A 41916-nucleotide genomic window follows, 5' to 3' on the forward strand; every position below is an offset into this window, starting at 1 on the left:
TGGACCAGATCGGCAGCTACTATTTTCTCGATCCGGTCAGCGGCGGTACGGGCCCCTCAATCAAATATGCTGGGACGCCTTTTGCTGCATCCACTCAGGTCGGAGGCTGGAGGCCGGTCGGGGCGGAGCAGACGGCAAGCGGATATCAGATTGCCTGGAAAGTGATCGGTTCGGATCAGTACTCGGTCTGGAACGCCGACAGCAACGGCAACTATGTCTCCTCCGCTACCGCGGTCGTCTCGGGAAGCAGTGCGATCCTTCAAGCATTTGAGAGCAGCTTCCAGCAAGACCTCAACGCTGATGGCTTGATCGGCATACCTGCGGCGAGCGTAACGATGGTCGAAACCGCCGGCTCGACTAAACTGCACCAGATTCCAAGTCCTACATCAGAGGGGGCCAGAATCGGAGCTGGCAACGATAATTTTGTACTTCCCTTGGGCATCGATGGGGACGTGTCAAATGCCGGAATCTCGGAAATTGTTCCGCCTGATGGATTTGCTTTGGTTGCTATCAGCAAACAGCTGACGGAGCTCTTGCACGAAACGCCGAGCGATCAATCCCACGCCATGTCTCATTTAGGCAGCGATTTTCATGATGCCGTCATGGCGCGGGGTACAATCAACGTTCATATGGCCGACCCGAATACGGGCTACTTCATCGTCCATTAGGCGGTGCGTTACGTTAGCCAGAGCAGAGCGGCAGCGGTCGCTGCGACGAAGTAATTTCGGGCGGTCTTAACGCGTTGCGACGCGCCTGAACCGCGTTCAGTCTAGGAGAGATGAAACGGGAAATACCTAGGTTCGGGCACGGTCGGGTCCCAGGCATCTCCGATGCTTGTCGTAGCCAGGCGTGACGGCGAGCGCGAGCAGCAGGACGGCCATCGGCCTAACGCTGGTAAGCCGGCGATACCGCAAGCTGAACCGCTCATCGAGGGGCTCTCAGGCAATGTCCTGATGGGCGATGCGGCCTACGATTCCGATGCGTTGCGATCCGCCATCGGCCCAGAAAGGCGCATAAGCCGCCTCCCGAACAACCCTCACCGGCAATCAAACATCCTCTCCACAAAACTCTGTTTGCCGAGCGATCACGTGATCGCGTGCCGACGCTGCTGTACTGCCTGGTGACCCAGTTCCTTGGTCTCTATGTCGCGAGGATCCTGCTGATCGTCAGCTTCATGCGCCTCGTCGGTCAAGACGCCTGTGGAAAGTCGCTGCTCACCGTTGTGGCGTTCACGAAGATCATGTTCATCGCCGTCGACGTCATCATGCCGAAAGGACAGCTCAAAGCGGCCTTCGGCTACTAAGCGGGTCTGCGATTGAAGCTTTCGGACTTTTGCTTCACGGTTTTGCCGTCTAACTGACGTGGAAGATGCTGGTGCTGATAATGGTCGGGCTGGTCTCGGCATCTTCGTCGCCGTGCTGCCCGAGCTCGGCCCCCACGGCGTGACGTCGCCTCAACGGCCGGCTGGATGAGTTCCCACTTCTTTCCTATGCGCGTGCAGACGCACACCACGCCACGACGCTGGGACGGTCTGACGATGTCGGAACGTGTCGCGCAAAGAACAACTCGATAATGCTTTGGAGGCGAGAATGAAGATGCCGTCCGCCTGGCAGCGTTGCACAAGCGCGAACTCTGATGGACGACGCTCATTAGAATTTACAAACGTAGGTGCGCCCGTTCGTAGTGGGGTCAGTCCCGTCGCTCGACGAAAAATAGAGCGCGTTGTTCCAATGCGAATAGGCCCCGCAGCCGATCTTCTGAATCGTATCGTGAGACGAATGAGGCGGCCCGATCAATTTGCCGTCCTCGAATAGGGCCAGACTCGACGCTATCGGGTTTGACGAACTATCTCCAAGAGGGACGTGATCTGGCAGCACGAAAGCCCACATCAGTCCTGCGCTTGCTGCCGGAGACGAAATCTGAATCTCTCTCGGCTTGCCAGTCGCCGTTCGATGACCGTCCTTCATTTCGAACGGCGGAAACCATTCGATGGAATTGGACGGGGAAGACCCGGTGAACTTTCGACCGTACAGGCTTTGCATTGGTACGGCTTTATCAAGAGAGTCTGGCCTCTTGCGCGCCGCGAACATATGGAAGGCGATCCTGCTATCAAGCGTTCCGAGGATGCCTTCACCGAACGATCCAGCAAGAGCAGGTCTGATTTGCCATGTGCCGGGCGCCTGCGCGCCGAAGAGAAGGGATGCGGAGTGCAGAACATCAAACTTCGCGGCTGCGTAATAGTCGAGCATCAGGGTTGGGCTGAACTGATAGAACCCGTGATCCACGCAATTGTTCATCGGCAGGATGTGGACTGCGAGGCCTCCGGGCCGTAGCATGCGGGTGATGTTTGTTAGAGCATTCGGGACGTGGAAGACGTGCTCGAGCGTTCCGCCGTTCAAGGCCACGCCGAACTTTCCGGATAACTCGAGGGGCAGATTTTCGTTGTTCAAGTCGAACTCGAAATCGGCGCCCTCGTACTTGCTGACGTCCACGCTCGAAAGCTCGGTTAGCCCGCACGCCTCGAAATAGCCGCGAGCGTCCATCGGCTGATCGGCCCTCGGCCAAAACGAGAGTTTGCCGAGAGCACCGCGGAACATCTTCTCGGTGAAGCCGCAGTCCATAACGCCAAGCGTAACGACAGGACCTTTGATGTTATGAGCCAGGAACCACTCACGCAACAGCACAGCTACGTTCAGCGCTAAACCCATCTCTTCCCCTCTTTCGCCCGCACTATGCCGGGCTTGTCCACCTTTTAGCAATATCTCCCCAGTTTTCCGACATCAACCGGGACTTCATCACATGCTCGACCTGCACGGCGTTTCGCGTGCCGCCTTGGACCTGGTCGTCATCGAGTAGGTGACCAGCCTGCGGGATCCTCCTCAGCGCCTCCGGCAAGCGCGTGAAGGCCGCGGCTGCCTATTCGCGCGCGAACCGCGCGGCCGGTTCGACATTCCCTGGGCGTCGCGCTCGAAGGTTTTCGCAGGCCATCAGCTACCGCAACGCTAAGCGAGTAATCGCCTCTATCGAGGAGAACCTATGGCAACTTGGCCCAAAGACACGCAAGCCTCGCGCAATGCCTTTTACGGCTATCCCGGCAAAGGCGAGATCGCGGCGCAGATAGTTCGTCCTGCCGCGTGCGCCATGTACTACAAGGGCCAGCGCGTCAAATCGATCATGTTCCATCGCACAGCGGCGCCGGCGCTGCGCGGTTCGCTGAACGAGATCTGGGATTATGGCCAGCATGATAAGAAGCGTATCGGCGCTGCCGGCGTCTCCAATATGCCGGCGCTTACAATCATCGCCTGGTGTGCGGATCCAAGACCAAATGGTCAAATCACGCCTATGCCGCTGCGATCGATTTGAACGCCGAGCAGAACGGCCTTTATAAGAGAACATGCCGCAATTCGTCATTGATGCATTCTGCCGGCGAGGTGGATGTGGGGCGGCTGGTATTCGGGCCGCTGCATCCGATGCATTTCGAGGTCGTCGACAACGGCGGCGGTAAGCCGAAATCGCCACCGCCGATCTTTGGCCAGCCTGCCGTCATGGCGGCGCGGGCCGACGAGTTCGAGGACCATGCGCCGCCTGCCGTGGCTTGCCGCCGGGGCGGGCGAGCGCGACGCAGGCTCGTCGCCGAACGTGCAGCCGCTCGATCCAGCCATCGCCGGCGATCCGGTGCTCTATTACGTGTGGCGCCGGCTCAAGGCGCGGCGCTATTGACCTGGCGTGCTTGACAGCCGGTGGGGCAGCGGCACCAGCGGCGCGCTGTCGGCCTTCATGAATGACCGCGGCCTGGCGTGCCGCTGCCGTCCTCGGTCGAGGAATTCCACGGCATAGCCGAGGTCATATTGCGCTAAACCAATTTGATGATAGCAATGAGGACTGCCGCTATCGCGACTGCGCCGCCTATCAAAATGAGGAATGCATATGTATGTGCGCTAGGGGACATCCCGCGCATGTGCTCACGATTTTCTATTTCTAACTTCAAACCTTCTGGCATGCGTAGGGATATATCTAATCTGGAGATGCGGAGCTAATCTGGTTGTTGAGAGCGGCAGGAAGGCCGATTAGTCCTGCGAGTTCATGCAGGGTCTCCGGCTCCAGATTGCGCCTGATATGACTTGCATCGCGGTAGATAAATTCATCGTTGATGTAGGTTTTGCAACTGACGGAATCGCACATCGTTTCTCTTGGGATAAGAGCAGTCACATTCGCGTGTTGTTGTGCGATGGCCTCAAGCATCCTGTCAGTTTGAACCGTGTACGTTTTCATAAAGGCGACAGTAGTTGCGTCAAGTTTGCATCGTCTGCGCAAGAGACCAGACAACGAGTTTACGGCACACGGTACTGGATCCTTGTTGAGTTGAGGAATGCTGCCGACAAGGAGAAAGCGACGGCCTGGAATTGAGTTCTCATTGATCAAGTCCTCAATTCCTGAGGCGACCAGAGATATTCTCTTTTCCGGGCTCAGATTGGCGTCCCCGATGATCTGATGTGACATCCGGCTCCAAGAAGAAGCTAGGATCACAAGGTTGATCGATGGGTCATCACGCAACAGTTGGATGGCTCGCTTGCGCTGGTCAGTACAATATTCTGCAAAATTCGGGAATCCTTCGAAGTCTAAGCGCTGAACACGGCCACCAAAGGAGGCAGGGCAGTTCGTGTACAGCAAAAGTCCTTCGTTGGGTCGAGCCACGGCCTGCACTACCGGCGCAAGATGGACGGCGTGACTATCGCCCCACAGCAGGGCTTTCGTCTTTGCAGTCGCCCAGTCGTGGCCGAAGGAGCAGTATTGGCCCTTTAGTTGCGGGAGTTGTTCGTGCTTGGGGCAGTCCCATCCCCACATCGCATCTAGGCTGCGCATAGGGTAGATGGCAGGCGACATGCGTTCCGGGAGCCCCTCCGAGCTATGAACGTACATGCCGGAGCAAAAGAGCAGGATAGCCGCGAAGCCTCCGACGCGCACGGTCTGCGCAGGGTTCCACTTTAATTTGCGGAATGGCTTCTCGATGAAGCGGAACGACACGCTCGCTAAGGCGATCGAGACAACGACGAGCGCGATTGCTTCTAACCAGTTCGGTTCGGCATTATTGATGTAATGCCGGAACAGGACCCAAACCGGCCAGTGCCAAAGGTACAGGCTATAGGAGATCAGCCCGATCGGGCGCAGTTTACCGAGCCAAAAGCCAAGCTTCGATTCCGTTTCACGTGGCCAGATCACGAGCGCTGCACCAGCGCAGGGATAGAGGGCCGATGCGCCGGGGAACGAGCTGGCATGGACCAGAACAAAGCCTGCCGCGATCAAAGCAAGCCCCGCTGCTATGGCGGTGGTTCCGATGCGCTGCGGTAGAGGCGGCAGGAACACGAGCAACGCACCGAGCGCCAGCTCCCAGGCGCGAGGCAGCACTAGATAGAATGCGCCCTTTGGATCTGTGTCGAGCCAGAACAGGCTCGCGCCGAATAAGATGACGACAGCAGCGCCTATAGCGGCGGCTAGGTCGATCCTCTTTCGGCCAGTTGCGAGAAGAGCCAAGAGCAGGGGCCACGCCAGATAGAATTGCTCCTCGACGCCGAGGGACCAGGTGTGAAGGAGCGGCATCAAGTCGGAAGCCTGGTCGAAATAACCAGTGTTGGACAGGAAGAAGAAGTTTGAGGCGCCCAACGCCGCGTAGGCCGCACTTGCGGCCATCGATTTGTAGTCGCCAGGCAACAGCAGGAACTTGCCGATCCACAAAGAAAAGGCAAGCACCACAGCCAGCGCCGGGACGATGCGGCGAATTCTGCGGTCGTAGAAATTGAGGATCGAGAATGTTCCGTTGGAAATCTCCGCAGACAGCTGCTGCGTGATCAGGAAGCCGCTGATCACGAAAAACACGTCAACGCCAGTAAAGCCACCCGGCAAAGCTGCATTGTAATGGAAGGCTAAGACAGAAAGCACGGCGATGGCTCGCAAACCATCGATGTCAGCGCGATATTTCAAGATGAGCCCGCCCATTCTCAGCTGGGGCTGCAATCTACTCGCCATAACCCGCCCGGGCAAGCGCCGAGCGTGACCAAGAAGACACACCCAGCCGAGTCATTTCCCGGCATCAATTTAGAGCGTCCTAAAGGTGTAAATTGCAGGCAAAGGCCTTTCTGTATCAAAAGTTGCGCTTTATCATAATTGCATTGGGGAATCGGGGAGGGGGCGATGACTTCATTTGAGCCGCTACTGCCAATTTTTCTAGTTTATGTGTTCGGTACTTTGATCACGATCGGGCACTTCTACCGCAGGCACGAGGGGCGGCTACGTGCGCGGCAGATCGCCTGTGTCCTCCTCTGGCCGCTTTGGTGGTTGCTGGAGAACGGCATCGGGAAAAGCATTGACGCTATTTCCTATGCCACTATGGGGACGGAGGGGCGCGCAGCCATTTCGCTGGGAATAGGACTTTTCTCTGCAGGACAATTTCTATTCACCCACTGGGAGACGTGCAGTGGAGCGGCACGCTGCACCGGTGTTGTGTTGAAGAGCTCCGCTATGATGTGCCCACCATTTGGAGCGGCCTACCTGATCTGGCTTGTTTCTCAATTTGGATAAGGGTCAAGGCGGTGGCCCCGCGCATTTGAGGGGCTGCTGGCCGACAGGCTCTCGTGCAGCTCGAGCCATAAGAGTTTTTTCATGTCGGTCTCTTCCTAGAAAAACTGCTTCATGAATCGGGATGTTCGCCACCTCCCATCGTACTCGCTCACGCGCACGTTGCTCTAGCTCGCCTGCAACACTGATCGGCAAAAGGCAGCGGGAATTCCCGATATTTAACAAAGGGTTTGAGCAGAACCGTATTCCTAAGAACGTGCATTCGCCCGTTGGGAAGGTTTGGGGTATTGACCTGCCCCTGCCGATTTCCTCCAGTTGAAGTTAGAGTCCGGCCTTCTGATGAAGTGCTCCCCAAAACTAGGCCAGCCGGCGCTGGAATTTGCCGGGGTTATGCTCATGCCGGCTGGGGCGCCGATGAGCCATTCAACAGCGATATCGGCGCCTTATTGCCGATCGCGCTGTGGGGCCGGACTTCGTTGTAGTCTCTGCGCTAATCCTCCATTTTCTGCCGCGCGTCGTCAAGGCTCCAGAACCAGTGCGTGTTCAGGCACTCGCTTCTGAACTTGCCGTTGAAAGATTCGATAAAGCTGTTGTCCGTCGGTTTTCCCGGCCGCGAGAAATCCAGCACCACACCCTTCTGGTAAACCCAGATATCGAGATCACGGGAGATAAACTCTGATCCCTGGTCGACGCGAATCGTCCTGGGATAGCCAAGGAGCTTGCAGATACGCTCCAAGGTCAGCACGACATCCTCGCCTCGATAACCGAAGCGCGGATCGACGGCTGGCGAGAAGCGACTGAAGGTGTCCACAATCGTGAGAACACGGATCTTGCGGCCCGTGACGAGCTGGTCGTGAACGAAGTCCATTGCCCAGGTCTCATTGATCTGGCGTGCTTCCGTCCTATCCTCGCGCAGCTTGGCCTTCACGCGACGCTTCGGCGCTTTGTTGCGTCATTGCAGGCTTAACTCCCGATAAAGACGATAGACGCGTTTGACGTTGATGGCCCAGCCGTCACGTTGCAGCAGGACATGGACCCGGCGATAGCCGTATCTCACCCGCGTCTCGCAGATGTCCTTGATCCGACTTTTGAGAGCGGCCTGGTCGCCGCGTTTCGACTTGTAGACGTACAGTGCGCGATCCATCCGAAGAGCCGAGCAGGCCCGCCTGATCGAGACCTTCCAGCCACTTCGCACCTTGTCGACAAGCTCACGCTTGCGGCCAGGCTTTAGAGCTTTTTTGACAGCACATCCTGAAGCATGGCCTTGTCCAACGACAGGTCGGCGACAATCCGCTTCAGCTTGCTGTTCTCTTCCTCAAGCTGACGCAGCCGCTTCATCTCTGAGGGCAACAGGCCAGCATATTTCTTCCGCCAATTGTAGAACGTCGCCTCGCTGATCCCGGCCTTGCGGCAGACCTCTGCCACTGCCGAGCCATCTTCAGCTTGCTTCAAAACAAATGCGATCTGCGCCTCTGAAAACTTCGATGCCTTCATGGAACTCTCCTCGTCCCGCATAAATGGAAAATTCCAGTTCAAACTGGCCTAATTTGGCGGGGGCACGTCACGTATCCTGCCGAGGCAAGGCCGACTCTGCTGCGAACGGTCGTAGCAATTTTGCTGGCGGCCGTCGCAGCATCTGCCTAGGCAATCGCGAGGCTGGCAAGTTGGTGTACCCGGATACGACTATGTGAGCGGGTGCACACTTAGCCGAGGTTCCGGACGCCGAACTGATGAGACGCCTTCGGAGACTGACGATATCGCCTACACGAACCGGATCGCGCTTGTAGTGCACTACACCCAGCTACAACTGCGAACCGGGCGACATCGCTTACGCCAATTGAGCGTGTTCTTTCCGCAGCTCTCGCTCAGTTGACACTGATCCACGCGCACCTGATCTGGAGCGAAGGCCTTCTTCAGAAACGCACGCTGATGTGCGGCTTCTGGTCAGCGCGCAGTGATCACTTACGAGATTCTTCGCAAGAATGGACTCGAAGCTTGGCGTGTCGGTGGCCATGTGCTTGTAAAGTTTGCCGCCGGTGGGCACGACTACCTGGTTGAGCCAGACTACGGGATTTCGGCTTCAGGTACGACGTGCGGCGCGGCATCTTGCGAGCGGAGATTGCCGTGAAATATACCAAAGCAGACTGGGCGAACGCCGACTGGATCTACTGCTACGTATCGAGCCGATCCGACAATGACATATTTGAATCCCGAGTACGTTTTGCACATTGAGCACATGCAGGACGTATACCAATTCGATCGCGATAGGATTGATCTTGCTGGCTCTGGGTTTTGCCTTCGGTGGCCGGTCAAAGGCCCCTCGATCCGCTTCTTGGGCACCTCGGGTTCTGACCGCTCGCGAATACCTTCTTCCAGATTCAAAACGCGCGAGTTGGGAGGACCGAGAGGTTCAGTGATCGAACCTGGACAGGAATAGCCGGCTCAACAGACTTGGTCGACGAGGAGCTCGGAGCGATACGAAGGGCTCCTTAGCGTCTGGATCAATGACTCGGTAGGCTCGCCCGTTTGTATTCGGGTCGCTGTTGTCGCTCGCCGAGAAAATCAAGGACGATTGCCAGTGGGAGTAGCGTCCGTTTCCTTTCTCGGCGATGTCCACGTGCGTCGTATGAGCTGGTCCGAGAGCGTGACGGTCTTCCGTCACTTCGAGCCGAGATCGGCTGGATGCCTCATTGCTGTCGGAGACGGTGCCCGGGATAAGCGTCAGATGTTGCCAGGCGTTACCGCCAAAATGCTTGAATGGCGGGCGGATGAGCCCCGGGTCCGGGTCACGCCAAGGCGGAAGTGTATCGAGGTAGAGCGCGAGGGGAATGTATAAGACCGCTCCAAAGATGGTCGCGAGAACGAGCCTCCGCTGAAATCGCTTCGACATGTCGTGTCCAGTTTGCAGATCAGGATGCGGGGTAGGTCAGGGCTACATGCAGGGTTGGCTCGCGCCGAATGCGATCGCTAACCAACATCGAACGCCTGATGGTCATGAGAGGCGGTCTTCAAGGCTCCCCTCGGCAGCGACAGACGCTCGCACTCTGCGATGCAAAGACTGAGCGGGGCGTCAGATACCATAGGAGGAAAAGAACGGCAGCGCCGTGCGAAAGCAAGCTTGTCGTGAACGGCACGTTCAACAGGATCTGGGGAAGGATCGCACCCGATACAAGGATGAAGCGGGGAGGAAGGCCTGAGGAAAATCGATTGACGAGAGCTACTACAAGTCCGCATGCGAAAACCGGGATCGGGGCCAGGAGAGGGCCTACCGAAGCGATCCCTTCGGTGGCGAAAAGCGAGGCGTTGAAGTTACCGAGCCTGTAGGCCTGCTGCATGACTACCCCTAACTGAACCGAATAGGGGCACGAGACTAGAGTTTTGACAAATGTAATCTGGCAGAAGGACGTGAGAGGGTGACTGAAGAAGAAATCGTTGTAGATATCCATCGCATTTGAAGGCGTAGCAATCATCCGAAGATTGACGATATCGAGATAGCGCCCGTCGCTGATGCCGAGGATGACGTACAAGACGACGCCGATAGACAGTGGCACGAATAGCGAGAGCACAACTGCAGTCCGGCAATCGAGCAGGCGCGTCAGTACAGCCATGGCAAGAAGCCACGTTGGCGTGAAGAACGCGATCTTGTTGAGGGTGATTGGGTAGACAAGCAGCAATAGGACGAGCGTCAGTCCAGCTCGCCAGTAGTTCCGCCGCTCCACAAAGCAAGCAAAGATGAAGGGCAACAGGGCGTTCGAAACGACTCCAATGCAGTAGACGAGTGGGGAGGGCATGCTGATCTTGTCGCGGAAGTCGTACATCTCCCCGAGCGAGACCATCTTGAAGCTATAGCTTGCGGCTATCAGGATCGTGGCCACGCCGACTGTCAAGATAATTGTCAGCGCGCGGTCGAAGGTTGCTTCGCCAATCGTGAACGTTCGTCGGATCGGAGATGTCACCAGGAGCGATGGCACCATGAATGCTATCATCGATGCGACGGAAGAGGCCCCGCTGAGCCAGTGATTGTACTCGAAGCGGGAGAAGCAATTTAGCCAGAGGTATCCAACGATCATCGTGTAGAAATAGAAGCTTAGAAAATAGCCAAAGCTGAATGGAACGAGGAGGAACAGGCAGGAGAGAGCGGCAAACGCGGCGATCGTTGCGATCGCGCCGTTGAGCAGTTCGGAATCATAAAAGATGTGGAAGTTGCTGTAGCTGCGGCTGAGGTAGGCGAGCGAGACGCAGCAGGCGACGATATGGAGACTGATCAATACGCCCAAGCTCACGCGCGTTGAAGACTTGCCCGCTATCGCGATCTCGTTCGTATTCATGCTGCCAGTCCTATTGCAGGTCATACGCAGCCGGTGGGTGTGGCTGGTGGCCTGCGGATTCAAAGATTCGAGGACTTAACCTGCTCGGGGCCAAGAGTAAGCGTCTGATCTTTCAACGAAGCAACAATTGGCATGATGATTCGCAAGGCGGCGGATGCCGAGCATGGCGCAGCGTGTTTTGAGCTAGGCTGCCGCCTCCGCGCGCCTGGGCCGGTTCAGCGAACAGCGCTGCAATTCCGCGCCAGCCCCGTGCTTGCTTCGTTCGCCTGGGCTCTCCCGGTCATCACAGATATGGGGCCCAGGGACCGAGGCCGCCAAAGATCGGGTGAGCCCGAGTTTTTCCATGAGCGGAACTCTCAGGTCGCTGCTTGACGATTGCGTTGTCCTTTAAACACCAGGAAGCAGGTTGACAAGTCGCCAATTGTGAAACGAGCGGCAAGGAACCCAGATCCAGCCAGCGTCTCCGCTTGCGCTGGAGTTTTTGTGGGCCAGATCCATGGAGACGTTCACGAGATTTCCTTCGGTAACTGCCGCATCATAGGCGGCCGCTGGCGCGGGTGCCCGGAGATTGATGGTGGTATCAAGCCCGGGCACGATACGTCGGTCATGGCCTGTGAGGAACATTGCTTTGACGCCGGCTGCGTCAGTTCGCTTGTTTAGTGAGCCAAGATCGGCGAGGTCGCGGTTACCGATCGGTTCGGGCGTTCGAAGCAGTCAATGGTGTCTCACCACGCGCCAATATGTCACCATAGAGCTGCGTGATCGTGTGACCGATGATCCTTGCGGAGAATCGCTCCGACACACGGCGTCTCGCCGCAGCACCGAACCTTGCCCGCAGCTCAGGCGATCCAGCGAGCCGCAGAATTGCGCTTGCCAGTGCTATTGGGTCCTCGAGAGGAACCAGGAGGCCGGTTTGATCGGCAAGCACAATCTCGCGGCAGCCGGGCGTGTCCGTGGCAATCAAGGGCCTGCCGCAGGCGGCTGCTTCCATCAGTGCGCCCGGAAGTCCCTCACGATATGACGGCAATGCCGCGATATGCGAAGCGCGCCACAGCGAGGCGATGTTGTCGATGTGCCCGAGCCAAGTGATGCCTGGCCGCGCAGTCCAGGCTTCGATCTCTTCGTGCGACACGGACGAGGGATTCGCCGGGTCGAGATTTCCAGCGATGATGAGATTGATGTCGTGTCCTTGATCGCGCAGCAGGCCATGGGCGCGAACGAGCGTGCGAATGCCCTTGTCGACCAGCAATCGCCCTGCGAATCCGACCGTGATCGGGCCTGCCGGCTCAGGTAACGGCTGCAATGATTCATCATCAACGCCAGATCCCGGGATCAACGTCATGTGGTCGGCCTTGGCACCGAGCCCCATCAGCGCCTCGCGGTCATCGGGATTTTGCACGATCGTGTAGCTGCGATTTCGGTTGAGCAGCCAGGGCAGCAGTCGCGTCAGGACGCGCTTCAGCAGACGTGACTGCGAGCTCGATGACGTGAAGATGTAGCCGAGCCCGGTGATCGCATTGACGACAGGGAATCTCTGGTCGAGCGCAGCCAGCGATCCAAAGACGCAGCATTGCACGCCGGAATGGTGCACGATGCTTGGCTTGATCGCGCGCTCTACCTCCCGGATGGCTTTCAACGCTGCAGCAGCCGTGAGCATCGCCCGTTGACCGCGTTGGAAGGGAATCCGGTGAAGTACAAAGTTCTCCGCTTTGATGGAGGCCGCGCCGCTGCTCACGTTGGTCGCCACATGGACCTCAAGGCCGGCGTCACGCGCTGCCCGCGCCATTGGCAGGCGATTAAGAAGGAACGCCCAGTCCTCGTTAACGATGTAGAGGATGCGACCCTTCAGCTTGGTTTCTTGGGGATTCATTGATCAGTCGAGGCAGGACTGTCGGAAAACCCGGATGTCATCGGTAGTCGGGCGCATGAGAAATCTGTGTTGAAGGCAGCGGCAGGGCCGCAAGTCCGGAGTGGTGGGCCGATCAGCATTGTCGCCATCGTCAGGAAGGGCGGCAGTCATACCACGGGACAATGCACGGCCACCAGCAGTGCGGCGGCCTGCCGCATGGTTCGGGTGCGACATCATCGGATTTGGTGGGCACGAATCTCGAGCGGGCGCGCTGGTTGTGCCGCCTGGGTCTATAAGAGCGCCTGCTGCTGCTGCGCGGATGAGAGTAGTAGCCTCGACGCGGTTGCTATTGATTTGCGCCAGCTCCACCAATACGGCGCTTCTCGGATGTGGTGACCACTCATTCCGAGGCGGAAAGCAGGAGCAGGATTGCGAGAGCGCGTCGTCGTCACCGACATTGCCGTCAGCGCGCCTTGGATTGTTCATTGCAAGCAGCTACCGGGGGTGGCGGTACGGCCATGTGCCGGCGCTCGAACGGGGCCCGTTGTAGCGCAGAGCGAATGCGATCGGTACGCCGAACACTATGAGCATTCGCATTCAGACTGAGAAAGGCGCTCGTCTCCGGGCACATCAATTCGCGCGATATAAAATATGCAGCAAATTCAATAGATTGAATTGTTCACGTCGTGAACGAGCGGCTTGACGTTCACAGCGTGAACGCGCTATCTGTCGCCGACGGAGGGGGATTTTCAATGGACCGCGCGTTGACGGATTCGAGCGGCGAGGACGAACGGATCGTCCTCAATCTGCTGAATTCCGTCGATGACGGCGCGCAATCGCAGCGCCGCATCGCGGAGGAGCTCGGTATCGCGCTTGGCCTCGTTAACGCCTATCTCAAGCGATGTATCAAGAAGGGCCTTGTTAAGGTCAGTCAGGCGCCGGCGCGCCGCTACGCCTATTACCTGACGCCAAAGGGCTTCGCTGAGAAGTCGCGCCTGACGGTGGAGTATCTGTCGTCTTCTTTCTCATTCTTTCGTCAGGCCAAGGCCGATTGCGCGCAAGTCCTGCAATTAGCGAAGGCGCAGCAATTCCAGAATCTCGTGCTCTGCGGAAGGTCGGATCTGGCTGAAATCGCCATGCTGTCGGCCGTTGATTGCGGTGTCTCGATCGTTGCAATTGTCGATCAGAATGCCGGCGACACTCGCTTTGTCGGGATACCGGTCGTTTCTGGGTACGATCGCGTTGTCGTTCCATTCGACGCTGTGATGATCACCGATGTGGCCAATCCCAATCAGGCCTTCGAAGAAGCGGTGCGCCTTTACGGACCGGGCCGTGTGCTTGCTCCTAGCCTGCTGGGCCTGAACCTCTCCGAGCATCAGGATGCGCCGCAATGAACATCATTGATGCTTGCTACATCGTGCGGGCGCGTGTGTTGCTTGTTGCTGCAATGCCGGCCTTTCCGCGGACGTCGCTCGGTCCGCGTCATCGGAACATCGTGTCCTGTCCGTCGATCCCGTACCGAATGTGCAAAATGCCCAGTCCTCGCCGTGTCGCCTTTTTCAACGATCTGTTTGTGTCTACCGCCAAGGGGAGAGGGGCGCATTAATGTGCGGCATTGCAGGTTTCTTGCGACTTAGGCAAGGCAGCCGGGGTCCTCTATCGGAGCGTGTCCTCGACGAAATGACGGACAGCCTCGCATATCGTGGGCCGGATTCGCGAGGCACATGGCTCGACACTGAGCGAGGTGTGGGCTTCGGTCATCGACGTCTGGCGATACGTGACCTGACCCCGACGGGCGCGCAACCGATGACGTCGCGATGCGGGCGGTTCGTCATCATCTACAATGGTGAGGTTTACTCCCATAATGAGATCGCAGCCGATCTTGAGCGGACAAATCGTCGGCTCAAGGGCCACTCGGATACCGAGGTGATCCTTGAGGCTTGCGCGGAATGGGGTATCGAAAATGTCGTGCCGCGCCTGATCGGCATGTTCGCCATCGCGCTATATGACAAGCAGACGGGTGACATGGTTCTGGTGCGCGACCGCCTTGGCATCAAGCCGCTCTACTGGAGTGTGATCGGCGGCGTGCTGACCTTCGGCTCGGAATTGAAGGCGCTGCGCGCTGTTCCGGGTTGGGTGCCGGTCGTGGATCGCAACGCGATGGCCTCGTTCATGCGCCACAACTATATCCCGGCGCCTTTCACGATCTATAAGGACACCTACAAGCTCGAACCGGGCACCATGCTCAAGACCGGGCCTGGCGGCGAAGTCTCGATTGAGCGCTTCTGGAATCTCCGGGGCCTCGTCGAGAAGTCGGTGCGCGGCAAATCAGAGATCGACGAGAATGAAGCGGTCAATCGCCTGGATGCTCTGCTCTCCGATGCGGTGAGGCGCCGGTTGGTTGCGGACGTGCCGATCGGTTCGTTGTTGTCGGGAGGAATAGACTCCTCGCTTGTGACCGCGCTCATGGCAGAGACCGCGGATCGAAAAATCAATACATTCTCGATCGGTTTTGTGGATAAGGGGTTTGATGAGGCGCCCTTTGCGCGCGAGGTCGCGCGTCATATCGGGACCGACCACACCGAGTTGTACGCCGATGCCTCGCATGCCTTGGACATGGTCGAGCATCTCCCGCAATGGTACGACGAACCGTTCGCGGATTCCTCTCAGCTGCCGACCGCGCTGGTGTGCGAGCTGACCCGCCAGCATGTTAAGGTCGTGCTTTCGGGAGATGGTGGCGACGAATTGTTTGCGGGCTACGCCCGCTATGCCTACGCGCTCGACATGCGAAAGGTCGCCAGCCCCGCCCCGGGGGCTCTGCGCGGTGTGCTGACTCGGGGTCTCCGTGCGGTCCCGTCGCGTGTCCTGGACCAGATTGGCCAGGTGCTGCCAGGCCGGTGGCGGATCAATGGTCTTGGTTCGAAGGTCGAACGGTACGCCCCGGCCATTCTCGAGGATGATCCCGACGCACTCTATCGCGGGATGCTGAGCCATTGGCACAGTCCGGACGATCTGGTGATCGGGGCCTCCGAGACCAAGGGAGTGCTTTGGGACAAGCGTCTCGCGACCGACGTGCCGAATTTTCTCGACCGGATGATGCTCATCGACACGCTGACCTATCTGCCTGACGATATCCTGACGAAGGTCGATCGCGCGAGCATGATCGTTGGGCTCGAGGCGCGGGTTCCGCTGTTGGATCACCGGGTCGTGGAATTTTCCTGGACCCTGCCCAGGCATATGAAGTACCGGGATGGCGTTGCCAAATGGGCGCTGCGCGAGGTGCTCTATCGCCGTGTCCCGCGTACGCTGCTTGATCGTCCGAAGATGGGGTTTGGCGTGCCGCTGGCGGAGTGGCTGAGAGGGCCGCTGAGGGCCTGGGCGGAAGAATTGTTGTCTGAAAAAAGATTGAAGGACCAGGAATTGTTCTCTCCCGCACCGATCAGAGAGCGATGGGAAGCGCACCTAGGGGGTGGGAATTGGGCCTATCCGCTATGGAATGTCTTGATGGCGCAGGCGTGGCTGTCAGCTAATCCGGAGGTGTCGCTGTGATCGCAGCGTCATCACTTCTTGGCTCGGTGTACGGGCACCGCGAGCTCGTGGCTGAGCTCGTGAAGCGTGAGTTGCGTGATCGTCACACGGGACAGCTACTGGGCGCTCTGTGGGCCTATGGCCATCCGCTGCTGCTCATGCTGATGTACTCGCTCCTGTTCGCCTATGTATTCCCGACCCGCGTCGGTAGCAGCGGCGGGCACCCCGATTTTGCTGTAAATGTCTTGATCGGAATAGTCTCGTGGCTGGCGTTTCAGGATTTGCTGGCGCGCTCCACCACGATACTGACCACTCATGCGAGTCTCGTGAAGCAGATCATTTTTCCCGTTGTGGTATTGCCGGTCAAGACTGCGATCGCTTCAGCACTTCCATACTCGATCGCGCTCTTGTTCACGATCGGCTACGCCGCGATTAGCGGAACTCTGACGTTCATGGTTCTGACCGTCCCATTCTTGATTGCGATCCAGCTTATTGCGATGACCGGCGTCGCTCTCATGCTATCGGCCCTCGGTATCTTCTTTCGCGATTTGCGAGACATCGTGACAATCTTCTGCACGGCCAATCTGTTCGCGCAGCCCATCTTGTTCAACCCCTTTGCAACGCCGTCCTGGATGAATTGGATTTTTCACCTTAATCCGTTCAGCTACCAGGTTTGGTGTTGGCAGGACGCGCTCTATTTCGGAGCCTTTCAACATCCGGCAGCTTGGATTGTCTTTCCCTTGGGCGCGGTTTCCTGCTTCGTAATTGGCTACGCGGTGTTCTTCCGCTTGAAACACGGCTTTGGCGACGCGCTATGACCGGAAAACAAATCGCCATCCGTACCCGAGGGCTTAGAAAGGCGTACCGCGTCTATGCGCATGCGATCGATCCGATCGTAGAAGTCATTCGCCGCGTTCCGCGCCACACCGAGCGCGTGGCGCTTCAGTCCATCGATCTCGAGCTCAAGCGCGGCGAGATTGTTGGAGTTCTTGGGCGCAATGGGGCCGGAAAATCGACCTTGCTCAAGATTATCGCCGGAACACTCGAGCGCTCGTCGGGTGATTTGGAAGTCAACGGCCGGATCACCGCCATACTCGAGTTGGGAACTGGCTTTCACCCAGACTACACCGGCCGGGAGAACATTTTCATGGGCGGCCTGTGCCTCGGCATGTCCAAGGCGGAAATCGAGAGCAAGCTCGATTCAATCATCGACTTTAGCGAATTGCGGGACGTTATCGATCAGCCATTCAAGACCTATTCCACCGGGATGCAGGCGCGTCTCACGTTCGCTACGGCGATCAGCGTAGAGCCTGATATCCTGATCGTCGACGAAGCTCTTTCAGTCGGCGATGCGCGTTTCCAAATGAAATGCTTCGGGTGGATCCAGCGGCTGAAGCAGAAGAACGCAACGATCTTGCTCGTATCCCATGACACCAACACGATTACGACCTTCTGCGATCGCGCGCTGATTCTGGAAGGTGGGCGGGTTTTCGCAGAAGGAGAGGCCGGGCCGATATCGGTGGTCTATCACAACCTGCTGTTTGGTAAGTTGGAGGTTCCGACGGCGATCGAGCCCGAAGCTGCGCCGCCGCCTGAGCTGGAGAGGTCCGTCAGTCAGGTCGCTGTCGAGAGTGCGGGCACTTTCGAGCCGCCAGCGGGGGATGTCGCGCCGAAGGTTCGATATGGGACGGGTGAAGGGCGCTTGCTCGATTGGGGCATATTCGATGAGCACGGGCGGCGTGCGACGCTCCTCAACAGTGGAGGTAGCTATCGCTTTTCGATGCGGTTACGCTGCGACGGGGACATTGCGGCATTGTCCTGTGGTTTTGCAATCAAGGACCGCAGGGGAACTGTCGTATGGGGGGCGACGAACCTGACCAGCCAAGGCGTGCCGTGGCAGGCCCGCGCCGGCGACGTTCTGACAATCGCATGCGATTGCAAGATGTGGTTGGCCGCGGGCGACTTCTTTTTGACGCTCGGCGCCGCACACCTCCATGATGGAGCAAAGATCGATTTCGTCGAAGATGCTATCCAATTCCGGGTCGTTGGTACGCATGGGGCTTTCACGACGGCCCTGGTCAATCTCGAGAGTGAGATTGTGATCTCGTCTGAACGCGAGGATGTCGCTCGGGTAAGCGGAGCTGTCGGAGGATGTTGAAGCGAATAATGGCGCCGTTGCTGGGAACGCGCGCGCGGACCGAGAGCGAGGCCCCGGCGCAATCCGCTCCGGCGCCCGTGCAACCGGCTCCGGCGCCGGTCTACAGCTCCGATGCTGCTCGGCTCGCGGCGGAGATCGAGGGCCTTGCGCCGGACAAGGCTGTTCAACTTCTTACGATCTTGAAGCGTGGGCTGGAGCCCCAATCCTCGGAATTCGAGCGCTATCTCTCCGCCGAGGCGCTGACGACAGCCATTTATCCGACGTTCAAATTCTCCGAGTTTGCCCGGATATTCCTTGAGGATGAGGCATTCCTTGCCTACTACATGCGGTTCATGGACGTAGGTAATTGGCATTCGCTTGATCGCAAATATGCGATGAATGAGTTGCTGAAGCTCGTGCTACATCTCGACGGCGATGCCGCCGAATGCGGCACGTACAAGGGCGCGACGGCCTACCTGCTGTGCCGGGCCTTCAGGAAAATGCCGATCTCCATTCATCTCTTCGACAGTTTCGAGGGATTGTCTGAGCCGACTTCCATCGACGGCACCTACTGGCGGAAGGGCTCTCTGACCGCGGCCGAAGATGAGTTGCGGCAGAGCTTGCGAGAGTTCGACAACTATCGGATCTACAAGGGCTGGATCCCCACACGATTTGTAGAGGCGGCCGACTGCCGGTTTCGCTTTGTGCACATCGATGTCGATCTCTACCAGCCTACGCTCGACTCTCTGCAGTTCTTTTATCCTCGCATGGTTGCGGGCGGCATTATCCTGCTCGACGACCACGGGTTCAAATCATGCCCGGGTGCGAAACAGGCAGCTGACGCATTCTTCGAATCGAAGGCCGAGAACCTCGCGCTCTTGCCAACCGGACAGGCCTTCACGATTAAGCAGTAGGATGGAGCTGAGCTGCTTCGTTCAATGATGAGAAAGCTCTGAGATGGCTGCGGAACGCTTGAAGTGGACTCCTGAACTGGTCAATCGGTTCTGGGACAATGTGGGGCAGACCCGGCTGACCGAACTTAGTTTCGCGAAGCTTGGGGGCCGCAGCGTCATTACGGCTATCGATCACATCCTTCCGAAGCACGGGCGCATTCTCGATTTCGGTGCCGGCGACGGTCACCTTCTTCGCTTCATGGCCCAGCGGGGCCTTACCGTGGCGGGATACGAGCCGTCGAAAGGGCGCGCGGCAAATCTGCAGCGTGTGCTGGGGAATTTCGACGGATTCCTGGGCGTCGTGGGCGATGACTCGGCGGAGACTTTTGATGTCGTGATCATGTCCGAGGTCATCGAGCACGTCCTGGACGAAGTCCTGGATGCCACGCTCGACCGTCTGGCGCGTTTTGTGCGCCCCGGCGGGATGTTGGTCATCACAACCCCTAACAACGAAGACCTCGATCTGGACATGGCGTACTGCCCGGTCAGCAATTTGCTATTCCACCGTTGGCAGCACGTACGCTCACTCGATCAATCGTCGCTGAAGACGCTTCTCTCGCGATTTGGTTTCGATGAAGTGGTGACGCACCAGGTCGGATTCGACGACAACATCTTTGTCCCGCATGATGCCTTCTGGAGCGGAAAGCCTATCGTTGATCCGCTGCCGGATTGGCTTGAGAACATACGCCAGAACAAGCCAAGTCAGGCTGGGGCAGGGAACCGACTTCTGTACATCGGGCAGAAGGGGCGCGCGACGGATTATGAGAAGCAATTGACGACGTTTCAGACTCTTGCTGCTCAGTCTATATCGAAGGTGCCGGCGGCAAAGTCGTTGCCGGATTGCGGTGGAATATTGATGATCATTGGTTCGTTGGGCCCGGGGGGCGCTGAACGGCAGATGGTCGCCTTGGTCGAACAGATTGTATCGCGCGGGGTGGATTCAGTTGCGGTGGCGCTGGTCCATCCTCCGGCGACGGAGCGCGAGAATTTCTTTCGAGCTCGGCTGCAGAAGGCGGGCGTCAGGATCATTGCTGGCTTCTCTGCCGCAAGGTCTCCGGCTGGATCCGACAAGATAGCGAATCCTGATCCGTTCGAAGTGTTGCCGTCCGAGCTCGCTGACGTAAGGACCTACTACGACCTTCTCGCGGACGTGAATCCTGAGACAGTGTATCTCTGGATGGACGAAGTTTGCATCAAGGGAGGTATTGCGGCGACCGTACTGCAGATTCCCCGAACATTGCTCTGTTTCCGGAATATGCCGTCCTACCATTTCCCTTACTATCACGGATACCATCGTGATTGTTATCGGTTCCTGGCAAAGCAACCGAACCTGCGGATGCTCAATAACAGCCAAGCCGGTGCGCGAGCGTATGCCGAGTGGCTGGAGCTCCCGGAGGGAGCGATCAAGGTCGTGCAAAACGGAATTGACCTCGACAATGATGCCGAAACAGCGGTCTTGAGAAGACAGTACCGTGCCACGTTGGGGATCGATGAGAAGACGCTGATCGTTGGTGGCGTTTTCAGAATGATGACGGAGAAGCGTCCATTCCTTTGGCTCGATGTCGCTGCGATGATACGCGAGAAGATGCCGAATGTGCGCTTCCTGATGGTGGGCAATGGCGCGCGGTTCGATGATGTTCGCGCGCGCGCCGAACAGCTTGGGCTGGCCGGCGCATTGATATTTACCAATCTGGAACTGCGTCCCGCCGCCGCAATCGCAGCGATGGATCTTTTCTTTCTGGCGTCCCGTATCGAGGGTTTTCCAAACGTTATTCTCGAAGCCCAGGCGCTTGGGGTTCCCGTAGCTACGACCTCTGCCGGAGGTGCTCCCGAGGCTGTGCTGGATGGCAAGACGGGGCAGATATTCACGCCCGATGCAACGGCGCGGGTTATGGCAGATACGATCGTTGACTTGCTCGGCAATTTGCGCTGGAGAAAAAAAGCTGCGCAACTGGCCCCGGAGCACGTCAAGACGTCCTTCAGCGTAAAGCTCATGGCCGACCGGATGCTTGCCGCTCGTGATGGAATTGCCGTCTGTTCGGCAGTTGATGGCGAGATTGTTGAGGCCGCGAGTCCGCCGGCCGATCCTGTTGCAGAGAAGGCAGATGAACCGCAACGATCTTGGGCGTTGCAGTGGTTTACGGCCAAACTCCCGTCCTGGATCTATCGATCGTGAGCGAGCAAATGTGTCGACGGTGGCGCCGAACCCATCGTGCCTGTCAGGCAGGATCGGGCAAGTCATGATTGGGGGATTTGAACGAAGGTCTGCCAGGCCGTTTGTCTAAGGGGGCAAAGAACGTGGTCAAGGAGGAACGAACGAAGGGCAATGCTGCATGGAGGCCGCCGGAGCGGACCGTTTCCATGTTTGCAGCAGGTCCAAAATTCGTGACGAGGACGTTCGTAAATGCGATCCGTCGCAGTCTGCCACCCCGCACGATTGCATTTATCAGGCGACACCCGCTGCGCTGGCCTCCAATCGTCACGTTCAAGGATGTGTATTTATTCGCTTGGTCGAAGATGGCCCGCTGTCGGCCTCTGTTGGCCCGTAATCTGGCGGAACTCAGCATCGCAGAGCGTGTTGAGCGTCGAATTCTCAAGCTCGTTCTGGCGATGCCTGATGGACGACATCGTCGTGCGCTAAGGCAGTTCAGTGCCCAGTTGAAACGGCACGGTATCTCGGGCGCAAGGAACTCGGTTGCGCGGCAGCGCGGCGTGACAATGATGATTGGAACGCTTGGTCCAGGTGGTGCAGAGCGCCAGCTGGTGGTCACGGCGCGGGCGCTTCGTGATGGCAGGAAGCCAAACATCCGCGTTGCGTGCGTCAACCTATCCACGCCGATCAGCCGGTTCTTCCTGCCGGAGCTGGAGTCCAGGGATATCGCAGCCAGTGTCATCGGCGCTGAAGCGGATAGTAAGCTCGATCCGGCGTTGCGAGCTATCGTTGATACCTTGCCACTGGAACTGCGGGACGACGTGGCTCTCTATGCCAAGACATTGGCGGCGCAACAGCCCGAGATTGCTCATCTGTGGCTCGACGAAGTCAACATCAAGGGGGGCATCGCAGCGGTCCTGATGGGCGTTCCAAAAATCATCATCTCGCAACGCAGTCTGCCGCCGATCAATTTCGTTTTTCATCAGCCCTACATGCGTGAAAGCTATCGGTGGCTCGCGCGTCAGCCCGGGGTCAAGATGATCAACAACAGCGCGGCCGGTGCGAGGGCTTACGAGGCGTGGCTCGGATTGGGCAGGAACTCGATCGGCGTTGTTCGCAATGGTTATGCCTTTGATGAGGCCGAGCTGGCGAGGTACAAGGCGGATTGTGCCGAACTCCGACAGCGCGCCGGGATTGAACCCGGTGCGTTGGTTGTGGGGACCGTGATGCGCTTCACCGAGGAAAAATGTCCCATGCTGTGGCTGGAGATAGCCGCGCTCGTCCGCCGAGATCTGCCCGAGGCGCGTTTTCTGATTGTTGGCGATGGACCTCTGCGTGCAACCTTGGAGGCTCGCGCGGCCGCAGAAGATTTGGCGGGGGCGGTGTTTTTCGTCGGACATCTGAAGGAGTCAATGGCTGCTATTGCCAGCATGGACTTGATGCTTCTGACGTCCCGGGCGGAGGGGCTTCCGAACGTGCTGGTCGAAGCGCAGTTCCTGGGGGTACCCGCAGTGACGACGCCGGCGGGGGGCGCGCCGGAGGCCGTCAATCACGGCGAGTCAGGTTGGGTTCTCCAGGGCTGGGACGCGGCATCGAGTGCTTGCCAAATCGTGCGTCTTTTGCGAGACGGCAACTGGCGAGAAGCCGCGGCCAAAGATGGTCCTGAGTTCGCGTTTAAGCGCTTCGGGGTTCAGCGTGCGATTGATGAAACGCTCGCCGTGTATGGTTAAACGGATCCAGAGGACAATTTCATGGACCAGGTAGAAGAAAAGCGCTTCGAGTTCGGAAAGAACTGGCATGACTTCATTCAGAAGAATTTTGACACCGAGAAGGTTCAGACTTCGAAGCGTCACATCCTTCAGTTTATGGGACGTTCCAGTCTCGATGGGCTGTCCATTCTCGATATTGGCTGTGGCAGCGGTTTGCATTCGGTCGCCATGCTGGATGCGGGCGCCGCCCGGGTGGACGGCTTCGATTATGATGCAGATTCAGTCCGGGCGAGCAAATTTGTCCGGTCGCAAGTGGGCAATCCCGCCAATTGGACCGCGGAGCAGGGGTCGGTTCTCGACGATGCTTACGTCGCCAAATTGCCGCTCTACGATCTGGTCTATTCGTGGGGTGTGCTGCATCACACCGGTGAGGTCTGGCATGCGATCCAGAATGCAGCCAGCCGCGTGAAGCCGGGTGGGCTGTTCTACATCGCACTCTACTCGGCTGACGTGCAAAAGGACCCGACGCCGGAATTCTGGCTTGATGTGAAGCGCCGCTATGTAGCTTCCGGTTGGCTGCAGCGCAGGCTGATGGACGGTTGGTACGTCTGGCGTTTCGAGATGTACAAGGATCCGCGCAACTTGCCGGCGTTCATACGGCGGGTGCGGGAATACAAGAAAATGCGCGGCATGAACAAGTTTACCGACATCCGCGATTGGCTTGGCGGCTGGCCCATGGAGTTCGTTTACGACAAAGACGCCACCGATTTCGTCGAGAAGCTGGGCTTCAAACTCGAGAAGATCGCGACCGGCGAAGCCAATACTGAGTTCCTGTTCGTTCGGAATGCATAGCGGGGGCGGTGCTACGTCCCTGCCGCCATGGGATCGCGACGGCACACGCGCGGTCGCGGCGAGGATGTCATCGATTTCTAAGCAATGAGCCCACGCCCGATCATATACGTGATAGGCTCCCTCGATGTCGGGGGAGCCGAACGGCATCTGACCCAAATCATCCCGAGGCTGGATCGCGCCCAATGGAAGCCGATAGTTTGTTGCCTGACTGAAAGAGGCAAGCTCGCGGACGGTCTGGAGGCGGCCGGCTTCGAGGTGATAGCCTGTCCGGCCGTGCGACGTTCCGGCGGCGTATCACGGATACGAAGCCTCGCGCGTCTCGCTGAGACAGTGTACTGGCTTTCCCGGGTCATGCGCCGATTTCGGCCAGCGATCGTTCATTTTTTTTTGCCTGGGGCCTACATCCTGGGAGCGCCGGCATCGATCCTGGCCCGCGTTCCCGTTCGAATCATGAGTCGGCGAAGCCTCAACTACTATCAGCGCAACATGCGCTTTAGCCCCGCGATCGAGGCTAGGCTGCATCGCTACATGACGGCCATTCTCGGAAATTCAAACAGCGTTGTGCGTCAACTGCACGATGACGAAAATGTCCGTGCAGATCGGCTGGGCCTGATCTACAACGGGATCGATTTCGCCAACTATCAGAAGTCTTCGACGGTCCGGCAGAGCATGCGTACGTCCCTCAAGATCGATCAGGACGCCCTTGTTTTCGTCATTGTGGCAAACCTCATCCCCTACAAAGGGCATCAGGACCTGCTCGTGGCCTTCTCGATGGCTTGCGCCCGCTTGCCCGCCGGCTGGAGACTATTGGTGGTGGGGCGAGACGACGGCATCGGCGGGAAGCTGCGGGAACAAGCGGCGAACCTGAAAATCGCTGATAACGTCCTCTTTCTTGGTTCGAGAAGCGACGTGCCCGATCTTCTGTGTGGGGCGGACGTCAGTGTTCTGTCCTCGCACGAGGAGGGGTTCTCGAACGCTGTCCTCGAGAGCATGGCGGCCGGCCTCCCGGTGATCGCAACCGACGTCGGTGGAAACCCCGAGGCGAATATCAACGGAGAGACCGGGTTCATCGTGCCGCCGCGTGATCCCAAGGCGATGAGCGAGGCGATCCTTCGTCTCGCTGCGGACGGGGCATTGCGCGCCAGGATGGGCACGAAGGCGGCAGACCGGGCCCAAGAGAACTTCAGCCTGGATGCTTGTGTGTCGCGCTACGAGGATCTTTACCGCGGTTTGCTGGAGGGCAAGCGTCCGGGCGACATCCCGAGCATCCGGCTTTCGAAGTGATCTAGCCCCAACGTTCACGCCAGGATTCAAACATCAGGACGTCCCACAGCGCGTACTGCCAATTGCGCTTGCGCGACAGGTGCTCGGTCCAGTGCCGGCGAATGAGGGCGACGTCGAAGAAGTCGGTCTCCCGCAATCGCTTTTCGGACAGCAGATTTTCTGCCCATTGCCTCAGCGGCCCGCGCAGCCATTCGTCAAGTGGAATGGCGAAGCCCATTTTCGGACGCTCGACGAGGCTTTTCGGAACATAGCGGTACAGAACCTGACGTAACAGCCATTTGCTGACGCCGCGCCGGATCTTGACGGAATGCGGCAGCCGCCAGGCCATCTCGACAACCCGGTGGTCGAGAAGCGGCACTCTCGCCTCAAGCGCGACCGCCATACTCGCACGATCGACCTTCGTCAGGATATCGTCGGGAAGATACGTCACCGAATCGAGGAATTGCATTCGATCGAGCAAATTCGGAAAGTCAGTTCGTACGGAGCTGTCCCACAAGACCCCACGCGTTTCTGCTAGGCTAGGCGCGATACGGCTCGGATCCCAATGGCTGATCAGCCTTCGGTACAGTTCATCGACATCATTCAATCCCAGCACATTCGCGAACTTATGAATCTTGTCGCCGGGGAGTCGTGGATAGCTATGCTCTGGAAGATATTCGAAGATGGCGTTCCATCGTTCCGTGCTGACCGAAGTCAGGCCCGCTGCAAGTGCCCTGCGCAACGGAGCAGGCACCAGCGAAAGCATCCTCCAGGAGCGCCGGGTCAGCTGATAACGATTATAGCCTGAAAAGAGTTCGTCGCCGCCGTCGCCCGACAGCGCGACTGTGACGTGCTCGCGGGTCATCGCTGAAACGAGGTAGGTCGGAATTTGCGAGGAGTCGGCGAACGGCTCGTCGAAGATCTCAGACAGCTTCGGGACAACTTCGAGCGCTTGCTGCGACGTTACGATGAGCTCCGTGTGGTCCGTTCCGAGATGCTTGGCGATCGCAGCGGCGTGGGGTGCCTCGTTGAAGGCCTTCTCTTCAAAGCCAATCGAAAACGTCTTTACCGGCCCAACATTTGCCGCCTTCATTAACGCGACGACGGTCGATGAGTCGATTCCGCCGGAAAGGAATGCGCCGAGCGGAACGTCGGCCATCATTCGCTTGCGGACGGCATCGACAAGCAGGGTCTCGAGTTGTTCGACCAGCGATGCGTCGTCGCCGGTGAGCGGGTTGCGTATCCCGTCGAGAGCGACCTGCCGCGCGTCCCAGAATTTCTCGAGTTGCGGTTCGCGGCCGAATTCGAGTGTCAGGATGGTTCCCGGCTCGAGTTTATGGACACCCTGATAGATGGAGTGCGGAGCGGGAATGTAATTGTGCCGCGTGAACGAGGCGACCGCAGCCGGTTCGATCCGGGGCGTCCATCCCGGATGCTGGCGAAGCGCCTTGAGTTCGGAGCCGAACATGAACAACCCGGCGATCTTAGCCCAATAGATCGGTTTGATGCCGAGACGATCGCGCAGCAGCTTCAGAGTGCGCGTTTGCTTGTCCCAGATCGCGATCGCAAACATGCCGATCAGCCGGTCGGCCGTGGCGCGAATTCCGTATCGGGCAAATGATTCGAGCATGACCTCCGTATCCGAATGTCCGCGAAAGCGATGGCCCGTCGCTTCGATCTCGGCTCGGATTGGAAGGTGGCTGTAGACCTCGCCATTATAGACGATCACGTAGCGGCCATCGGCCGAGTGCATCGGCTGATGACCGGCCGGCGAAAGATCCACGATCGACAGGCGGCGATGGACGAGGGCAACACCCGCTTCGGGATCGACCCAAATGCCGTGGTCGTCCGGGCCACGATGTTCCAGGCTGACGTCCATGGCGTTGGCGATGGATTTCAGCTGGTCAAGTGATGTCCGGCTGCTGGGATCCGCGAGAAATCCGGCGATTCCACACATTGTGCCCTACGGGACGTCTATCAAATCGGTCAGCGGGCAGAGACCGGGTCCCGGAGATTGCCGTTCCAATGGAATTAGGTCATATCGCATCTGAACCATGACAATGAGACCAATCCAAGGTTGATAACCCGGTTCAGACGCGAACCAAAGGCCACGTAGGTTATCCCGAGGGGGTCGGATAGAGCAAAATTGCCGACGTCGGTAGTGGGGTCGACAGAATTCAAGAGCCGACGCATGGGCGCGTGTCGCAGGTGCCTCAAAGGGACGCCAGAAGGGCCGGAGACGTCAGTTTGCCTTGGTATTCGCTTTGGGGCGCTCTGACAATAGGCGTTGGCTTTTTGCGGCAGAATCCTTGGTATCTTAAGGACTTTCGCTCTTGCGACGTCAGCGGTATGGCGGCTAAACAACCGGCGTTGATGGTCGGCTTGGGCTCGGAACTTCCTTGATGTCACACTACCGGAAGATTGCGGTTATTGGGTTGGGCTATGTTGGGCTTCCCGTTGCGGTTGCCTTCGCGCGCAAGGGGAGGCCCGTCGTCGGTTTTGACGTGGACGCTGGCCGTGTTGCCGAGCTCAGCAAGGGGTATGACCGTACGCGCGAAGTCGAAGCCGACGATCTTCGCCATCCGTCGCTGACGTTTTCCGTGGATCCGGCGGCGATCCGCGAGTCGGATTTTTTCATCGTCACCGTGCCGACGCCGATCGACGATGCGCACCGACCCGATCTCCGGGCGATGATTGCCGCATCCCGCTCGGTTGGAGGTGTGCTCAAGAAGGGTGACATCGTCGTCTATGAATCGACAGTCTATCCCGGCGCGATCGAAGAGGAATGCATCCCCATCCTGGCGCAGGTCTCACGCTTGAGCCCAGGCGTCGACTTTACGGTGGGATACTCTCCGGAGCGGATCAATCCCGGTGATAAGCTGCACCGTTTCGAGACCATCATGAAGGTCGTCTCGGCTCAAGACCCAAAGACGCTCGACATCGTTGCCGACGTCTACGGGTCCGTCGTGACGGCCGGCGTCCATCGCGCACCTTCGATCAAGGTGGCCGAGGCTGCCAAGGTCATCGAGAACACGCAGCGAGATCTCAACATCGCCTTCATGAACGAGCTGTCGCTGATCTTTCAGGTGCTGAATATCGACACGGGCGACGTTCTGGCGGCCGCCGCCACCAAATGGAATTTCTTGCCGTTTCAGCCCGGCCTCGTTGGTGGCCACTGCATTGGCGTCGACCCCTATTATCTGACTTTTCGTGCCGAGCGAGCGGGCTACCATCCGGAGGTCATCCTGGCCGGTCGCCGCATCAACGATGGCATGGGTCAGCGCATTGCCCGCGAATGTGTTCGAATGCTGCTTCGCGGCAATGGAAGGGGAGGTAAAGGCACTGTCACGGTGCTTGGCCTGACCTTCAAGGAGAATGTGCCGGATACGCGTAACTCCCGCGTGGTCGACATCATCCGCGAGCTCGAGACGTTCGGGCTTCACGTGCAGGTGCACGATCCGCTCGCGAACGCGGAAGATGCAAGGCACGAATACGGACTGACGCTGACGAATCTGGATGCCTTGCGGCCGGCGGATGCGGTTATCTTGGCCGTGGCGCACGACAGCTATCTGGCAGGTGGCTGGCCGCTGTTTCAACGACTGTTGGATGGCGGTACGGGCATCATCCTCGACGTCAAGGCGAAGCTCGATCGAGGCGTGACGCCCGCCGGCATCGAACTCTGGCGGCTTTAGAACAATGGCTGAGAACGCGATGATGCACGATACACCACTGGTCACCGGAGCTGCCGGGTTCATCGGTTTTCATGTTGCCCAGCGCCTGCTGGCGGCAGGCCGCAAGGTCGTTGGCCTGGACATCGTCAACGACTATTACGATCCTCGTCTGAAAGAAGCGCGTCTCGAGATCCTGAGGCGCGACCCGAACTTCACTTTCGTGAAGCTCGATCTGACCAACCGCGCGGGCATCAAGTCGCTCTTTGCCGAGTATCGCTTTCCGGTGGTTGTCCATCTCGCCGCCCAGGCTGGCGTGCGCTATTCGCTGGAGCATCCACACGCTTATGTGGATGCAAACCTGGAAGGCTTCATCAATATTCTTGAAGGCTGTCGCCACAACGGATCCGGACACCTGCTATTTGCGTCGTCGTCGTCGGTCTATGGCAGCAATACAAAGCTGCCCTTCTCCGTGCACGACAATGTCGATCATCCGGTCAGCCTGTATGCCGCGTCGAAGAAGGCCAATGAGCTGATGGCGCACTCGTACAGCCATCTGTACGGCATCCCCGCCACGGGACTGCGGTTCTTTACCGTCTATGGTCCATGGGGCCGTCCGGACATGGCCATGTTCATCTTCGCAAAGGCGATCTTGAGCGGCGAGCCGATCAAATTGTTCAACAATGGTGACATGCGGCGTGACTTCACCTTTGTCGACGATATCGCCGAAGCGATCATCCGTCTCATGGGGCGTCCACCTCAACGCAATTCAATCCCGGCCACCACCGCGCCCGATCCTTCCAGCAGCAGGGCGCCTTGGAAGATCTACAATATCGGCAACAATAACCCCGAGGAGCTCCTGCACGTCGTTTCGGTGCTGGAGAAAGAGCTCGGCCGGACAGCGATCAAGGAATTGTTGCCGATGCAGCCCGGCGACGTGCCGGCGACGTATGCCGATATCGAAGATCTGGCGCGGGACATCGGATTTCGGCCTGCGACCAGCATCGAGGACGGGATCGCGCGATTCATCAAGTGGTACCGCGAGTACCACAAGATTTGACGGGCGGCCGACGCGCGCGGTCGGCCGCGGATCGAGCTCGCTCCCTACCGGCCTGTGACGAACATGGTGGGATCGTCGCGCCATCCGCTGCCTGATCGGCGCATGGCCTTGCTTTATCCCGGGTTTTCTGAGTAATGGAACGGTATGTTGCGGCTCGCAAGGCCGTGTGTTCCTTCGGCTCTTCGGCTGGCGGCAACGGCCGGGCACGAGACAAGACAGGGCCTGTGCATGATCAGATTTGGCCTGCTCGGGTGCGGGCGTATCGCCAAGCGTCATTCCGATCTCCTGGGTGGCAATCACATCGGAGGAGCGAGCCTGGTTGCGGTCTGCGATCCGATTTGCGCGCGTGCTGATGCGGTCGCCGGCAAGTTCGGCGTCCCGGCCCATTACGACATGGACGAGTTCCTTGGGCGAAAGGATATCGACGCCGTCGCCGTGCTGACGCCGAGCGGGCTGCATCCCGCGCATGTGATCGCCTGCGCCAAAGCCGGCAAGCACGTCGTGGTCGAGAAGCCGATGGCGCTGCGGCTGCAGGATGCCGACGACATGATCCGGGCCTGCGACGAGGCCGGCGTCAAGATGTTCATCGTCAAGCAGAACCGCTTCAATGTGCCGGTGGTCAAGGCGCGCGAGGCGCTCGATGCCGGCCGCTTCGGCAAGCTCATCCTGGGGACGGTCCGGGTGCGCTGGTGCCGCGACCAGGGCTATTACGACCAGGACGATTGGCGCGGCACCTGGGCCTATGATGGCGGCGTGCTGACCAATCAGGCCAGCCACCATGTCGACATGCTGGAATGGTTTTTCGGAGACGTCGTGAGCGTGCATGCGCGCGCGGCGACGGCGCTGGCTAACATCGAGACCGAGGACACCGCCGTCGCGACGCTGAAGTTCCGCAACGGCGCGCTCGGGATCATCGAGGCGACCACGGCGGCCCGGCCGACCGACCTCGAGGGCTCGCTGTCGATCCTCGGCGAAAAGGGGACGGTCGAGATTTCAGGTTTCGCGGTCAACCAGATCCGGCACTGGCGTTTCATCAAGGAGCTGCCGTCGGACAAGGACGTCGTGGAGAAGTTCTCGGTCAACCCGCCCAACGTCTACGGCTTCGGCCATCAGGCCTATTATCATCACGTGGTCGATTGCTTGGAGAACCAGCGTGCGGCGCTCGTCGACGGGCTCGAGGGCCGCAAGAGCCTGGAGCTGATCTCGGCACTCTATGAGTCGATCGAGACCGGCGAGGAAGTTGCGCTGCGCTTCATGCCGCGCATGAGCCGGCTGGGTGTCGTTTCGTGAACCGGCCTGAGGTGCATCAGGCCAGCGTGCGCGATGTCGCGTTCGGCGAACGCGTCAAGATCGTTGAGCCCTGCAACCTCTATGGCTGCAAGCTCGGCGACGATTGCTTCGTCGGGCCCTTCACCGAAATCCAGAAGGGCGTGGTCGTCGGGGCGCGCACCCGCGTGCAATCGCATGCCTTCATCTGCGAGCTGGTGACCATCGGTGAAGACTGCTTCGTCGGGCACGGTGTGATGTTCGTCAACGACACGTTCTCCACCGGCGGCCCGGCACGCGGACGCAAGGAGCTGTGGCGCGAGACGGTGATCGGCAATCGGGTGTCGATCGGCTCCAACGCAACGATCATGCCGGTCAGAATCGCCGATGACGTCGTCATCGGCGCGGGATCGGTGGTGACCAAGGATATCACGACGCCCGGCACCTATGCCGGCAATCCGGCGCGCCAGCTGGCGAGCCAATAGGGCAACAGGGGAATATCGATGGCTGTGCCGTATGCCGACCTGCAACTGCAATACCAGTCCATCAAGAGCGAGATCGACGGTGCGATCGCCGGGGTGATCCGTGACAACGCCTTCATTCGCGGCAGTTATGTCGACGCCTTCGAGCGCGAATTCGCAGCGGCTGCGGAAGTCGCCCATTGCGTGTCCTGCGCCAACGGCACCGACGCGCTCTACCTCGCCATGCGTGCGCTGAAGGTGCGGCCGGGTGACGAGGTGATCACGACGGCGCATTCCTGGATATCGACCGCGGCGATGATCACCCATTCCGGCGCTACCGTTGTGTTCTGCGATACCGACGATGCGACGTTCACGATCGACCCGGCTGCGATCGAGGCGGCGATCACGCCGCGCACGGTCGGCATCATCCCGGTCCATCTGTACGGCCAGCCCGCGGACATGGACGCCATCATGGCGATCGCGCAGAAGCACAAGCTCTGGGTGATCGAGGACTGCGCCCAGGCTCATCTCGCGCGCTACAAGGGCCGCATGGTCGGCTCGTTCGGCGAGGCCGCGACCTATTCGTTCTACCCTGGCAAGAACCTCGGCGCGATGGGCGATGCCGGAGCCGTCGTGACCAATAATGCCGCGCTCGCGGAGCAGATGGCGATGTTGGCGCGCCATGGCGGGCTGGTGAAGCATCAACACCGCATCGAGGGCATCAATAGCCGTCTGGACGGCATGCAGGCCGCAATTCTGTCGGCCAAGCTGCCGCATCTCGCCGCATGGACCCAAGCCCGGCAGGCCGCTGCGAAGATCTACGATGCTGGCCTAAACCAGATCCAAGACGTCGTAGTGCCGGAAGTCGCGCCCGGGCGCAGTCACGTCTACCATCTCTACACGATCAAGCACCCGCGCCGCGACGCTCTGGCCGCGCATCTGAACGTCAGTGGCGTGCAGACCGCGATCAACTATCCGATCGCGCTGCCTTTCCTCGCAGCCTATGCGCGCTTCGATCATCGTGCGGAGCAGTTCCCGAACGCGCATCGCGACCAGGGCCAGATTCTCTCGTTGCCGATGTTCGCCGAGATCACGCCTCAGCAGCAGGATGAGGTGATCGATCTGGTTCGCAGCTTTTAGCTGGCCATTGAGATCTTGAAGATTATGTCGCGGTCTGACGCTCGGGCGGCGTTTCGAAGCGGTGATACTGCAACGGCTCATTAACTATTGTTCAGGCGCAGGACGCCTTCTAAATTCCGCTAGATCGCGAGCTGAGCAGAGGTGTCCACCAACGCCCCCAGGTCGTGGGCATCCAGATCGGTCAGTTTATCACCGGCATAAAACTTTTTTTGTTTATTGAAAAGCGATGTAGCAGATCTTCAATCATTCCGGGCTCCGGCTTGCGCCGGCGGCTATTGCATCGGTACGTTTGATGACAGCTTCTGGATGATAGGGGCAATACTCGAAATCATCGATGCGACCTCCAACCTTCGCAACATGATCGCTCATCCGCTTGTGCAGTGACCGCACGCTCTCTTCGTCGTACATGCCTCTGGCAACGCCTGACTGGTTTGTAACGACAAAGATATAGTAATCGGCTGCATTTATCGAGCCTGATCGCTTCTCGCGCGCCGCTGATCCATTTGAACTGACTCATTAGGAAGACCTAACTAGTGTCTTCACTTGATCTACCTGGAAGAAGCAACTTCTAGGGCATGCGGCGCGCGCTTTCGATGCGAATGTTGGCCTCGACGCCCAAAGGGCGGCGGAGAAAAAGGTGGAGGACCTCTACGCCAACATCGGAGGAGCGGGATTTTTTTAGCAAAGAGGTCCGGACGACAGCGCTTTCGTCGCCGCGATCGAGCAGTCTGTGACGGTCCGGCGTGCTCATCCTCGGGTGAACCTCGCTGGGCCAAATCGGCGACCGTCGCTTGCTCTAGCACCGCCTCCTAGGGAATCTTGGCCTTCAGCGCTACATCAATCCTCCGTCTCGTCCTTTTCGTCATCATCCGCTCCATCTAGTTAGCAATCCGAGCGGCCGATTTCCATCTTAGCCGTGATCCCAAACACGGATCCATTCCATTCGTCTCGATGCCTTTGCGCTGGATCGCTGCGGCCACGAACGAAGCAAAGAAAGGCCTTCGTAGGCTCAAAGCCTCCAAGCAACTGCCGGCCTGCGGGTCGGTGGCCGCTCACTACGAAAAGGAGATCAACAATCGCGCTCTTGTCCAAATTGCGATGGCCGCTTAACGTCATTCACGGCAACGACTGCTTCATAAAGTTCAACAGAGCACGGGGCAATTCCTTACGTCGCGGTCAACTCCAGCTTGATTGTCAAAGCGGATTGTTTAGGACCACGGGCTCCCAGCCAAGCGCGAGCAGCTTTGTTGGCGGTGCCACAAGGGGTTGCCCGATCCGCTGCCAAGTTTCGTTCCGACCAATAGCCTTAAACGCCAGTTCAATCCATCTTTCGGGAATTGGGAGGAGCAAGGCCGAACGGCCTAGGTTGGTTCGGTACTGCAAAATAATTTCAGAAACCGTAAGAGGTGCGGGATCCGATACGATGAATGTTTCGCCACGCGCGCGGGAATTCACAAGAACTGTGGCGACAGCGGAATTGAAATTTTCAATCGACAATATTGATCGTTTGGCCGTTAACGCTCCAAATGGGAGGGGTATCGGGAAGCGCGCCAGGTTGTGGATCATTGCAAAGTTGCCTTTTTCACCGCTGCCGTAAATGACCACGGGGCGCAAAATCGTGAAAGACACTCCTGTAGCGCGGATACTCTGTTCGGCCGCGAGCTTTGATCGTCCATAACCATTGGTCGGGCTAGGCAGGCCATCTTCGGTTAATTCGTGATCCGACGATGCGCCAGACTGTGCCGCGATCGATGAGATAAAAACCAGATGCTTGCCCCGCAGAAATACCGCGTTAGCCAGCGCTTCAGTTGCTCGATAATTGACGCGCTCATAAAGGGCATCGTTAGCGAATTTGTGTGCAATTCCCGCGAGGTGGACGACTGCGTCGCACTCCTGCAGCAGAGGGTCCCAATCGAAGGCCGCGGATATATCGGGGAGGCGAACGGTGACGATGTTCGCGTGTTTGTAAGCGGAAGCCTTCCTGGACGCAGCGATCACCATGAAGCCCAGCGACGCGAGATAAGGCACGAGATGTCGTCCGATGAAGCCATCGGCGCCGGTCACGAGTACATTGGTTCGATCATTCATATGGGTACTTACGACTTTCGACGCCACTTACGGTGCTGCCATTCGCAAAGCTATCAAGTCAAGCCGGGAGGTCGCGTTGAGCGCGCGACGTGCAAAGGGGCGCTAACTTGATCTATGCCGGAACCTTCCCGCCTACTCGGGTTTTAGCGCAAATTGATTCGAAGAAGAACATCTACAAGGATGTGTCCAGGTCGCCACCCGGGAACAGAAAACCTGGCAATCCCGCGGCCGCCGCGGCATCGGTATCGCTTGCTCGGTCACCGATCACAAAACCCCGCCATTACGCTGCAGCTGCCAATGTTCCATCAGGTCGTGGATTATGCCAGGGTTCGGTTTTCGCCAATGATGGTGTTCGAGGTAGCCTGCAACCGATCTGGCGGGATGATGAGGGCAGTATCTGATGTCGTCGATGAGGCGACTTGCGCAGCAGGTTTTGCACGCATCCGTTCATGTAAGGCGCGTAATTCATCTTCGCTACAAAGCCTCGTGCCATGCCGGACTGAATGATGAACAAAAATACCAGAGCACCGGCTTGGTTGAGACGTTGCATCGCCTTGGCAGCGTTCGGCATGCATTGTATTCGGTCCTGTGTACCTACGTAGCCGTCGTCATGATTGATGAGCGTGGCGGTCCAGAAATGGTGCGGGGCTCAGTGTAATGCGGGGCTCATCGCGTTCAGAGCGTTGGCTTCCCAAGCGTTGTACGGCTTCTCCGGTAATCCGTAGCGCTATGGTTCTGCCCGGGCGAACATTTCTTAGTCGGCGCTGCAGTCTGGCCTTAAAAAAAATGTGGAGGTCGCAGCGGTCTAGGTGTTTGATCCCGGATGGTTCTGGTGCAGTTTTTTCCATTGAATGCATAGGTGAAGATCAGGACAAGCTCATCCGCCTTTGGCAAGAGAAACGTGGAGAGCTCGCGCCAGAAGATCTCTCGGATAATCTCATCGTCCAGCTCGGCACGATAACAGAGGTCCTCAATCGCGCCTGGTACCAACGCTCGACAGGACAAACCATCTCGGACAGTCGGTGGATGAATTGTTGAAATCAAGCCGTGATTGTCGGAAGATGGGGGGTATTGATCCAACTTGGGCCTGTGAGATTTGAAGCGTCCGGCAGTATTTTTCGATCGTGATGGCGTTCTGAACGAGGACGATGGCTATGCTTTTGATCCGGGCAAGATCCGGTGGGTGGAAGGAGCCCAGCAGGCCGTCAAAGCAGTCAATGACGCCGGGTATCTTGCGTTTGTCGTCACCAACCAATCAGGAATCGCGAGGGGGTTTTACAAGGAGCGGCATGTTCGCAATCTGCACGAATGGATGTCGCGTGAACTTGCTATCGTTGGTGCCCGTATCGATGCGTTCGAATTCTGCCCACATCACCCCGATGGCCTGATCGAGCGTTACCGTATCCTCTGCAGCTGTCGTAAGCCGCAGCCGGGGATGATCAGAGCCCTCCTTGAGCGGTACTCAGTGGATATCGATGCGAGCTTTATGATCGGCGACAAGCAGAGCGATCTTGATGCGGCGGAAGCTGTCGGAATTGCAGCTTATCTGTTTGATGGATCAAACCTCCATACGTTCATTGCCCCATTGTTGACGGATCCGTCATATCCCCCGGATCAGTCACCGCCGAAACGCGGAGGGGCCGAAACCGAGGATTGAGGTCGTGGACTTTGCAAGAACCGGAATGCTCAATTGCTAAATAGAGAAATCAAGGAGGCAAGTTGGCGTCAAGACGACAATCGAAGCCAATCGCGCAAACGCAGCGAGGAGTACCGGGCCGCAAACAAGCGCTGGCGAAGCAGCATCGAGCTGCAACGCCTATCGGCATGGCCTATCTCGTTGGGACGAACCCGTCGGTTCTGGCTTCGATGCAGTCCTTGCAAAAGACTTAAAAGGTACGGACATGGATGTCGCAGTTCAAGATTTGGCTCAAGCTGGGAGTCGCCAGGATCGCCTGCGAGCTCTTAGGTTAATTCTGATCTTGGCGGTGATCGAAGGCGCGGAACCAAAGCAAATGAGATATTTGTAGAGCTTGGAACGGTCTGAGAAGGTTGCTCTCTCGCGGCAGAGGCGGGGGCTCAAACTGAAGCGGAATGCCGAATGAGAACCTTGAGCTGAGTAGGACATTGGCAGTGTAGGGTCTCAGGCCGGGGAGCGTCGCGCCGAGTGGACGAGCTGCTAGTATTTCAAAGTCTTGGAGTCTACATGAACTACATTTTCCCACTGCTGGCTGGTCGCGATCACCATCGGCCTGTTTGTGCTCTACGCGATGGTGCGGCATCGCTTGCGTCGATCCCGCCGTGCCGATGAGATTCCTCACTGGCCGGATTCTAGCCTGAGATAGCGATCGGCCGTAGAAGTGTTGATCGCCATACGCAGGCGCATCGAGAAAATTGAAACTGAGCTTGCGCCGTCGGGCAAAGCAACAGATAGAGCCTCCTTGGAAGTAGCCGTTTTCGATCGAGGAAGAGATGAGACGAGCGCTTGCCATCGTGATGATGCTACTCTTGCCGACGTCGCTGAACGCCGGATCAACGATCGTGGGCGCGGGCTCGCAATCTTGTACCGCCTGGTTGAATAGGAAGAAGAACTTAGTCGTGAAGGCAGCCTTTGAATCCTGGGTCGTGGGCTTCGTCAGCGGCCTAAACGTGAGTGCCGAGAGGGACATTGTCGGCGGCGGCGATTTCTCCGCGATCGTTGCTTGGATGGACCGGCGCTGCAAATCTAATTCTTCAGATCAAATTGGAGTTGCAGCTCTGGATCTAGCGATGGAATTGGCTGGTAACGCGGCAAAGCGCTGATCTGTTAGATTCGCCGGTTTACGTTCTGCCACTACATTCCTTCGATGCGCGGTCCGTCCTAAGAGGCGACTGCCCGGTCTGCCTCTCAGTGTGAACTCCACGCAGTTCTTGATAGGATTTCGGAGCCGGCCTGAATCGCGGAGACCCATGTGCGGATCAAGCTACCCGAGACAGACCTCAAGTCAGTGCAAAGCCTTGGTAGCATTGAGCTCAAAGACGAAGGGGGCGGACATGTCGGCCAATACTTTTTCGGAAAGGGTCACGGCCGAACCGTCTTCCTATTCGGGAAGTACAAGGGCACTTTCAAGACCCACGCTGAGTGTCAAGCCTTCATCGATGGCGTGACCGCTGTGATTGATGACAACCGCAGCTCCCGCAGCAAGCAAACTGAAGCGTGATGGCAATAGCTTCGATAGCTTGAGTTTTGAAGCATCCGGCTTAGAGAAAGGGCCAGTCCGTATGGCTGGCCCTTTAGGTAGATTATGTGACTGTGTTAAGCCGTCAGTAACGAGAAGCCGAGGCAGCGCCCCAATTGAACCGGTAGTTCAGGCCGGCCTTGATGGTGTGCTCGTCATTGCGGAAGCCGATGGCGGTAACAACACCCGCGGCGCTGGTGAAAAGAGCGTTCCGCGTGCCGAAGTCGTAGTACTGGTATTCGACCTTGCCCGACCAGTTCTGGGCGAACATGTATTCGAGACCACCGCCAACGGTGTAGCCGTCGCGACCACCTCCGTTGTTGGTGAAGGTGCCGCCTTCGAAGCCGTTCGTAAGGCGGGAGTCAGCCCAGGCATAACCGCCTTTGACGTACACCATCGCCGGACCCCAGGTGTAGCCAAGGCGACCGGTGACCGAACCGAGCCCACGGTTGACGAAGGGATTGTCATTGGTGTCGAGGAAGCTGTAGTTCGCTTCAATGCCCAGCACCCAGTTCGGTGAGAACTGATGGTCGTAACCGACCTGCGCGCCGCCCATGAACACACCATCGTTGCTGTTGGTGCCGGTGAAGCCGGGGGCCAGAATGTTGTTGTTGCCACCGAATGCGCCACCGACGTGACCGCCGATGTAAAAGCCGGTCCAGTTGTAAATCGGCGAGGCCTCCATCGCTGGGGCTTTGGTGTAAGGACGCGCGGCCATATCAGCTGCCGATGCCGTACCCGCTAGGGCGGCAAAAGCGACGGTAGCTAGAAGGAACTTTTTCATTTCGACTCTCTCAGCTTTCAAAGCTGTGTCAGACGCTACCCCAACTCACCGAATTTGCTGTAGCGCGGCAGGCACACAGCGGACTAGAATGCTGAAGCAGCACCCTTTTCGCGCACGACCGCAGGCAACGGCGCTTGATTGCGGAATATTCCGCGTTCAATCGCTGTCACTCCGCGCTTGCGAAGATCAAGCGAGTAAGGCTTCGCCAGTTGATTGATTGGAACCTTGCCGTCGCTGCGGCCCAAAGCGGACGTCGCGCTGCCTGGTCTGAAAGGCGACTCGAGGCTTGCGCAACGTCAGACCTCTGCATCTTAGGAACTGGCCGAGGCGCGCTGCGACTCTTTAAGGAGCCGCACCGTCATGGCCGTGGCAAGACCCGTGGCAATCAAGTACGCGGGGGATATGGTCCACCCGCTACCTGAGAGCACTAAATAGCTCAGCAATCCTCCAGGCGACACGGTGAAGCCAAGCCAGGCAAGCTTCGGGAAATGAAATCCACGTTCGCCGCGGCAAAGATCAAGCACGAGTTAGAACACGAGAAAGGTGTTGCCCAGCGCCGCCGGCAGCAAACCCATGATGATCCCGCTCTCGAATCCGAGGTAGGATAACACGCCGTCAACCTGAGCAATCACGGCGAACTGCAAATAGCGCGGATTGACGCAGGCCAGGGCGATGGACGCGAGCTCAAAGCATAGAATAACGCTCATGCATTTTAGGCTTTTGGAGCTTTTGGCGGCCGACCAAGTTTGGGTCGTGGTAGTCCTGATCTGTGCGGAAGCGGAACGACAAGCAGCCGAAGCTGCATTGCCGCGAGGACCTTCAAAATTCGGCTGAGATTTGGATCCACGGCGCCCCCGAATGTCTTGTACATCGATCTTCGCTCGATCCCGGCCTCCCGCGCCAGGGCGGAGACATTCTGGGACAGCACAACTTCTTTCAATGCAAGGACTGCCTCCTCGAAGCGGTTGCTGGCGAAGCCTTGCGTTAGTCGCTTTGCGAACCCTTCGAACGCATCGGGGGCCGTCCAGCTCGGTGCACTCTGCACCTCAGATGGATCCGCCCGCACCACGCAGGCCTGCACGTTAAGCGCATCAAAAAGCCTCAGGATTCGGCTGAGCTGAGGGTCGATTCGCCCCCCGAATGTTCTGTACAGGGCATCCCGTCTTAGACCAGCGTCCCGCGCCAGCATCTGCACGTTTTGAGCCTGCATAACCAGACTGAGACCCGTCCTCGCGGCGTCAAAGTCGTTTTCTTTCATCGTTTCAGATAGATAAGGGGCAATGGCCGCTGGATTATCGCGGAAAAAGTCAGCCAGGATTGCCTTGTTGCTAGTCAGCATCGCCCATCGATTGCCCGTCACTGTGGCCCTCGGGTTACAGCATTTTGGGCCGCTTGGGATAGATTACCTAAGACGTCGACGCACACCGCTTGGGGATTTTTGTGATGAAGAAGATTTGGTTTGCTCTCACCGCGATCGCGGCGATGACGGGTTCAGCCTCAGCTGCTGACCTTGGCGCGCGTCCCTACGTGAAGGCGCCGATGCCGGCTCCCGTCGCCAGCTGGACCGGCTTCTATCTGTTCGGTGGTGGCGGCGGCGGCCTCTCCAATGCTGACCAGAGCATCGTGGATACGGCCACGGGCACGCCGTTGACGATCACTCAGCGTCAGGGCGGCTCCGGCTGGTTTGGCACGGTCGGCGCCGGTTATGACTGGCAGTTCAGCGGCACCTGGGTCGCCGGTGTGTTCGGGGACGCTCAGTTCGGCAGCATCCGTTCCACCATCCAGGATCCGATCGGTGTTGGCACCGGCGCGCTCACTGGCAATCAGAAGCTTGAAACCTCGTGGGCTGCTGGTGTTCGCCTCGGCTGGCTGGTCGCTCCGAACGTTCTCTCCTACGTCAACGGCGGCTACTCCGGCGCCCACTTCGGCCAGACCAACTTCACCGACCTCGCCGGCAATCCGTCCGGTATCCATCTCTCCAGCTACGACCGTCACGGCTGGTTCATCGGCGGCGGCGTCGAGAACAACCTGAACATCTTCGGCATCCAGTCGCCCGGCTGGTTCATGAAGACCGAGTATCGTTCGGCCTTCTACAACGCCAAGACCCAAACCGAGCTCTTGGATGGCAGCAACGCGCCGCTCATCAACAGCATTCGTGCCAATAGCTGGAACCAGACGATCTCGACCTCGCTGGTCTACCGCTTCAACTGGACCGGTCCGGTCGTCGCGAAGTACTGATCCGTAACCCACTTCAGACATCAAAGCCCCGGGCATCCGTCCGGGGCTTTTTTGTGGTTTGTAGCGTGTGGTCCGGATCTGAGGGGAGTATGCGACCATACTGATGGCCATTTGCGCCAAGCTCAACCTCACGGGGGCAGGCGACGGCTCCTTCGCACGACGGCAAGCTGGGTCGGTCCTGGCCTGCTCCATCTCTCAGCCGATCTTGCGATGCTCGCAAAGCTGGTCGCCTCGACGCATCCCACCTGCTAAGCTAGCCGATGAGCTGAACACCGCGTGCGGATTAGCTTAACCCGGTGTCCATCAAACCGGCAGCAGCTCAGCTTGGCTTGATCGTAACAACGTGGCGGTTTGATCTGCTCTGCCCCTTCAAGTCACGCTGACCTAATTGATGGGTGAGTTGTGAGCCAAAAGTGGCGTGCCGGCTCAATCGGCTCGATTCCCAAGCGCGACCACCATTCTCGTTCCTGTTCGGCACGATGAAGTTCTCGATGATGCCGGCTTCCAGACGCAATGCCGAAGCTGCTTTTTCTGCAAAACGAAGCCAATTTTCTGAGGTAATTTCAAAATTACTCAGGCTTTTTGCGTGTTCCAGCCGATCGTGATCACCGATTCCAGGCCATCGTGATCACCCATTCCAGAGCATCGTGAT

The 41916-nt window shown here is 58.3% G+C and carries 32 protein-coding genes and 5 pseudogenes; 24 read left to right on the forward strand and 13 right to left on the reverse strand.

The features are described from left to right. A pseudogene (locus IVB13_RS04610) lies at positions 1-668 on the forward strand (hypothetical protein); the annotation flags it as partial. 428 nt (positions 669-1096) lie between these two features. Next, positions 1097-1303 (forward strand): annotated as a pseudogene (locus IVB13_RS04615) (tripartite tricarboxylate transporter TctB family protein); the annotation flags it as partial. A 346-nt stretch (positions 1304-1649) separates the two neighbouring features. Here IVB13_RS04615 and IVB13_RS04620 read toward each other — a convergent pair. After that, positions 1650-2708 (reverse strand): class I SAM-dependent methyltransferase, encoded by a 1059-nt coding sequence (locus IVB13_RS04620; RefSeq protein ID WP_247456291.1) that lies wholly within the window; start codon positions 2706-2708, stop codon positions 1650-1652. Between the two features lie 328 nt (positions 2709-3036). On the opposite strand from IVB13_RS04620, the gene IVB13_RS04625 reads away from it, so the two are divergent. Next, complete coding sequence (locus IVB13_RS04625) at positions 3037-3363, forward strand: hypothetical protein (RefSeq protein ID WP_247487947.1); 327 nt, start codon at positions 3037-3039, stop codon at positions 3361-3363. Positions 3364-3407: 44 nt separating this feature from the next. Here IVB13_RS04625 and IVB13_RS04630 read toward each other — a convergent pair whose 3' ends face one another. Beyond that, positions 3408-3578 carry a hypothetical protein gene (locus IVB13_RS04630; RefSeq protein WP_247456289.1) on the reverse strand — a complete coding sequence of 57 codons (171 nt, stop codon included), beginning with the start codon at positions 3576-3578 and terminating at the stop codon, positions 3408-3410. Between IVB13_RS04630 and IVB13_RS04635 the strand changes: the two genes are divergently transcribed. After that, entirely contained in the window at positions 3577-3720 is a 144-nt protein-coding gene (locus IVB13_RS04635; RefSeq protein WP_247456288.1) for a hypothetical protein, read from the forward strand. The genes IVB13_RS04630 and IVB13_RS04635 overlap by 2 nt on opposite strands. A gap of 294 nt (positions 3721-4014) precedes the next feature. On the opposite strand, the gene IVB13_RS04640 is transcribed toward IVB13_RS04635, so the two are convergent. Then, the gene (locus tag IVB13_RS04640) at positions 4015-5994 is read right to left on the reverse strand and encodes an acyltransferase family protein (protein WP_247456287.1); all 1980 of its coding nucleotides are present in this window, start codon (positions 5992-5994) and stop codon (positions 4015-4017) included. 195 nt (positions 5995-6189) lie between these two features. Here IVB13_RS04640 and IVB13_RS04645 point away from each other — a divergent pair, with 195 nt between their 5' ends. Continuing rightward, positions 6190-6576 carry a hypothetical protein gene (locus IVB13_RS04645; RefSeq protein ID WP_247456286.1) on the forward strand — a complete coding sequence of 129 codons (387 nt, stop codon included), beginning with the start codon at positions 6190-6192 and terminating at the stop codon, positions 6574-6576. Positions 6577-6967: 391 nt separating this feature from the next. Here the strand turns inward: IVB13_RS04645 and IVB13_RS04650 are convergent. From IVB13_RS04650 to IVB13_RS04660, 3 genes and pseudogenes are all read right to left on the reverse strand, one after another. Next, positions 6968-8067, reverse strand: a pseudogene (locus tag IVB13_RS04650) (IS3 family transposase). A gap of 1514 nt (positions 8068-9581) precedes the next feature. Further along, the gene (locus IVB13_RS04655; RefSeq protein WP_247456740.1) at positions 9582-10901 is read right to left on the reverse strand and encodes a hypothetical protein; all 1320 of its coding nucleotides are present in this window, start codon (positions 10899-10901) and stop codon (positions 9582-9584) included. Positions 10902-11586: 685 nt separating this feature from the next. Beyond that, positions 11587-12771 carry a glycosyltransferase family 4 protein gene (locus IVB13_RS04660; protein ID WP_247487949.1) on the reverse strand — a complete coding sequence of 395 codons (1185 nt, stop codon included), beginning with the start codon at positions 12769-12771 and terminating at the stop codon, positions 11587-11589. 731 nt (positions 12772-13502) lie between these two features. On the opposite strand from IVB13_RS04660, the gene IVB13_RS04665 reads away from it, so the two are divergent. The 9 genes from IVB13_RS04665 to IVB13_RS04705 all read left to right on the forward strand — a co-directional run bounded on the left by IVB13_RS04665 (position 13503) and on the right by IVB13_RS04705 (position 25365). Then, positions 13503-14144, forward strand: coding sequence for a winged helix-turn-helix transcriptional regulator (locus tag IVB13_RS04665; RefSeq protein ID WP_247456742.1), 642 nt, complete (start codon positions 13503-13505; stop codon positions 14142-14144). 211 nt (positions 14145-14355) lie between these two features. Next, positions 14356-16299 carry an asparagine synthase (glutamine-hydrolyzing) gene (gene asnB, locus IVB13_RS04670; RefSeq protein ID WP_247487951.1) on the forward strand — a complete coding sequence of 648 codons (1944 nt, stop codon included), beginning with the start codon at positions 14356-14358 and terminating at the stop codon, positions 16297-16299. After that, positions 16296-17096, forward strand: coding sequence for an ABC transporter permease (locus tag IVB13_RS04675; RefSeq protein WP_247456744.1), 801 nt, complete (start codon positions 16296-16298; stop codon positions 17094-17096). The genes asnB (IVB13_RS04670) and IVB13_RS04675 overlap by 4 nt, the downstream gene beginning before the upstream one ends. Continuing rightward, entirely contained in the window at positions 17093-18436 is a 1344-nt protein-coding gene (locus IVB13_RS04680; protein ID WP_247487953.1) for an ABC transporter ATP-binding protein, read from the forward strand. The genes IVB13_RS04675 and IVB13_RS04680 overlap by 4 nt, the downstream gene beginning before the upstream one ends. An 8-nt stretch (positions 18437-18444) precedes the next feature. Further along, positions 18445-19329 carry a TylF/MycF/NovP-related O-methyltransferase gene (locus tag IVB13_RS04685; protein WP_247456746.1) on the forward strand — a complete coding sequence of 295 codons (885 nt, stop codon included), beginning with the start codon at positions 18445-18447 and terminating at the stop codon, positions 19327-19329. A 43-nt stretch (positions 19330-19372) separates the two neighbouring features. Then, positions 19373-21544 (forward strand): methyltransferase domain-containing protein, encoded by a 2172-nt coding sequence (locus IVB13_RS04690; RefSeq protein WP_247456747.1) that lies wholly within the window; start codon positions 19373-19375, stop codon positions 21542-21544. 185 nt (positions 21545-21729) lie between these two features. After that, complete coding sequence (locus IVB13_RS04695) at positions 21730-23250, forward strand: glycosyltransferase (RefSeq protein ID WP_247456748.1); 1521 nt, start codon at positions 21730-21732, stop codon at positions 23248-23250. A gap of 21 nt (positions 23251-23271) precedes the next feature. Beyond that, positions 23272-24081, forward strand: a complete 810-nt coding sequence (locus tag IVB13_RS04700; RefSeq protein WP_247456749.1) for a class I SAM-dependent methyltransferase — start codon at positions 23272-23274, stop codon at positions 24079-24081. A gap of 84 nt (positions 24082-24165) precedes the next feature. Next, positions 24166-25365, forward strand: coding sequence for a glycosyltransferase (locus IVB13_RS04705; protein WP_247456750.1), 1200 nt, complete (start codon positions 24166-24168; stop codon positions 25363-25365). Position 25366: 1 nt separating this feature from the next. On the opposite strand, the gene asnB (IVB13_RS04710) is transcribed toward IVB13_RS04705, so the two are convergent. Next, the gene (gene asnB, locus IVB13_RS04710; protein WP_247456751.1) at positions 25367-27301 is read right to left on the reverse strand and encodes an asparagine synthase (glutamine-hydrolyzing); all 1935 of its coding nucleotides are present in this window, start codon (positions 27299-27301) and stop codon (positions 25367-25369) included. A gap of 445 nt (positions 27302-27746) precedes the next feature. Between asnB (IVB13_RS04710) and IVB13_RS04715 the strand changes: the two genes are divergently transcribed. From IVB13_RS04715 to IVB13_RS04735, 5 genes are all read left to right on the forward strand, one after another. Beyond that, a complete protein-coding gene (locus IVB13_RS04715; RefSeq protein ID WP_247456752.1) occupies positions 27747-29036 on the forward strand; it encodes a nucleotide sugar dehydrogenase in 1290 nt (429 codons plus the stop codon). 19 nt (positions 29037-29055) lie between these two features. Next, positions 29056-30072 carry an NAD-dependent epimerase gene (locus IVB13_RS04720; protein ID WP_247456867.1) on the forward strand — a complete coding sequence of 339 codons (1017 nt, stop codon included), beginning with the start codon at positions 29056-29058 and terminating at the stop codon, positions 30070-30072. Positions 30073-30300: 228 nt separating this feature from the next. Further along, a complete protein-coding gene (locus tag IVB13_RS04725) occupies positions 30301-31362 on the forward strand; it encodes a Gfo/Idh/MocA family oxidoreductase (RefSeq protein WP_247456753.1) in 1062 nt (353 codons plus the stop codon). Then, the gene (locus IVB13_RS04730; RefSeq protein WP_247456754.1) at positions 31359-31823 is read left to right on the forward strand and encodes an acyltransferase; all 465 of its coding nucleotides are present in this window, start codon (positions 31359-31361) and stop codon (positions 31821-31823) included. The genes IVB13_RS04725 and IVB13_RS04730 overlap by 4 nt, the downstream gene beginning before the upstream one ends. A gap of 18 nt (positions 31824-31841) precedes the next feature. Beyond that, complete coding sequence (locus IVB13_RS04735; protein WP_247456755.1) at positions 31842-32939, forward strand: DegT/DnrJ/EryC1/StrS family aminotransferase; 1098 nt, start codon at positions 31842-31844, stop codon at positions 32937-32939. Positions 32940-33182: 243 nt separating this feature from the next. On the opposite strand, the gene IVB13_RS04740 is transcribed toward IVB13_RS04735, so the two are convergent. The 3 genes and pseudogenes from IVB13_RS04740 to IVB13_RS04750 all read right to left on the reverse strand — a co-directional run bounded on the left by IVB13_RS04740 (position 33183) and on the right by IVB13_RS04750 (position 35686). Continuing rightward, positions 33183-33347, reverse strand: coding sequence for a hypothetical protein (locus IVB13_RS04740; protein WP_247456756.1), 165 nt, complete (start codon positions 33345-33347; stop codon positions 33183-33185). 786 nt (positions 33348-34133) lie between these two features. Then, positions 34134-35027 (reverse strand): NAD-dependent epimerase/dehydratase family protein, encoded by an 894-nt coding sequence (locus tag IVB13_RS04745; protein WP_247487955.1) that lies wholly within the window; start codon positions 35025-35027, stop codon positions 34134-34136. 172 nt (positions 35028-35199) lie between these two features. Beyond that, positions 35200-35686: pseudogene (locus IVB13_RS04750) on the reverse strand (HAD-IIIA family hydrolase). A 196-nt stretch (positions 35687-35882) separates the two neighbouring features. On the opposite strand from IVB13_RS04750, the pseudogene IVB13_RS04755 reads away from it, so the two are divergent. The 4 genes and pseudogenes from IVB13_RS04755 to IVB13_RS04770 form a co-directional block, all read left to right on the forward strand. Further along, a pseudogene (locus IVB13_RS04755) lies at positions 35883-36041 on the forward strand (endonuclease); the annotation flags it as partial. An 82-nt stretch (positions 36042-36123) separates the two neighbouring features. After that, the gene (locus tag IVB13_RS04760; RefSeq protein ID WP_247456758.1) at positions 36124-36684 is read left to right on the forward strand and encodes an HAD family hydrolase; all 561 of its coding nucleotides are present in this window, start codon (positions 36124-36126) and stop codon (positions 36682-36684) included. Positions 36685-37496: 812 nt separating this feature from the next. Beyond that, positions 37497-37826, forward strand: a complete 330-nt coding sequence (locus IVB13_RS04765; RefSeq protein WP_247338221.1) for a hypothetical protein — start codon at positions 37497-37499, stop codon at positions 37824-37826. 149 nt (positions 37827-37975) lie between these two features. After that, complete coding sequence (locus IVB13_RS04770; RefSeq protein WP_247456759.1) at positions 37976-38224, forward strand: hypothetical protein; 249 nt, start codon at positions 37976-37978, stop codon at positions 38222-38224. A gap of 103 nt (positions 38225-38327) precedes the next feature. Here IVB13_RS04770 and IVB13_RS04775 read toward each other — a convergent pair whose 3' ends face one another. The 3 genes from IVB13_RS04775 to IVB13_RS04785 all read right to left on the reverse strand — a co-directional run bounded on the left by IVB13_RS04775 (position 38328) and on the right by IVB13_RS04785 (position 40365). Further along, positions 38328-39026, reverse strand: coding sequence for an outer membrane beta-barrel protein (locus IVB13_RS04775; RefSeq protein WP_247487957.1), 699 nt, complete (start codon positions 39024-39026; stop codon positions 38328-38330). A 527-nt stretch (positions 39027-39553) separates the two neighbouring features. Continuing rightward, the gene (locus IVB13_RS04780) at positions 39554-39733 is read right to left on the reverse strand and encodes a hypothetical protein (protein ID WP_247456760.1); all 180 of its coding nucleotides are present in this window, start codon (positions 39731-39733) and stop codon (positions 39554-39556) included. A gap of 5 nt (positions 39734-39738) precedes the next feature. Beyond that, positions 39739-40365, reverse strand: a complete 627-nt coding sequence (locus tag IVB13_RS04785) for a transcriptional regulator (protein WP_247456761.1) — start codon at positions 40363-40365, stop codon at positions 39739-39741. Positions 40366-40469: 104 nt separating this feature from the next. Between IVB13_RS04785 and IVB13_RS04790 the strand changes: the two genes are divergently transcribed. After that, complete coding sequence (locus tag IVB13_RS04790) at positions 40470-41264, forward strand: porin family protein (protein WP_247487959.1); 795 nt, start codon at positions 40470-40472, stop codon at positions 41262-41264. Positions 41265-41916 lie beyond the last annotated feature (652 nt).

This window comes from Bradyrhizobium sp. 17 (genome assembly GCF_023073515.1).
Lineage (GTDB): Bacteria > Pseudomonadota > Alphaproteobacteria > Rhizobiales > Xanthobacteraceae > Bradyrhizobium > Bradyrhizobium canariense_D.

Bases quoted from the DNA above. Each gene is read 5' to 3' on its own strand.
- IVB13_RS04620 (WP_247456291.1), bottom strand. From the start codon at position 2,708: ATGGGTTTAGCGCTGAACGTAGCTGTGCTGTTGCGTGAGTGGTTCCTG.
- IVB13_RS04625 (WP_247487947.1), top strand. From the start codon at position 3,037: ATGGCAACTTGGCCCAAAGACACGCAAGCCTCGCGCAATGCCTTTTAC.
- IVB13_RS04635 (WP_247456288.1), top strand. From the start codon at position 3,577: ATGCGCCGCCTGCCGTGGCTTGCCGCCGGGGCGGGCGAGCGCGACGCA.
- IVB13_RS04630 (WP_247456289.1), bottom strand. From the start codon at position 3,578: ATGGTCCTCGAACTCGTCGGCCCGCGCCGCCATGACGGCAGGCTGGCC.
- IVB13_RS04640 (WP_247456287.1), bottom strand. From the start codon at position 5,994: ATGGGCGGGCTCATCTTGAAATATCGCGCTGACATCGATGGTTTGCGA.
- IVB13_RS04645 (WP_247456286.1), top strand. From the start codon at position 6,190: ATGACTTCATTTGAGCCGCTACTGCCAATTTTTCTAGTTTATGTGTTC.
- IVB13_RS04655 (WP_247456740.1), bottom strand. From the start codon at position 10,901: ATGAATACGAACGAGATCGCGATAGCGGGCAAGTCTTCAACGCGCGTG.
- IVB13_RS04660 (WP_247487949.1), bottom strand. From the start codon at position 12,771: ATGAATCCCCAAGAAACCAAGCTGAAGGGTCGCATCCTCTACATCGTT.
- IVB13_RS04665 (WP_247456742.1), top strand. From the start codon at position 13,503: ATGGACCGCGCGTTGACGGATTCGAGCGGCGAGGACGAACGGATCGTC.
- asnB (WP_247487951.1), top strand. From the start codon at position 14,356: ATGTGCGGCATTGCAGGTTTCTTGCGACTTAGGCAAGGCAGCCGGGGT.
- IVB13_RS04680 (WP_247487953.1), top strand. From the start codon at position 17,093: ATGACCGGAAAACAAATCGCCATCCGTACCCGAGGGCTTAGAAAGGCG.
- IVB13_RS04685 (WP_247456746.1), top strand. From the start codon at position 18,445: ATGGCGCCGTTGCTGGGAACGCGCGCGCGGACCGAGAGCGAGGCCCCG.
- IVB13_RS04690 (WP_247456747.1), top strand. From the start codon at position 19,373: ATGGCTGCGGAACGCTTGAAGTGGACTCCTGAACTGGTCAATCGGTTC.
- IVB13_RS04695 (WP_247456748.1), top strand. From the start codon at position 21,730: ATGTTTGCAGCAGGTCCAAAATTCGTGACGAGGACGTTCGTAAATGCG.
- IVB13_RS04700 (WP_247456749.1), top strand. From the start codon at position 23,272: ATGGACCAGGTAGAAGAAAAGCGCTTCGAGTTCGGAAAGAACTGGCAT.
- IVB13_RS04705 (WP_247456750.1), top strand. From the start codon at position 24,166: ATGAGCCCACGCCCGATCATATACGTGATAGGCTCCCTCGATGTCGGG.
- asnB (WP_247456751.1), bottom strand. From the start codon at position 27,301: ATGTGTGGAATCGCCGGATTTCTCGCGGATCCCAGCAGCCGGACATCA.
- IVB13_RS04715 (WP_247456752.1), top strand. From the start codon at position 27,747: ATGTCACACTACCGGAAGATTGCGGTTATTGGGTTGGGCTATGTTGGG.
- IVB13_RS04720 (WP_247456867.1), top strand. From the start codon at position 29,056: ATGATGCACGATACACCACTGGTCACCGGAGCTGCCGGGTTCATCGGT.
- IVB13_RS04725 (WP_247456753.1), top strand. From the start codon at position 30,301: ATGATCAGATTTGGCCTGCTCGGGTGCGGGCGTATCGCCAAGCGTCAT.
- IVB13_RS04735 (WP_247456755.1), top strand. From the start codon at position 31,842: ATGGCTGTGCCGTATGCCGACCTGCAACTGCAATACCAGTCCATCAAG.
- IVB13_RS04740 (WP_247456756.1), bottom strand. From the start codon at position 33,347: ATGTACGACGAAGAGAGCGTGCGGTCACTGCACAAGCGGATGAGCGAT.
- IVB13_RS04745 (WP_247487955.1), bottom strand. From the start codon at position 35,027: ATGAATGATCGAACCAATGTACTCGTGACCGGCGCCGATGGCTTCATC.
- IVB13_RS04765 (WP_247338221.1), top strand. From the start codon at position 37,497: ATGAGACGAGCGCTTGCCATCGTGATGATGCTACTCTTGCCGACGTCG.
- IVB13_RS04775 (WP_247487957.1), bottom strand. From the start codon at position 39,026: ATGAAAAAGTTCCTTCTAGCTACCGTCGCTTTTGCCGCCCTAGCGGGT.
- IVB13_RS04780 (WP_247456760.1), bottom strand. From the start codon at position 39,733: ATGAGCGTTATTCTATGCTTTGAGCTCGCGTCCATCGCCCTGGCCTGC.
- IVB13_RS04785 (WP_247456761.1), bottom strand. From the start codon at position 40,365: ATGCTGACTAGCAACAAGGCAATCCTGGCTGACTTTTTCCGCGATAAT.
- IVB13_RS04790 (WP_247487959.1), top strand. From the start codon at position 40,470: ATGAAGAAGATTTGGTTTGCTCTCACCGCGATCGCGGCGATGACGGGT.